49 protein-coding genes and 2 pseudogenes (2 of these 51 only partly in view) are annotated in these 57406 nt (G+C 69.3%); 32 read left to right on the forward strand and 19 right to left on the reverse strand.

Annotated features, from left to right (window positions below; all coding sequences use genetic code 11):
• Positions 1-701 carry the 3' portion of a nitrate/nitrite transporter gene (locus ACIP8W_RS14865; RefSeq protein WP_401955059.1) on the forward strand. 601 nt of this gene lie to the left of the window's left edge, so the window shows 701 of its 1302 coding nt (coding positions 602-1302); its start codon lies off the left edge, out of view; its stop codon occupies positions 699-701.
• Between the two features lie 102 nt (positions 702-803).
• On the opposite strand, the gene ACIP8W_RS14870 is transcribed toward ACIP8W_RS14865, so the two are convergent.
• Positions 804-1628 carry a maleylpyruvate isomerase family mycothiol-dependent enzyme gene (locus tag ACIP8W_RS14870; protein WP_401955061.1) on the reverse strand — a complete coding sequence of 275 codons (825 nt, stop codon included), beginning with the start codon at positions 1626-1628 and terminating at the stop codon, positions 804-806.
• Between the two features lie 175 nt (positions 1629-1803).
• Here ACIP8W_RS14870 and ACIP8W_RS14875 point away from each other — a divergent pair, with 175 nt between their 5' ends.
• Both ACIP8W_RS14875 and ACIP8W_RS14880 read left to right on the forward strand, forming a co-directional pair.
• Positions 1804-2625, forward strand: a complete 822-nt coding sequence (locus ACIP8W_RS14875) for a carbon-nitrogen family hydrolase (RefSeq protein WP_401955063.1) — start codon at positions 1804-1806, stop codon at positions 2623-2625.
• Positions 2626-2822: 197 nt separating this feature from the next.
• Entirely contained in the window at positions 2823-4685 is a 1863-nt protein-coding gene (locus tag ACIP8W_RS14880) for an NHL domain-containing thioredoxin family protein (protein WP_401955065.1), read from the forward strand.
• A 16-nt stretch (positions 4686-4701) separates the two neighbouring features.
• Here ACIP8W_RS14880 and ACIP8W_RS14885 read toward each other — a convergent pair whose 3' ends face one another.
• Together ACIP8W_RS14885 and ACIP8W_RS14890 are read right to left on the reverse strand one after the other, a co-directional pair.
• Positions 4702-6021, reverse strand: coding sequence for a M18 family aminopeptidase (locus tag ACIP8W_RS14885; RefSeq protein WP_401955067.1), 1320 nt, complete (start codon positions 6019-6021; stop codon positions 4702-4704).
• Between the two features lie 221 nt (positions 6022-6242).
• Entirely contained in the window at positions 6243-8069 is a 1827-nt protein-coding gene (locus ACIP8W_RS14890) for an acyl-CoA dehydrogenase (RefSeq protein WP_401955069.1), read from the reverse strand.
• Between the two features lie 186 nt (positions 8070-8255).
• Between ACIP8W_RS14890 and ACIP8W_RS14895 the strand changes: the two genes are divergently transcribed.
• The 3 genes from ACIP8W_RS14895 (at position 8256) to ACIP8W_RS14905 (ending at position 11197) form a co-directional block, all read left to right on the forward strand.
• Entirely contained in the window at positions 8256-8732 is a 477-nt protein-coding gene (locus ACIP8W_RS14895) for an SseB family protein (RefSeq protein ID WP_401955071.1), read from the forward strand.
• A gap of 233 nt (positions 8733-8965) precedes the next feature.
• The gene (locus ACIP8W_RS14900) at positions 8966-9919 is read left to right on the forward strand and encodes a pirin family protein (RefSeq protein ID WP_401955073.1); all 954 of its coding nucleotides are present in this window, start codon (positions 8966-8968) and stop codon (positions 9917-9919) included.
• 195 nt (positions 9920-10114) lie between these two features.
• Positions 10115-11197: an AI-2E family transporter gene (locus tag ACIP8W_RS14905; protein ID WP_401955331.1), complete on the forward strand. Its 1083-nt coding sequence runs from the start codon at positions 10115-10117 to the stop codon at positions 11195-11197.
• A gap of 85 nt (positions 11198-11282) precedes the next feature.
• On the opposite strand, the gene ACIP8W_RS14910 is transcribed toward ACIP8W_RS14905, so the two are convergent.
• The gene (locus ACIP8W_RS14910; protein ID WP_402203216.1) at positions 11283-13526 is read right to left on the reverse strand and encodes a SpoIIE family protein phosphatase; all 2244 of its coding nucleotides are present in this window, start codon (positions 13524-13526) and stop codon (positions 11283-11285) included.
• A gap of 239 nt (positions 13527-13765) precedes the next feature.
• On the opposite strand from ACIP8W_RS14910, the gene aspS reads away from it, so the two are divergent.
• The 5 genes from aspS to dacB all read left to right on the forward strand — a co-directional run bounded on the left by aspS (position 13766) and on the right by dacB (position 18170).
• The gene (gene aspS, locus ACIP8W_RS14915) at positions 13766-15562 is read left to right on the forward strand and encodes an aspartate--tRNA ligase (protein ID WP_401955077.1); all 1797 of its coding nucleotides are present in this window, start codon (positions 13766-13768) and stop codon (positions 15560-15562) included.
• Positions 15563-15743: 181 nt separating this feature from the next.
• Positions 15744-16187 (forward strand): DUF5753 domain-containing protein, encoded by a 444-nt coding sequence (locus ACIP8W_RS14920; RefSeq protein WP_401955079.1) that lies wholly within the window; start codon positions 15744-15746, stop codon positions 16185-16187.
• Positions 16184-16396 (forward strand): DUF397 domain-containing protein, encoded by a 213-nt coding sequence (locus ACIP8W_RS14925; protein WP_402203218.1) that lies wholly within the window; start codon positions 16184-16186, stop codon positions 16394-16396. Before ACIP8W_RS14920 ends, ACIP8W_RS14925 begins: the two co-directional genes overlap by 4 nt.
• Positions 16397-16420: 24 nt before the next feature.
• Complete coding sequence (locus ACIP8W_RS14930; protein WP_401955083.1) at positions 16421-16630, forward strand: DUF397 domain-containing protein; 210 nt, start codon at positions 16421-16423, stop codon at positions 16628-16630.
• Positions 16631-16835: 205 nt separating this feature from the next.
• Positions 16836-18170, forward strand: a complete 1335-nt coding sequence (dacB, locus tag ACIP8W_RS14935) for a D-alanyl-D-alanine carboxypeptidase/D-alanyl-D-alanine-endopeptidase (protein ID WP_401955085.1) — start codon at positions 16836-16838, stop codon at positions 18168-18170.
• Between the two features lie 137 nt (positions 18171-18307).
• Here dacB and ACIP8W_RS14940 read toward each other — a convergent pair whose 3' ends face one another.
• Entirely contained in the window at positions 18308-18859 is a 552-nt protein-coding gene (locus ACIP8W_RS14940; RefSeq protein ID WP_401955087.1) for a DoxX family protein, read from the reverse strand.
• 421 nt (positions 18860-19280) lie between these two features.
• Between ACIP8W_RS14940 and ACIP8W_RS14945 the strand changes: the two genes are divergently transcribed.
• Together ACIP8W_RS14945 and ACIP8W_RS14950 are read left to right on the forward strand one after the other, a co-directional pair.
• Positions 19281-20177: a hypothetical protein gene (locus tag ACIP8W_RS14945; RefSeq protein ID WP_402203219.1), complete on the forward strand. Its 897-nt coding sequence runs from the start codon at positions 19281-19283 to the stop codon at positions 20175-20177.
• Positions 20178-20286: 109 nt separating this feature from the next.
• Positions 20287-21210 (forward strand): intradiol ring-cleavage dioxygenase, encoded by a 924-nt coding sequence (locus tag ACIP8W_RS14950; protein ID WP_401955091.1) that lies wholly within the window; start codon positions 20287-20289, stop codon positions 21208-21210.
• Positions 21211-21340: 130 nt separating this feature from the next.
• On the opposite strand, the gene metG is transcribed toward ACIP8W_RS14950, so the two are convergent.
• Entirely contained in the window at positions 21341-22966 is a 1626-nt protein-coding gene (gene metG, locus ACIP8W_RS14955; protein WP_401955093.1) for a methionine--tRNA ligase, read from the reverse strand.
• A gap of 212 nt (positions 22967-23178) precedes the next feature.
• On the opposite strand from metG, the gene ACIP8W_RS14960 reads away from it, so the two are divergent.
• Together ACIP8W_RS14960 and ACIP8W_RS14965 are read left to right on the forward strand one after the other, a co-directional pair.
• Positions 23179-23832, forward strand: coding sequence for a response regulator transcription factor (locus ACIP8W_RS14960; protein WP_401955095.1), 654 nt, complete (start codon positions 23179-23181; stop codon positions 23830-23832).
• 44 nt (positions 23833-23876) lie between these two features.
• On the forward strand, positions 23877-25115 hold the full coding sequence (locus ACIP8W_RS14965) for an ATP-binding protein (protein WP_401955333.1): 1239 nt from the start codon (positions 23877-23879) through the stop codon (positions 25113-25115).
• A 132-nt stretch (positions 25116-25247) separates the two neighbouring features.
• Here ACIP8W_RS14965 and ACIP8W_RS14970 read toward each other — a convergent pair whose 3' ends face one another.
• A complete protein-coding gene (locus ACIP8W_RS14970) occupies positions 25248-26747 on the reverse strand; it encodes a VWA domain-containing protein (protein WP_402203222.1) in 1500 nt (499 codons plus the stop codon).
• A 373-nt stretch (positions 26748-27120) separates the two neighbouring features.
• Here ACIP8W_RS14970 and ACIP8W_RS14975 point away from each other — a divergent pair, with 373 nt between their 5' ends.
• The 3 genes from ACIP8W_RS14975 (at position 27121) to ACIP8W_RS14985 (ending at position 30228) form a co-directional block, all read left to right on the forward strand.
• A complete protein-coding gene (locus ACIP8W_RS14975; RefSeq protein ID WP_401955099.1) occupies positions 27121-29187 on the forward strand; it encodes a PhoX family protein in 2067 nt (688 codons plus the stop codon).
• A 52-nt stretch (positions 29188-29239) separates the two neighbouring features.
• Positions 29240-29626 (forward strand): RNA-binding S4 domain-containing protein, encoded by a 387-nt coding sequence (locus ACIP8W_RS14980; protein WP_401955101.1) that lies wholly within the window; start codon positions 29240-29242, stop codon positions 29624-29626.
• A 92-nt stretch (positions 29627-29718) separates the two neighbouring features.
• Entirely contained in the window at positions 29719-30228 is a 510-nt protein-coding gene (locus tag ACIP8W_RS14985) for an ATP-binding protein (protein ID WP_401955103.1), read from the forward strand.
• Between the two features lie 39 nt (positions 30229-30267).
• Here ACIP8W_RS14985 and ACIP8W_RS14990 read toward each other — a convergent pair whose 3' ends face one another.
• Both ACIP8W_RS14990 and ACIP8W_RS14995 read right to left on the reverse strand, forming a co-directional pair.
• Complete coding sequence (locus ACIP8W_RS14990; protein ID WP_402203224.1) at positions 30268-31191, reverse strand: helix-turn-helix domain-containing protein; 924 nt, start codon at positions 31189-31191, stop codon at positions 30268-30270.
• Positions 31192-31892: 701 nt separating this feature from the next.
• Positions 31893-33233 (reverse strand): helix-turn-helix domain-containing protein, encoded by a 1341-nt coding sequence (locus ACIP8W_RS14995; RefSeq protein WP_402203226.1) that lies wholly within the window; start codon positions 33231-33233, stop codon positions 31893-31895.
• A gap of 844 nt (positions 33234-34077) precedes the next feature.
• On the opposite strand from ACIP8W_RS14995, the gene ACIP8W_RS15000 reads away from it, so the two are divergent.
• The 8 genes and pseudogenes from ACIP8W_RS15000 to ACIP8W_RS15035 all read left to right on the forward strand — a co-directional run bounded on the left by ACIP8W_RS15000 (position 34078) and on the right by ACIP8W_RS15035 (position 40852).
• Positions 34078-35079 carry a sugar-transfer associated ATP-grasp domain-containing protein gene (locus ACIP8W_RS15000; protein WP_402203228.1) on the forward strand — a complete coding sequence of 334 codons (1002 nt, stop codon included), beginning with the start codon at positions 34078-34080 and terminating at the stop codon, positions 35077-35079.
• A 12-nt stretch (positions 35080-35091) separates the two neighbouring features.
• On the forward strand, positions 35092-36075 hold the full coding sequence (locus ACIP8W_RS15005) for a hypothetical protein (protein ID WP_401955113.1): 984 nt from the start codon (positions 35092-35094) through the stop codon (positions 36073-36075).
• Positions 36075-37451 (forward strand): cysteine--tRNA ligase, encoded by a 1377-nt coding sequence (gene cysS, locus ACIP8W_RS15010; protein ID WP_402203230.1) that lies wholly within the window; start codon positions 36075-36077, stop codon positions 37449-37451. The genes ACIP8W_RS15005 and cysS overlap by 1 nt, the downstream gene beginning before the upstream one ends.
• Positions 37448-38017, forward strand: coding sequence for a 2OG-Fe(II) oxygenase (locus tag ACIP8W_RS15015; RefSeq protein ID WP_401955116.1), 570 nt, complete (start codon positions 37448-37450; stop codon positions 38015-38017). Before cysS ends, ACIP8W_RS15015 begins: the two co-directional genes overlap by 4 nt.
• Positions 38018-38070: 53 nt before the next feature.
• Positions 38071-39243 (forward strand): serine hydrolase domain-containing protein, encoded by a 1173-nt coding sequence (locus tag ACIP8W_RS15020; protein ID WP_401955118.1) that lies wholly within the window; start codon positions 38071-38073, stop codon positions 39241-39243.
• A 657-nt stretch (positions 39244-39900) separates the two neighbouring features.
• Positions 39901-39969, forward strand: a pseudogene (locus ACIP8W_RS15025) (hypothetical protein); the annotation flags it as partial.
• 59 nt (positions 39970-40028) lie between these two features.
• Positions 40029-40640 carry a DUF5753 domain-containing protein gene (locus ACIP8W_RS15030; RefSeq protein WP_402203232.1) on the forward strand — a complete coding sequence of 204 codons (612 nt, stop codon included), beginning with the start codon at positions 40029-40031 and terminating at the stop codon, positions 40638-40640.
• Positions 40637-40852 carry a DUF397 domain-containing protein gene (locus ACIP8W_RS15035; protein ID WP_401955124.1) on the forward strand — a complete coding sequence of 72 codons (216 nt, stop codon included), beginning with the start codon at positions 40637-40639 and terminating at the stop codon, positions 40850-40852. The genes ACIP8W_RS15030 and ACIP8W_RS15035 overlap by 4 nt, the downstream gene beginning before the upstream one ends.
• Before the next feature lie 13 nt (positions 40853-40865).
• Here the strand turns inward: ACIP8W_RS15035 and ACIP8W_RS15040 are convergent, their stop codons facing one another.
• The 8 genes and pseudogenes from ACIP8W_RS15040 to ACIP8W_RS15075 all read right to left on the reverse strand — a co-directional run bounded on the left by ACIP8W_RS15040 (position 40866) and on the right by ACIP8W_RS15075 (position 51708).
• The gene (locus ACIP8W_RS15040) at positions 40866-41174 is read right to left on the reverse strand and encodes a hypothetical protein (RefSeq protein ID WP_402148820.1); all 309 of its coding nucleotides are present in this window, start codon (positions 41172-41174) and stop codon (positions 40866-40868) included.
• A gap of 136 nt (positions 41175-41310) precedes the next feature.
• Positions 41311-41901: a choice-of-anchor C family protein gene (locus ACIP8W_RS15045; protein ID WP_401955128.1), complete on the reverse strand. Its 591-nt coding sequence runs from the start codon at positions 41899-41901 to the stop codon at positions 41311-41313.
• A 193-nt stretch (positions 41902-42094) separates the two neighbouring features.
• Positions 42095-42262 (reverse strand): annotated as a pseudogene (locus tag ACIP8W_RS15050) (IS1380 family transposase); the annotation flags it as partial.
• A 130-nt stretch (positions 42263-42392) separates the two neighbouring features.
• The gene (locus ACIP8W_RS15055) at positions 42393-47045 is read right to left on the reverse strand and encodes a glycosyl hydrolase family 18 protein (protein WP_401955130.1); all 4653 of its coding nucleotides are present in this window, start codon (positions 47043-47045) and stop codon (positions 42393-42395) included.
• An 11-nt stretch (positions 47046-47056) separates the two neighbouring features.
• The gene (locus ACIP8W_RS15060) at positions 47057-47293 is read right to left on the reverse strand and encodes a hypothetical protein (RefSeq protein WP_401955132.1); all 237 of its coding nucleotides are present in this window, start codon (positions 47291-47293) and stop codon (positions 47057-47059) included.
• Positions 47294-47765: 472 nt separating this feature from the next.
• On the reverse strand, positions 47766-49826 hold the full coding sequence (locus tag ACIP8W_RS15065) for an FUSC family protein (RefSeq protein ID WP_401955134.1): 2061 nt from the start codon (positions 49824-49826) through the stop codon (positions 47766-47768).
• Between the two features lie 89 nt (positions 49827-49915).
• Positions 49916-50917, reverse strand: a complete 1002-nt coding sequence (locus tag ACIP8W_RS15070; RefSeq protein WP_402203235.1) for an endonuclease/exonuclease/phosphatase family protein — start codon at positions 50915-50917, stop codon at positions 49916-49918.
• Positions 50918-51162: 245 nt separating this feature from the next.
• On the reverse strand, positions 51163-51708 hold the full coding sequence (locus ACIP8W_RS15075) for a hypothetical protein (protein WP_401955138.1): 546 nt from the start codon (positions 51706-51708) through the stop codon (positions 51163-51165).
• Positions 51709-51910: 202 nt separating this feature from the next.
• On the opposite strand from ACIP8W_RS15075, the gene ACIP8W_RS15080 reads away from it, so the two are divergent.
• Complete coding sequence (locus ACIP8W_RS15080; RefSeq protein WP_402203237.1) at positions 51911-52396, forward strand: hypothetical protein; 486 nt, start codon at positions 51911-51913, stop codon at positions 52394-52396.
• A gap of 61 nt (positions 52397-52457) precedes the next feature.
• On the opposite strand, the gene ACIP8W_RS15085 is transcribed toward ACIP8W_RS15080, so the two are convergent.
• Both ACIP8W_RS15085 and ACIP8W_RS15090 read right to left on the reverse strand, forming a co-directional pair.
• On the reverse strand, positions 52458-53123 hold the full coding sequence (locus tag ACIP8W_RS15085; RefSeq protein WP_401955335.1) for an FMN reductase: 666 nt from the start codon (positions 53121-53123) through the stop codon (positions 52458-52460).
• 29 nt (positions 53124-53152) lie between these two features.
• Positions 53153-54238, reverse strand: coding sequence for an LLM class flavin-dependent oxidoreductase (locus ACIP8W_RS15090; protein WP_401955142.1), 1086 nt, complete (start codon positions 54236-54238; stop codon positions 53153-53155).
• Between the two features lie 403 nt (positions 54239-54641).
• Here ACIP8W_RS15090 and ACIP8W_RS15095 point away from each other — a divergent pair, with 403 nt between their 5' ends.
• From ACIP8W_RS15095 to ACIP8W_RS15115, 5 genes are all read left to right on the forward strand, one after another.
• Positions 54642-55145, forward strand: coding sequence for a hypothetical protein (locus tag ACIP8W_RS15095; protein WP_402203239.1), 504 nt, complete (start codon positions 54642-54644; stop codon positions 55143-55145).
• 249 nt (positions 55146-55394) lie between these two features.
• Positions 55395-56492, forward strand: coding sequence for an alpha/beta hydrolase (locus tag ACIP8W_RS15100; protein ID WP_401955146.1), 1098 nt, complete (start codon positions 55395-55397; stop codon positions 56490-56492).
• 98 nt (positions 56493-56590) lie between these two features.
• Positions 56591-56830 (forward strand): type II toxin-antitoxin system VapB family antitoxin, encoded by a 240-nt coding sequence (locus ACIP8W_RS15105; protein WP_401955148.1) that lies wholly within the window; start codon positions 56591-56593, stop codon positions 56828-56830.
• A 130-nt stretch (positions 56831-56960) separates the two neighbouring features.
• Positions 56961-57164: a hypothetical protein gene (locus tag ACIP8W_RS15110; RefSeq protein WP_402203242.1), complete on the forward strand. Its 204-nt coding sequence runs from the start codon at positions 56961-56963 to the stop codon at positions 57162-57164.
• A protein-coding gene (locus ACIP8W_RS15115; RefSeq protein ID WP_401955150.1) for an amidohydrolase family protein crosses the window boundary here: on the forward strand, positions 57161-57406 show its 5' end (the start). Its footprint extends 990 nt past the window's final position; 246 of the gene's 1236 nt are visible here — the first part of the coding sequence; it begins with the start codon at positions 57161-57163; its stop codon lies beyond the right edge, outside the window. The genes ACIP8W_RS15110 and ACIP8W_RS15115 overlap by 4 nt, the downstream gene beginning before the upstream one ends.

The following is a 57406-nucleotide window of genomic DNA, read 5'->3' on the forward strand; positions in this document are numbered from 1 at the left end:
GGTACGAGCCGCCGCCCGCCGAGCACGCGGGCGCCGCGTACGTACGCAAGCAGATCGCCGCGTCCTGGCGGGAACCCGGCACCCGGCTCGGGATGTGGGTGCACTTCACGACGCAGTTCCCCGCGCTGTTCTTCCTGCTCCTCTGGGGCATGCCCTATCTCGTCGAGGCGCAGGGGATGTCCCGTGGAGACGCGGGCGAGCTGCTCACCCTGATCGTGCTCTCCAATATGGTCGTCGGACTGGTGTACGGGCAGGTCATCGCCCGCCACCACGCGGCCAGGGCCCCGCTCGTCCTCGGCACCGTGGCGGCGACCGCGCTGCTCTGGGCGGCCACGCTCCTGTACCCCGGCGACCACGCGCCCCTGTGGCTGCTGGTCACCCTCTGCGTGGTCCTCGGTTCCTGCGGGCCCGCCTCGATGATCGGCTTCGACTTCGCCCGGCCCGCGAACCCGCCCGAGCGTCAGGGAACGGCCTCCGGAATCGTCAACATGGGTGGTTTCACGGCCACCATGACGACACTGTTCGTCGTCGGAGTGCTGCTGGACCTCACCGGTGACAACTACCGGATCGCCTTCTCGTGCCTCTTCGTCCTCCAGGCCGTCGGCGTCGCGCAGATCCTGCGCCTGCGCAACCGCACCGCCCGCCGGGAGCGGGACCGGCTGGTGGCCAGCCGTGTGGAGGCCGTGCACGTTCCCGTGTAGCCCGTCACGTTTCCGTACAGCCCGTGCGGAGGGTGGTGGAGTACGTCCCTGGTGTGCCGGGGTCTTGGCGCACCAGGGACGTACCACCCCCGTCGCTCCGTCTTACTTCGTCACCGCGAACTCGCGCAGAATCGCCTCCGCCAGCTCCTCGTCCCCGTCCGTCTTCACCCGGTCCCCGACCGCCGAGGGCCGTACCCGTCCGCACGCCAGCCGGTAGTACGTCTCCCAGTCCGTCGTCAGCGTCACCACCGGGCCGAGCGACGGCGACCCGTCGATCGAACCCTGTCCGTCCGCGTTCACCCTGACCGTACGGAGGAACTCCAGCGGGCCCGTCACATCGATGACCACCGCGGAGTTCGGCGGGGCGCCCGCGTCCTCGGCGATGACCTTCGGCAGCGCGGCCAACAGCGTGTCGCGGACGATCAGGGCGCCGGGGGAGTCGATGTTGCCGGGCTGGTTCAGCGCGTACCGCAGGTCCTGCTCATGCACCCACACGTCGAACGCGCGTGCCCGCATGGCGTTCTCCAGGGTCTGCTGGGTGCGCACCGGCGCGGGGACCATGGTGTCGGGGGAGCGGGTCTCGTTCCGCAGCTGCCGGTTGCGGCGGATGATCGTGTACTCCAGCTCGGAGACGATCTCCAGCGAGGTGTGGTGCCGCCGCACGTCGACCTGTAGCTCCATATAGCGGGCGGACTCGCTCTGCACGTGGTATAGATCGCGTGGCAGTGAGTGGATGGGCCGTGGATCCCCGAGCATCTCGCTCTCCATGCCGATGACGTGCGAGACGATGTCCCGTACGGACCAGTTCGGGCACGGCGTGCGCCGGTTCCATTCGCCGTCGACGAGCGGCCGCGCCAACTCGATTATGGCTTCGATGGAATGGGCCCAGGCATCGGCGTAGTTTTGAAGGCTGGGATGGACGGTCACGGGACCCCTCGGCGGTTCTGCGGTACGCGGGCTGGCTTGCTGGCGGGCGGGGAGCGGCTGCGGGCTGCGGGGAGGTTCGGCAGCTAAGTTACGCTCCCTGGTGGCACCCCGGCAGTGCTTTCGTGTGACGATCGTAGGCCCGTGTTGACGGCTCGAATGCCAGGACGGTGGTACTGTGCGCGCCTCTCTGCTCCAGATCGCGGTGGACCCCGACGAATCGGCCGATTCCCGCAGGCGTCGGGTGGCCTCTCTCGTACGGGAACAACGGGGCGCCGATCTCGTCGTGCTCCCCGAGCTGTGGCCGGTCGGAGCCTTCGCGTTCGACTCGTTCGAGGCGGCGGCCGAGGCGCTGGACGGGCCCACCTTCGAGGCGATGTCGGGCGCCGCGCGTGACGCGGGGGTCTGGCTGCACGCCGGGTCCATCGTCGAACGGGCCGCCGACGGCGGGCTGTACAACACCTCGCTCGTCCTGTCCCCCGCCGGTGAGCTGGTCCGTACGTACCGCAAGATCCACCGCTTCGGCTTCGACAAGGGCGAGGCGACGCTGATGGAGGCGGGCGAGGAACTCGCCACCGTACGGCTGCCGGCCGGGTCCGCCGGGCCGGGGCTCACCCTCGGCCTTGCCACCTGTTACGACCTGCGCTTCCCCGAGCTGTTCCGCGGCCTGACCGACGCCGGGGCGCAGCTCTTCGCCGTCCCCGCCGGCTGGCCCGCCCGCCGCCGCGCGCACTGGACGCTGCTGGCCACGGCCCGTGCCGTGGAGAACCAGGCGTACGTCCTGGCCTGCGCCACCGCCGGAACCCACGCCGGGGTCGAGCAGTCGGGCCACAGCATCGTCGTGGACCCCTGGGGCGAGGTGCTCGCCGAGGCGGGGACGGGCGAGGAGGTCCTGACGGTCGACCTCGACCCGGGGAAGGTCGCGGTGACCCGCGAGCAGTTCCCGGTGCTGAGGGACCGGCGGCTGGGGCTGGCCGCGCCGTCGTCCCGGCAGGGCTGACGCCCGCCGATCCGCCGTGGACGGGCCCGACGTCCGCCGCCGGCAGGGCTCGACGTCCGTCGCCGGCAGGGCTCGACGTCCGTCGCCGACAGGGGGCGACGTCCGTCGCCGGCAGGGCTCGACGTCCGTCGCCGACAGGGGGCGACAGAACGGGCCCGGCCGGTGGGGGAAGGGGTGGGGAGTGGCACCCTTGGCGCATGACCGATGCGACTCCCGCCCCCGCCTCCACCCCGTCCCGCCGTGTCCGCGTCCGCGCCCCCGAACTGATCGGCAAGGGCGGCTGGCTGAACACTGGCGATGTTTCGTACACCCTCGCTGAGCTGCGGGGACGCATCGTCATTCTGGATTTCTGGACCTTCTGCTGCATCAACTGTCTGCATGTCCTGGACGAGCTGCGGGGGCTGGAGGAGAAGCACCGCGACACCGTGGTGATCATTGGCGTCCACTCGCCGAAGTTCGTGCACGAGGCCGAGCACCAGGCGGTCGTTGACGCCGTCGAGCGTTATGAGGTGCATCACCCCGTTCTGGACGACCCCGAGCTGGCCACCTGGAAGCAGTACGCCGTACGGGCCTGGCCCACGCTGGTCGTCATCGACCCCGAGGGCTATGTCGTCGCCCAGCACGCGGGCGAGGGACACGCGCACGCCATCGAGAAGCTGGTGGCCGAGCTGGAGACGGAGCACGCGGCGAAGGGCACCCTGCGGCGCGGGAATGGTCCGTACGTACCGCCGGAGCCGGTCGCGAGCGATCTGCGGTTCCCGGGGAAGGCGCTCGTGCTGCCCGGCGGGAATCTGCTGGTCTCCGACTCGACCCGGCACCAGCTCGTCGAGCTGGCCCCGGACGGCGAGAGCGTCGTACGGCGGATCGGGACCGGCGCGCGGGGGTTCGGGCCCGAGTCGTTCAGCGAACCGCAGGGGCTGGCGCTGCTGCCCGATGGCACGGTGATCGTCGCGGACACCGTCAACCACGCGCTGCGTTCGTACGACCCGGCCACCGGCGCCGTCGGGACCGTCGCCGGGACCGGCCGGCAGTGGTGGCAGGGGTCGCCCACCTCGGGGCCCGCGCGGGAGGTGGCCCTCTCCTCGCCGTGGGACGTCGCCTGGTGGGCGGGGCGCGTGTGGATCGCCATGGCGGGCGTCCACCAGCTGTGGACGTACGATCCGGCGACCGGGACCGTGGCCGTCGCGGCGGGCACCACCAACGAGGGGCTGGTGGACGGGCCCGCCGCCGAGGCGTGGTTCTCGCAGCCGTCCGGGCTCGCGGTGTCGGCGGACGGGGACCGGCTGTGGATCGCCGACTCCGAGAGCAGCGCCCTGCGGTACGTGGAGCGGGACGGCGAGGGGGAAGGCGACGGCGAGGGCGGCGGGTTCGTGATCCGTACGGCCGTCGGCACCGGTCTCTTCGACTTCGGCCACCGCGACGGCCCCGCCGAACAGGCGCTGCTCCAGCACCCCTTGGGCGTCACGGCGCTGCCGGACGGCTCGGTCGCCGTGTCGGACACCTACAACCACGCCCTGCGCCGCTTCGACCCCGCGACCGGTGAACTGACCACGCTGGCCACCGACTTGCGGGAGCCCAGCGACGCGGTGCTGGTCGGCGAGGACATCGTCGTCGTCGAGTCCGCCCGCCACCGGCTGACCCGGCTGCGCCTGCCGGACGAGGCGGTACGGGTCGAGTCCGTGGCCCACCGCACCCGGCGGGCCGCCACCGAGGTCGCCCCGGGCGCGCTCCGGCTGGACATCGTCTTCTCCGCGCCGACCGGCCAGAAGCTGGACACGCGCTACGGCCCGTCCACCCGGCTCCTGGTCTCCGCGACCCCGCCCGAGCTGCTCGCGTCCGGCGCCGGCGCCGGTACGGACCTCGGCCGCGACCTGGTCCTGGCGGACGGGGTCACGGAGGGCGTCCTCCATGTCTCGGCGATGGCGGCGTCCTGCGACGACGATCCGCTCAACGAGTACCCGGCGTGCCATGTCCACCAGCAGGACTGGGGTGTTCCCGTACGGGTCACCCCGGAGGGAACGGCCCGGCTCGGGCTCGTACTGGCCGGTCTCGACGCGTAGGCCGTGGCAGAGACGGTCAGCCCTCCAGGAACGCCGCCAGCGCGTTCGCCAGCAGGAACGGGTCGTCGGCGCCGCACAGTTCGCGGGCGCTGTGCATGGAGAGGATCGCGACGCCGATGTCGACGGTCTGGATGCCGTGCCGGGCGGCGGTGATCGGGCCGATCGTCGTCCCGCACGGCATCGAGTTGTTCGAGACGAACGACTGCCACGGCACGCCCGCCTTCTCGCAGGCCGCGGCGAAGACGGCCCGGCCGCTGCCGTCCGTCGCGTACCGCATGTTGACGTTGACCTTGAGGATCGGGCCGCCGTTGGCGCGCGGGTGGTGCGTCGGGTCGTGGCGGTCGCCGTAGTTCGGGTGGACGGCGTGGCCGGTGTCCGAGGAAAGGCAGACCGTGCCCGCGAAGGCCCGCGCGCGGTCCTCGTACGTACCGCCGCGGGAGAGCACCGAGCGCTCCAGCACCGTGCCGAGCAGCGGGCCGTCCGCGCCGGTGTCCGACTGGGAGCCGTTCTCCTCGTGGTCGAAGGCGGCGAGCACGGGGATGTACGGGAGGGGCGGGTGCTCCCCGCCGGACACGGCCCCGGATCCGGTGGCGACCGCGGCCAGCGCCGCCGTACCCGCGTGCACGGAGATCAGGTTGTCCATCCGGGGGCCGGCCACCAGCTCGCGGTCGCGGCCGAGGTAGGCGGGCGGCTCGATGGCGTGCGGCATCAGGTCCCAGCCGGTGATGTCCCCGGCGTCGACGCCGGTCTCCTCGGCCACGAAGCGGATCAGATCGCCCTCGGCGGGCTCCCCGAGCCCCCAGATCGGCTGCATGTGCCGCTGCCGGTCCAGCTTGAGGCCGTCGGTGTTGACCGAGCGGTCCAGATGGACGGCGAGCTGGGGCACGCGCAGCAGCGCCCGGTCGATGTTGACCAGCCGGTGCGAGCCGTCGCGCAGGGTGATCCGGCCGGCGAGCCCGAGATCGCGGTCGAGCCAGGTGTTGAGGAGCGTCCCGCCGTAGATCTCGACGGCGATCTGGCGCCAGCCGTACGACCCGGTGTCCGGCAGCGGCTTGACCCGCAGGTTGGGCGAGTCCGTGTGCGCGCCGACGATCCGGAAGGGGGTGTGCGGCTCGGCGCCCTCCGGTACGAACCAGGCGATGAGCGCCCCTCCGCGCAGCACGAACCGTCCGCCCGTCGACCCGTCCCAGGCATCCGTCTCCCGCAGCTGCCGGAAGCCCGCCTTCTCCAGGCGCTCGGCGGCGTTGGCCACGGCGTGGTACGGCGACGGGCTGGCCGCGAGGAAGGACATGAGGTCGTCGGTGTGGCCGCGGTCGAAGCGGACGGAATTGCTCATGGGGTTCACCATAACGACGGGGTCCGTCAGCGAACCCGGCGCCGGTTGCAACGGCATGTGCCAGTGCGGGACAAGCTCCGCACATGGGTGGATCAGCCACGCAAACGCGGCGGTGGCGGCGGGGCGGGAGCGGTGCGGAACCCGGACAGCGGTCAGGGCGCCTCCCCATGGCGGGGGAGACGCCCTGACGTACTCTCGGCGTTCGAGGGAACCCAACGGCCCTAGAACACCGCTTCGTCCAGCTCCATCAGCGAGTTGTCGACGGCCTCGGCGAGCGCGCGCTCCGCCGAGACGCCCGGCAGCACGTTCGCCGCGAAGAACTTCGCCGCCGCGATCTTGCCCTGGTAGAACGGCACGTCCTTCGCCACGGCCGTCTCCAGCTTCTCCGCCGCCACGGCCGCGCCGCGCAGCAGCAGGTAGCCGACGACGACATCGCCCGAAGCCATCAGCAGGCGCGTGGTGTTGAGCCCGACCTTGTAGATGTTCTTGACGTCGTCCCCGGTGGAGGTGAGGTCGGCCAGCATCTGCCCGACGATCGCCTCCAGGTCCGCCGCGGCCTTGGCGAGCGCGGCGCGGGCGGGCGCCAGCTCCGTACCGCCCGTGCCGACCGCGAGGAAGGTCTTGATCTCCTCGGAGAGGGTGTTCAGCGCCTGGCCCTGGTCCCGGACGATCTTCCGGAAGAAGAAGTCCTGGCCCTGGATCGCCGTGGTGCCCTCGTACAGGGTGTCGATCTTGGAGTCCCGGATGTACTGCTCGACCGGGTACTCCTGGAGGTAGCCGGAGCCGCCGAAGGTCTGGAGCGACTGGGCCAGCTGCTCGTACGACCGCTCGGAGCCGTAGCCCTTGACGATGGGCAGCAGCAGGTCGTTCAGCCCGTGCAGCGCCTTGGCGCTGTCGCCCTCGGCCTCCTTGACGGCGATCTCGTCCTGTACGGAGGCGGTGTACATGACCAGGGCGCGCATGCCCTCCGCGTACGCCTTCTGCGTCATCAGCGAACGGCGCACGTCGGGGTGGTGCGTGATGGTGACCTTGGGCGCGGCCTTGTCCATGAACTGCGCGAGGTCGGAGCCCTGGACGCGCTCCTTGGCGTACTCCAACGCGTTCAGATAGCCGGTGGAGAGAGTGGCGATGGCCTTCGTGCCGACCATCATCCGGGCGAACTCGATGATGCGGAACATCTGGCGGATGCCCTCGTGCTTGTCGCCGATCAGCCAGCCCTTGGCGGGGTGGCGGTCGCCGAAGGTCATCTCGCAGGTGTTGGACGCCTTGAGCCCCATCTTGTGCTCGACGTTCGTCGCGTACGCGCCGTTGCGCGCGCCCAGCTCGCCGGTCTCCGGGTCGAACTCGTACTTCGGTACGAGGAAGAGGGAGAGGCCCTTGGTGCCGGGGCCGGCGCCCTCGGGGCGGGCGAGGACGTAGTGGAGGATGTTCTCCGACATGTCGTGCTCACCCGAGGTGATGAAGCGCTTCACGCCCTCGATGTGCCAGCTGCCGTCCGGCTGCTCGACGGCCTTCGTGCGGCCCGCGCCGACGTCCGAGCCGGCGTCCGGCTCGGTGAGGACCATGGTCGAGCCCCACTGCTTCTCGACGGCGATGGCGGCGATCTTCTTCTGCTGCTCGTTGCCCTCGTCGAAGAGGACACCGGCGAACGCCGGGCCGGAGGCGTACATCCACACGGCCGGGTTCGAGCCGAGGAGCAGCTCCGCGTACGCCCAGATCAGGGAGCGGGGGGAGGGGGTGCCGCCGATCTCCTCGGGCAGGCCGAGGCGCCAGTACTCGGAGTCCATGAAGGCCTGGTAGCTCTTCTTGAACGCCGCGGGTACGGGTGCGGTGTTGGTCTCGGGGTCGAATACCGGGGGCGTACGGTCCGCTTCCGCGAACGACTCCGCGAGGTCGTTCTCGGCGAGGCGCGTGATCTCGGCCAGGATCGACCTGGCGGTCTCCGGATCCATGTCCGCGAACGGACCCGTGCCGTACAGCTTGTCGCGCCCGAGGACCTCGAAGAGGTTGAACTCGATGTCGCGGAGATTCGACTTGTAGTGCCCCATGGCGACGACTCCGTATGGATCGGATGGACCGGATGTACCGGCAAGTAGCTACGATGATGCTACCCATCGGTAATAAGATGCAACCCCACTCGATTCCGGGGACGGTTCCGACGGGATCCCGGCGATGATCCAGTCCGCCCGGGGAACGCGGCCTCCGGGGGGCGCGTTCCTCAGTACTCTTGCGGCATGTACGGCTACGACCAGACTCCTGGCGCTCAGCAGCAGTACGCGCAGCAGCCGCAGCAGCCGATGGGCGGTGCGGGTGCGGGTGGCTACGGCGAGCAGCCGCTCTATCCGGAACCGTCGCCTCCGTCGCTCGGTGACGCCGTACGGGCGTTCACGACGGGGTCGCTCCAGGCCGAGGACTTCCAGCAGATCTTCGCCACGTCGAAGGTCTACTGCCCCCGCGGCGACAATCCGGGGTTCCTCGCGCTGCACAACACGCAGCAGCCGGTGATCCCCATGTTCAGCACGCTCAAGGAGCTGCGGCGGTACGCGGGCAAGGAGTCGAAGTACTTCGTGATCACGGGCGCGGAGGTGATCGACCTGCTGCCGACGGGGTACGGCTTCGTGCTCGACATGGAGGGTGACCACCGGATGGTGTTCGACGCGAAGGCGGTCGAACAGATGGTGGACTTCGCGATGCGCCGTATGTACGGCTGACGCTCCTCCTTCTCCCGCTCCTTCCGTCCCGTTCCGTCTCCTTCCGTCTCCTTCCTGTTCCCTCCTGCTCCTTCCTGGGGTCCGTGCCGGCCGGCACGGACCCCAGAGTCATGTCCGGGCGGGGGCGGGGCGGGGATTCCGGGGGTTCGTGGGAGTCCGGGAATGAGGAGACCCTTGCGGGATGTTCACCATTCAACTAAATTAAGTGGTGAATACTCCCGAGGAGGCTCTCCATGCCCGCAGTGACCGTCGAAAACCCGCTGACCCTGCCCCGGGTGGCGGTCCCGGCCGACGCCGTGGCCCGCCCCGTGCTCGCCGTCACGACCGCGCCCAGCGGGTTCGAGGGTGAGGGCTTCCCGGTGCGCCGCGCGTTCGCGGGGATCCACTACCAGCACCTCGACCCGTTCATCATGATGGACCAGATGGGCGAGGTGGATTACGCCCCGGGAGAGCCGAAGGGCACCCCCTGGCACCCCCACCGGGGCTTCGAGACCGTCACGTATCTGATCGACGGCAGCTTCATCCACCAGGACAGCAACGGCGGCGGCGGGACCATCGGGAGCGGGGACACCCAGTGGATGACGGCGGGCTCCGGCCTGCTGCACATCGAGGCGCCGCCGGAGTCGCTGGTCATGTCCGGCGGGCTGTTCCACGGCCTCCAGCTGTGGGTGAACCTCCCGGCGTCCGACAAGATGATGAACCCTCGCTACCAGGACATCCGCGGCGGCCAGGTCCAGCTGCTGACGTCCCCCGACGGCGGTGCGCTGCTGCGCGTGATCGCGGGTGAGCTGGACGGCCACGAGGGCCCCGGCGTCACCCACACCCCGATCACGATGATCCACGCGACGCTGCGCCCCGGCGCCGAGGTGACGCTCCCCTGGCGCGAGGACTTCAACGGCCTCGCGTACGTCCTGGCCGGTCGCGGCACGGTCGGTACGGACCGGCGCCACATCCACACCGGCCAGACGGCGGTGTTCGGCGCGGGCGGCACACTCACCGTACGGGCGAACGAGTCGCAGGACTCGAACACCCCGGACCTGGAGATCGTCCTCCTGGGCGGCCGCCCGATCCGCGAGCCGATGGCGCACTACGGCCCGTTCGTCATGAACAGCCACGCCGAGCTGAAGCAGGCCTTCGACGACTTCCAGGCAGGCCGCCTGGGAACGGTCCCGGCGGCACACGCGTAACAGCGTTCTCCACAGCCGGCCCCGGCCGCCCGCAGACCGAACGCGGGCGGCCGGGGCCGTTCTCCGTCCGGCCCGGATACCCGTACGGCCTGCGGGCTGCCGCCCCCGGATGCCCCGGCCGCCCGCCGGTCACCCCCGTGGCCGTCCCCGCAGGACAGGGGTGGCGGGGCGTGGTCGGGTGGGAGGGTGCAGACGCTGCCTTCCCCCGACCTCGTGCCCGCGAGCGCTCGCCGCCTCGCCACCTGGTGCGGGGTGCTGTTGCTGGTCTCCGCCGTCGTGGCGGTGGCGGTCTGGCTGTGCGTCACCTTCAAGACCGCGGTCACGCCCGTGCTCCTCGCCCTCCTCGGCACCGCGCTGCTCGGGCCGCTCTACCGGCGGCTCGTCGCGATGCGGCTCAACAAGTCGCTCGCGGCCGGGCTGACCTGCGTCGCCGTGGTGGCCGTGGTCGGTGGCGCGGGTTATATCGTCGTCAGCGCGCTGGTGGACAGCGGCGATCAGATCGTCTCCTCGCTGCGGCAGGCGGGGCAGGATCTGAGCCGGCACTTCGGCGCCGCCGGGACCTCCCTGGACGATCTGGCGAAGAACGCCAAGGACCTGCTCGGGAAGTTCGGCGCCACCGCCGCCTCCGGGGTGCTCAGCGGGATCAGTGTCGTCGGCGAGCTGATCGCCACCGGCGTACTGGCGCTGCTGCTGATGTTCTTCTTCCTGCGCGACTCCGACCGGGCGGTGCGCGCCGTCAGGGACTTCGTCCCGGAGGAGAGCGGCGAGACCGTCGAGGCGATGGGGCGCAGGGCGTTCGGGGCCGTCGAGGGCTTCATGCGCGGGACCACCGTCATCGCCCTCATCGACGCGATCTGCATCACCGTCGGTCTGCTGGTCCTGCGCGTGCCCGGCGCGGTCGGGCTCGGGGCGCTGGTGTTCGTGGGCGCGTACATCCCGTACCTCGGCGCGTTCATCTCCGGCGCGGTCGCCGTGCTGGTCGCGTTCGCGGACCGGGGGTGGGTGATCGGGGTCTGGGTGCTGGGTGTGGTGCTCGCCGTACAGGTGCTGGAGGGGCATGTGCTCCAGCCGATGATCCAGAGCCGTACGGTCCAGATGCATCCGGCCGTGGTGATACTGGCGATCACCGCGGGCGCGAGTGTCGCCGGGATCCTGGGCATGCTGCTCGCCGTACCGCTGACGGCCGCGGCGTTCGGCGTCCTGTCCGAGCTGCGGGAACGGTACGGGCCCGAGGGCACTCGGCGCGGGGGAGAGGCGCCGGTCCCGCCGCGTCCCTAGCGTCGGTGTTCGTGGCGTTCGCGTCCCTGGCGTCGGTGTTCGTGGCGTTCGTCTTCCTGGCGTCGGCGTCGTGGCGTTCGTCTTCCTAGCGTCGGTGTTCGTGGCGTTCGTCTTCCTGGCGTCGGCGTTCGTGGCGTTCGCGTTCGTGGAGCTCGAACCAGATCGACTTCCCCTCGCCCCGCGGATCCACCCCCCACGCGTCCGCCAGCATCTCCATCAGCATCAGCCCGCGCCCGCTGGACGCCAGCTCGCCGGGGTGGCGCCGATGGGGCAGGTCGTCGCTGGCGTCGGCGACCTCGACGCGCAGCCGGCGCCCGCCCTGCGTGCCGCGCGCCTCCGCGACCAGCAGCGCGTCGCCGTCCGTGTGGACCAGCACGTTCGTCAGCATCTCGGAGACCATCAGCTCCGCCGCGTCGATCTGCTCGCCGTCCGCCCAGTCGTGCAGCAGCTCGCGGAGCTGGCGCCGGACCGTCCCGATCCGTTCCGGTTCGGCCTGTGCGACGGTCAGCGCGGTACGCCACGCCGTGTCGTCGGCGGTACGGGCGGGCTCGGGGTCCCTGGCCAGGAGCAGCAGCGCGATGTCGTCCTCGCGGCGGTCGGAGAGCGGCCCGGTCGTGCGGTGCGAGGTGGGGCCGTGGACGGCCTGGATCAGGGCGTCGGCGAGCGTCTCCAGGGGGTCGCCGCTGTGCTTCTCCAGGATGGGCCGCAGCCGGGCCCAGCCGGTGTCCGGATCGTGGCCGCCGGTCTCCAGCAGCCCGTCGGTGCAGAGCATCAGCGTCTCGCCGGGTTCCAGGCGCAGCCGGGTCGTCGGGTAGTCGGAGTCGGCCTCGATGCCGAGCGGCAGCCCGCCCTCGGTCGGCCGGACGACCGCGGTGCCGTCCACGGTGAGGATCACCGGGTCGGGGTGGCCCGCGCGGGCGATGTCGAGGGTGCCGGTGTCCGGGTCGACCTCCAGGTAGAGGCAGGTCGCGAAGCGGGGTGCGGCGAGGGTGTACGCCTCCTCGGAGAACTTCGTGGGCGGTACGGGGCCGCCGGGGGCGTGGCGCTCGGTCCCGGCCCCCGCGCTGTAGTGCTGGAGCCCGGAGAGGAAGCGGGACGCCCGGGAGAGCACGGCGTCCGGGCGGTGCCCCTCGGACGCGTACGCCCGCAGCGCGATCCGGAGCTGGCCCATCAGGCCGGCGGCCCGTACGTCATGGCCCTGCACATCCCCGATGACCAGCGCGAACCGCCCGCCGGGGCGTCCGCCGGGCGGGCCCGTACCGCCGCCGGGGAGCGGGATCATGTCGTACCAGTCGCCGCCCACCTGGAGTCCGCCGCCGGTCGGTACGTAGCGCGCGGCGACTGTCATGCCGGGGATCTCGGGGCCGGTCGTCGGCATCATCGAGCGCTGGAGGCCGAGGGACAGCTCGCGCTCGGACTCGGCGACCCCGGCGCGCGCCAGCGCCTGGGCCAGCATGCGCGCGACCGTGGTGAGGACGGACCGCTCGTCGGGGGAGAACGCGACGCGGTGTTTGAAGGCGGCCATCCAGGTGCCGAGGGTGCGGCCCGCGACGATCAGCGGTACGAACGCCCAGGAGCCGAGGTCGAAGCGGCGTACGTGCTGCCAGGTGGCGGGGTAGCGGTCCGCGTACATCTCCGGTGTCCGGAGGTAGACGGGCCGCCCGGTCCGTACTGCCTCGGCTGCCGGGGATTCCGAGTCGAGCGGCAGCGTCTCGAACCGGACGACGTCCTCGGGGGCCTGTGACTGCCTGTAGTGCCCGATCAGGCGCAGGCTCTCGCCGGAGAGGCTGAAGACCGCGAGGACGTCCGGCGAGAAGCCCGGCATGGAGAGGGAGGCCGCGACCCGCAGCACCTCGGTGGTGGACCGGGCCTCGGCCAGCGCCCGCCCCGTGTCCAGCAGGAACGCCTCGCGGGAGCGGCGCCAGTCGCCGGTGACGGAGGTCCCCTCGACGACGGTGCTCGGCCGTGGCTCGGCGACCTCCTGCATGGTGCCGAACAGCCGGATGGCCTGTTCGCCGTTGGGCAGCGGGATGACGACCGGCTTGCAGCGGGACCGTACGGTACGGAGCACCCGGCGGCTGCCGTCCATGACCCGCAGCCGGGCCTCGGCGAGGGTGTCCTCGGCGATGGCGAGGCGGATGATGCCGTAGATCTCGTTCCAGTCGACGGGGTGGAACCGGGCGCGCGCGGCGGCGGCGCTGAGGACTGTGGGCTCTGCGGGCAGGCCCAGCAGCCGGGCGCCCTCGGCGTCGTAGGTGACCATGTCGGAGGCGGTGTCCCAGCTCCAGAGGCCGGTGCTGAGCGCGGCCAGGACATCCTCGGTTCGCATTGTCCTACTTTATGAATATCTGGTGCGGGAACGCCAGCGAGGCAGGACTCAAGGGGGAGGCGGGAGCGCCGACGCGGTAGGGACTGGAGCGGGGCGGAGCCGCCGGCGAAGGCAGGACTTAAAGGGGGCGCCCGGCTGGACGGTAACCTGTTGTGCTGGACGACTTCACCGTCCGATTCTGATTCTGATCATTCGATTCCGTGATCGACCCCCGACTTGCTAAGAGTGGATGAACGACGATGCATCGGTACAGGTCCCACACCTGCGGCGAGCTCCGCGCCTCTGACGTCGGTGCCGACGTCCGGCTGAGCGGCTGGCTGCACAATCGCCGAGACCTGGGCGGCATCCTCTTCATCGATCTCCGCGACCACTACGGGCTGGTCCAGCTCGTCGCCCGCCCCGGCACCGCGGCCAACGAGGAGCTGTCCAAGCTCACGAAGGAGACCGTCGTCCGTATCGACGGCAAGGTCTCCGCGCGCGGTACGGAGAACGTCAACCCGGAGCTGGCGACCGGCGAGATCGAGATCGAGGTCTCCGAGGTCGAGATCCTGGGCGCGGCGGGCCCGCTGCCGTTCACGATCAACACCGAGGACGGGGTCAACGAGGAGCGCCGCCTGGAGTACCGCTTCCTCGACCTGCGCCGCGAGCGCATGCACCGCAACATCATGCTGCGTACGGCGGTCGTCTCCGCCATCCGGCACAAGATGACCGCGCTCGGCTTCAACGAGATGACGACCCCGATCCTCACCGCGACCTCCCCCGAGGGCGCCCGTGACTTCGTCGTCCCCTCCCGGCTGAACCCCGGCAAGTTCTACGCGCTGCCGCAGGCTCCGCAGCAGTTCAAGCAGCTGCTGATGATCTCGGGCTTCGACCGCTACTTCCAGATCGCGCCCTGTTTCCGCGACGAGGACGCGCGCGCGGACCGCTCGCCCGGCGAGTTCTACCAGCTCGACGTCGAGATGAGCTTCGTCGAGCAGGAGGACGTCTTCCAGCCGATCGAGAAGCTCATGACCGAGCTGTTCGAGGAGTTCGGCGGCGGTCGCCACGTCACCTCGCCGTTCCCGCGGATCCCGTTCCGCGAGTCGATGGTGAAGTACGGCAACGACAAGCCCGACCTGCGCGCCAAGCTGGAGCTGGTCGACATCTCCGACGTCTTCGCGGACTCCGGCTTCAAGGCGTTCGCGGGCAAGCACGTCCGCGCCCTGCCGGTGCCGGACACCGCGGGCCAGTCGCGGAAGTTCTTCGACGGGCTGGGCGAGTACGCCGTCGAGCACGGCGCGAAGGGCCTGGCCTGGGTGCGGGTCGGCGAGGACGGCGCGCTGAGCGGCCCGATCGCCAAGTTCCTCACGGAGGAGGACGTCAAGGTCCTCACCGAACGCCTCTCGCTCGCCCCCGGCCACGCGATCTTCTTCGGCGCGGGCGAGTTCGACGAGGTCTCCAAGATCATGAGCGCGGTCCGCGTCGAGGCGGCCAAGCGCGCGGGGCAGTTCGAGGAGGGCGTGTTCCGGTTCTGCTGGATCGTCGACTTCCCGATGTACGAGAAGGACGAGGAGACCGGCCGGATCGACTTCTCGCACAACCCCTTCTCGATGCCCCAGGGCGGCCTGGCGGACCTGGAGACGAAGGACCCGCTGGATATCCTGGCCTGGCAGTACGACATCGTCTGCAACGGCATCGAGCTGTCCTCCGGCGCGATCCGCAACCACGAGCCCGAGCTGATGCTCAAGGCGTTCGAGATCGCGGGCTACGACCGCGAGACCGTCGAGCACGAGTTCGCGGGCATGCTCCGCGCCTTCCGCCTCGGCGCCCCGCCGCACGGCGGCATCGCCCCGGGCGTCGACCGCATCGTGATGCTGCTGGCGGACGAGCCGAACATCCGCGAGACGATCGCCTTCCCGCTCAACGGCAACGCGCAGGACCTGATGATGGGCGCGCCCACGGAGCTGGACGAGTCCCGCCTCCGCGAGCTGAACATCGCACTGCGCAAGCCGGTGGCGAAGGCGACGGAGAAGGCCGCGGAGAAGTCGGCCGAGTAACCGCTGTCGCTGGTACGGGAATCCCGCCCGCCGGATCCGAACACGGACCCGGCGGGCGGGATTTCGCGTTCCCGGGCCTCGCCGTCTACGGGCGGTCGCCGGGGTGCCCTCCGGTGGTCAGCCGTGTGACGAGGGCGTCCCATTCGGGGTCCTCCCGCAGGAGGTCGCTGTTCGGGCCATCATGATGACGGCGACGGTCGAGGAGATCGCCCCGCGCGTAGAGGTGCGTATGGCTCGGCAATCCGTACTCAGCAGACCGAAGCCCCTGAGGCTCCGGGCCATCATCCATGAGGCGGCGTTGACGGTTCGTACCCCGGATCCGGGCGTGATGCGTGATCAGTTGCAGAGGCTGCTGGATCTGGCCGCCTATCCTCATGTAACGGTCCAGGTCCTGCCGCTGGAAGCGGAGTTGCACCCTGGAACTGCTGGCGGTTTCACGGTGCTTGGCTTTGGTCAGCCCGGTCTCGACGTAGTGCTGTTGGAGCACCTCGCAAGTAGTCTCTATATCGAACAGCTCGCAGAGGTGGAACGGTACGTCGAGGCGTACGAGCGGCTTACCGCCTCCGCCTTGCCGTTCGATCAGTCGCTGTCCCTTATCGCCGGCAAGAAGGATGCACTCCAGTGAGCACGTTCATCCCGAGCGCTTCAGCGCTGAACGTCGAGTGGCGGAAGTCCAGTTACAGCGGGGCCGACAGTAACTGCGTGGAGACCGGCGTACTGGGCGCCGAGACCATTGTCCGCGACAGCAAGTCCCCGGGCGGCCCCGCGCTGCCGTTCTCCAGTCGGACGTGGACCTCCTTCATCGGCGGGGTGAGGGCCACCGGGTCCATGTGACCCCCTCGTGGAAAGGCAAGTGACGTGATCATTCCCAGCGGCGGGACCGCGAACTGGCGCAAGAGCAGCTACAGCAGCGGGAACGGCCAGTGCGTCGAGGTCCGCGACGACCTCCTGGGCGCTGTCCCCGTACGCGACAGCAAAGCCCCCCTCGGCCCCGGTCTCGTCTTCGACGCGGCTGCCTGGGGGGCGTTCGTGACGACGGTGAAGGCCGACGGCTTCCCTCGCGTGTAGCGCACCCGGCCGCGCCCCCTGCCCGTGGTGGGCGAGGGGCGCGGAGTTGTGGGGGGCGGCGGGTAGGGGCCCCTGATTGTGGTGGGTCTCATGCGGAAATTCCGCGAAAGATCCGTCGCGTGGGAGAGGTTGCTATTTTAAACTTCAATGTTTTGGTTTTCCCCACGTCCCCTTCACCCGCGCATTGCGCACCGAGGTCCCCCACATGTCCCATTCCCCCTCCCCCGTACGCTCCGGCGGTCGTCACCGCAAGCCCAAGATGACGAACCTGGCGCTCCGCCGAGCGGTCGTGATCTCGGTGGCCGTCCCCGTTGCCGGGGCGATCCTGGCCGGTCCGTCCGCCTTCGCCGCCGACAAGGCCGATTCCAAGGCCGTCGCCGTCGAACTCGATCCCACCGAGCAGAAGATCGCGGACAACCTGAACGCACGCAGCCAGGACCCGCGCCTCGGCAGCACGCTCAGCGGTGTCGTCATCGACGCCGAGACCGACAAGGTCGTCTGGGGCCACGACGCGGCCACCGCGTTGATGCCCGCGTCCAACGCCAAACTCGCCACCGCCACCGCCGCGTTGACGGTTCTCGGCCCGGACAAGCGGTTCACCACGAAGGTCGTCTACGGCGACGGCACGCTCACCCTGGTCGGTGGCGGGGACCGTACGCTGACCACCGCCGACCTCGGCGCGCTCGCCGAGAGCGCCGTCGCGGGGCTGAAGGCCGCGGGTCTCACCTCGGTGAAGGTCCGGGTCGACGACAGCCTCTTCCCCGAGCCCACGCTCGCCACCGGCTGGAACGACGGCTACTACCCGGACTCCATCGCACCGGTGCGCGCGCTGGTGGTGGACTCGCAGAATGTCACGGACACCTCCCTGGACGCCGGAGGCACCTTCGCCAAGCTCCTGGCCGAGCGGGGCGTCACGGTCGACGGCGAGGTCACCCGCGGCGTGGCCGGTACGGGTGACGCGCCGGTGGCCCAGCACACGTCCGGCACGCTGTCCACGATCGTGGAGCGCATGCTCAAGGTGAGCGACAACGACATCGCCGAGACGCTGCTGCGGCAGACCGCGATCGGCGCCGGTCGCGCGGCCACCTTCGAGGACGGCACGGCGGTCGTACGCCAGGTCCTCGGCCAGTACGGCATCTCGCTGGACAACTTCGAGATCCACGATGGCAGCGGCCTGTCCCGCGCCAACCGCATCCCGGCGCAGACCATCGCCGACATCATCGACCTGGCCGCCGACCCGGGCCACAGCCGGACCCTGAAGTACATCGTGGACGGGCTGCCCGTCGCGGGCGAGGCGGGCGCCACTCTGGGGCCCGAGTGGGGCCGGTTCGACACGGCGGACTCCAGCTGCGCGGTCGGACAGGTCATGGCCAAGACGGGCACCCTCACCGGTGCCATCGCCCTGAGCGGGCTGACGAAGGCGCAGGACGGCCGCTGGAAGGTCTTCTCCTTCATCGAGAACAACTCCACCGCCACACCTGCCGCCACCAGGGACGCCCTGGACGGCCTCGCCGCCACCGTCAACGGCTGCTGGGCGTAACACACCCGGAAACACACGGGGGAACCTCAACCCGGGAACACGCCCGGAACACACCCGAAGACCGCACTGCCCCGGTTCCCGCTTCGCGCGGGCCGGGGCAGTGGTGTGAGCGGGTGGTGGTACGAGCGAGGTGCTCGCTACTTGCGGAGCAGCAGTGTGATGCCCGCCACCACCAGGCCGAGGGCCACGGAGGCCGTGCCGTAGGCGAGGCGGTGGTCCTTCACCCCGGGGAGGAAGCGGTCCACGGCGATGCGGCCGGGGCCGGTGAGGGTGAGGGCCGCGGCGCCCGCGGCGAGCACCAGCTCGTACTCCATACCGGTGGGCGCGAAGAAGCTGCCGGTGCCCTTCACGACGATGGCGTTGACCATCGTGCCGACGACGGCGGCGCCCGCGAGCGGGGTGAGCAGGCCGATGGCCAGCGCCAGTCCGCCGAAGGTCTCGGTCATGCCGGCGACGAGGGCCAGCGTCTTGCCGGACGGGTAGCCGCTCATCGTGAAGAACTGCCCGGTGCCGTCGAGGCCGCCGCCGCCGAACCAGCCGAAGAGCTTCTGGCTGCCGTGCGCGGCCATCGTCAGGCCCAGTACGACGCGCAGGACCAGCAGACCCACGTCATAGGCGTGCGGGGTGGCGGCGTGCGGGGCGGGGGTGTCGGCCGAGGGGCGGGCGAGGGTGCTTGTGGGGGAGGACATGAGCGCGTTCTCTCCTGGGGCGGGGGTGGGGGCCCGGGCGGGATGTGCTTGAAAATTGAAGCAAGTTTCCCTTCGACCGTACACATTATTTCGAATTTGAACAATAGGGGTCCGTGTCGGGCCCGGGTTCCGCGGGCGGCCGGCTGGGGCCGACGCGTCCGAACGGGTTCGGGGACGCACCCGAACTGCGGGAGTCCAAGGTCCTTTCCGCGTCCCGCCGGGACGTCGGGCGGCGTCGAGGAGTGCAAGAGTCCGCTGGTCGTGGTCCCCGTCCCCGGTGCGGCGGTCACCTTCGCCCGCTGTCTCGCGAGCGACTCGCCGGGGATCGTCGAGGACGTCCATCGGATGATCGCCAGCGCAAACTTCCTGGCAAGGACCGATGAATCACCCACTCCCGGGACGTGAAATGAAAGGCCCGTACATGTCTGTGCGCTCCGTCCGCACTGTCCGCAGAGGGCGGCCACGGCCGGCCGTGGCGCTGCTGGTGACGATCGGTCTGCTGGTCACCGGCTGCGCGGGCCTCGCCGACGGGGGGAGCGCGACGACGGCCGACAAGCCGGGCTCCGCGTCGGGCGGGCCCGCCGCCATGAACGACAAGGACGCCAGGGGTACGGCCAAGGGCACCGCCGGGGACACGGCCAAGGACGCCACGGGTACGACCACCGCGACCGCCACCGCGACGGGCGCCGCCGGTCCCGGGCCGCTGGAGGCGCGGTCCGTCGAGCCGAAGGAGATTCCCGGGCTCGGCCCCAGGACCCGCGCCAGGATCTCCCCGGAGGCCACCCAGGCGGTCGTGGCGTCCGGCACCGACCGCGACTCCAGCGATGCCACCGTTACCGTCTACGAGCGGGATCCGGTCATCGGCTGGGAGCCCGTCACCGAAGCCTGGCCCGCGCACAACGCCCTGCGCGGCTGGACCGACGACCATGTCCAGGGCGATCTGCGCTCACCGATCGGGGTGTTCACCCTCACCGACGCGGGCGGTCTGCTGCCGGATCCGGGTGCGGAACTCCCGTACGACCGCGACCCGGCCTTCTCCGTCGAGGGCGAGGGGTTCGAGGGCGAGTCGCTCGAAGGGTCCTTCGACTATGTGGTCGCGATCAACTACAACCGCCGGCCCGGCACCAGCCCTCTCGACTGGACCCGGCCGCTCGGTGCGGAGAAGGGCGGCGGCATCTGGATCCATGTGGACCACGGCGGCCCCACCCAGGCGTGTGTCTCGGTTCCCCGGGCCCGGATGGCGGAGCTGCTGCGGCTGCTGGACCCGGAGAAGGAGCCCGTCGTGGTGATGGGGGACGCGGAGTCGCTGACCCACTGAGGACCGCCGAAGGCCTCGATGGACGGGGGTGGCTCGAAACATACGGAGCTCTCGGAGTTCACAGCTCACTCCCATCTCACTGCCAGCTTCGGTTCCTACTGTCCGTCTCATGACAGGAACTCAGGAAGACCAAGTCCCCAACGACAAAAGGAATCTGACGCGTCGTCGGGTTATCGTGGCGAGCGGTGCGGCCGTCGCGGCCACAGGTATCGGAGCCATGGCCGTCACCACCGCGTCCGCCGGTGAGAGCACCACGCCCACCACCCCGAAGGCCGCCGCCTCCGGCGACGCGACCGAGGTGTGTTACCGCCTCACCTCGCAGACCACCGAGGGCCCGTACTACATCGACGCAGACAAGATCAGAAAGGACATCACCGAGGGGGAGCCGGGCATTCCCATGACCCTCCGCCTCAAGGTGATCGACTCGGAGACCTGCAAGCCGGTGGCGGCCGCGGCCGTCGATGTCTGGCACTGCACGGCGATGGGCGTCTACTCCGGGTACGAGGCGATGGGCTCCGGCGGTGGCGGCGCTCCCGGCGGCGGCACCCCGCCCACCGGTGAGCCCCCGACCGGCGGTCCCGGCGGCCCCGGCGGTGGCGGTGGCGGCGGGCACGAGGAGCCCACCGACGACGAGCGCTATCTACGCGGCACCCAGGTCACCGACAAGAAGGGCTACGTCGAGTTCAAGACGATCTTCCCGGGCTGGTACCAGGGCCGCGCCGTCCACATCCACACCAAGGTGCACGTCGACGGCAAGATGACCGACTCCGGTTACGAGGGCGGTCACACCTGCCACACCGGCCAGTTCTTCTTCGCGGAGGACGCGGTCCTCGACTCGGTGGGGCTGGAGCCGTACGTCACCAACACCGCCCGCCGCACGACCCTCACCGAGGACACCATCTACGACCAGAGCGGTGTCCAGGGCGGGCTGCTGAAGCTCACGTACAGCAAGACGAACATGGCGCGCGGTGTCGTCGGCTCGATCACCATGGGCGTCGACCCGGACGAGACCAACGAGGGCACCGGTCTGTGACCCACTGAGCCGCGCGCCCTGCCGGACGGACACACCGAGGCCCGGATGACACACGCGGGCCCCGGATGAACACACGCGGGCCCCGGAATCACATGATGGATTCCGGGGCCCGTACGCACTGCCGTGAGTGTTACGCGGCGGGCTTCTCCTCCAGGCGCGGGAACAGCACCGCGCCTTTCGTCACCGTCGCGCCCGGCCGCAGCCGGCCCCACTCGCCCGCGTCCTGGACGCGCTGGTCGGCGAGCGCGCCGAGCGACTCGGCCGCGCCGAGCGACTCCCACAGCTTCTGCGAGGTGTCCGGCATCACCGGGTTCAGCAGGACGGCGACCGCGCGCAGCGCCTCCGAGGCCGTGTAGAGGATCGTCGCGAGCCGCGCCCGGCCCTCGGCCGAGTCGTCCTTGGCGACCTTCCAGGGCTCCTGCTCGGTCAGATAGCCGTTGACCTGCTTGACGAAGTCGAAGACCGCGGCGATCCCGCCCGCGAAGTCCAGCTCCTCACCGATCCTCCGGTCCGCCGCCGTGACCGCCGCGGCCAGCCCGTCCCGTACGGCCTGCTCGGCATCGCCCGAGGCCGTCGCCTCCGGCAGGGTCCCGCCGAAGTACTTGCCGACCATGGCCGCGACGCGCGAGGCGAGGTTGCCGTAGTCGTTGGCCAGCTCGGAGGTGTAGCGGGCGCTGAAGTCCTCCCAGGAGAACGAGCCGTCCTGCCCGAAGGCGATGGCCCGCAGGAAGTACCAGCGGTACGCGTCGACACCGAAGTGCGAGGTCAGGTCCTGCGGCTTGATGCCGGTCAGGTTCGACTTCGACATCTTCTCGCCGCCGACCATCAGCCAGCCGTTGGCCGCGACCCGGCCGGGCACCGGCAGCCCCTGCGCCATCAGCATCGCGGGCCAGATGATCGCGTGGAAGCGCAGGATGTCCTTGCCGACGAGGTGGACGTCGGCAGGGAAGGTCGCCTCGAACTTCTCCTGGTTCGCGCCGTAGCCGACCGCCGTCGCGTAGTTGAGCAGCGCGTCGACCCAGACGTAGATCACGTGCTTCTCGTCCCACGGCACCGGGACGCCCCAGTCGAAGGTCGAGCGCGAGATCGACAGGTCCTGGAGGCCCTGCTTGACGAAGTTCACGACCTCGTTGCGGGCGGACTCGGGCTGGATGAAGCCCGGGTCGTTCTCGTACAGCTCCAGGAGCTTCGGGCCGTACGCGCTGAGCTTGAAGAAGTAGTTCTCCTCCTTGAGGATCTCCACCGGCTTCTTGTGGATCGCGCACAGCTTGACGGCGCTGCCGTCCTCGGCGGGCTCCGGCGCGTCGATCAGGTCGCCGGGGAGCTTGTACTCCTCGCAGCCCACGCAGTACGGGCCCTCGTAGCCGCCCTTGTAGATCTCGTCCTTGTCGTACAGATCCTGGACGAACTCCTGGACGCGGTCGGTGTGCCGCTTCTCCGTCGTACGGATGAAGTCGTCGTTCGCGATGTTCAGGTGCTCCCAGAGGGGCTTCCACGCCTCCTCGACGAGCTTGTCGCACCACTCCTGCGGGGTCACCCCGTGGGCATCGGCGGTGCGCATGATCTTCTGACCGTGCTCGTCCGTGCCGGTGAGGAACCACACCTTCTCGCCGCGCTGGCGGTGCCAGCGGGAGAGCACGTCGCCTGCGACGGTCGTGTAGGCGTGGCCCAGGTGAGGAGCGTCGTTGACGTAGTAAATGGGGGTGGTGACGTAGAACGCCTTCCCACCCTGCTCTTCGGTTCCAGTGGCCGCCATGGACGAAATGGTATCGGCCCGGGAGCGCTGCCCCCACATCAATAAAGGGGTGTACGTACCCGGCGGAGAGCTTTGGGAAACAGCTGCCGCGCTATACATGCGCATCCTGGGAGGAGAAGGGCATCATGCAAGAGGCGGTGCGCGAAACGGTGCGGGGTGCGGACCAAGCGGCGGGGCAGGGGACAGCGGGGCAGGGGACAGGGGAGAGCAGCATGCGGGTACTGGTCGCCGAGGACGAGGAGGTCCTGGCCGAGCTGGTGGCCACCGGGCTGCGCCGGGCGGGCTTCGCCGTCGACACCGTGTACAGCGGAGACGCGGCCCTCGCCTATCTGGGACTGCACGACTACGACGTCGTCGTCCTCGACCGCGACCTGCCGCGCGTCCACGGCGACGACGTCGCGCGCAAGCTGGTCGCCGGTCAGTCGCGTACGCGCATCCTGATGCTCACCGCCTCCGCCTCCCTGGAGGACCGCGTCGAGGGGCTGGACCTGGGCGCCGACGACTATCTGGGCAAGCCCTTCGACTTCCCCGAGCTGGTCTCGCGGGTTCGCGCGCTGCGGCGGCGCAGCGCCAGGCCCGTACCGCCGCAGCTGGAGCGGCTGGGCGTGCGGCTGGACTCCGTACGGCGGACGGCCTGGCGGGAGGGGCTGGAGCTGGAGCTGTCGCCCAAGGAGTTCTCCGTGCTCCAGATCCTGCTGGAGGCGGACGGCGCGCCGGTCTCCGCCGAGGAGCTGCTGGAGCGCGCGTGGGACGCGCACGCCGACCCGTTCACGGGCGCGGTGCGGGTCTGCCTGAGCAAGCTGCGCGCCAAGCTCGGCGAGCCGGGGCTGATCCGCACGGTGCAGGGCGTGGGGTACGCGCTGTGAGGGGTACGGTCGCGGGCCTCGCCCTCCGCAGGCTCCGGGGGCGGCTGTGGCGGGGCGGGGCGGCGGGTTGTCTCGGGCGCACCACCATCCGTACCCGTATCGCGCTCATCTACGGCGGGGTCTTCCTCGTCCTCGGCGGCGGGCTGCTCGCCATCGTCAACCTGTTCTCCAGCGCCGGTACGCAGACCGAGGCCCAGGAGATCGCCGGCCGGCTGACCCCCGTCCAGGTCTCCCCCGGGCTGCCCACCTCGCCGGTGGGCGGGCTGATCAGCGAGCAGACCGTCGAACCGGTCACCCCCAACCAGCTCACCGACACCGTCACGAACGTCGCCTCCGACGAGATGATGTTCTGGTCGGTCGTCGCGCTGCTGGCGATGACCGCGTGCGCGATCGGTGTCGGCTGGTGGACGGCGGGACGCGTGCTGCGCCCGGTGCACGCGATGACCGCGAAGGCGCGCCGGCTCTCCGAGCGCAACCTCCACGAGCGGATCGGGGCGAGCGGCCCCGCCGACGAGCTGAAGGAGCTGGGCGACACCCTGGACGCGCTGCTCGCGCGGCTCCAGAAGGCGTTCGACAGCCAGCGCCGGTTCATCGCCAACGCCTCGCACGAACTGCGCACCCCGCTGGCGACCCAGCGCACCGCGATCCAGGTCGGACTGGACGACTTCTGCACACCGGACGAGTTGGCCCGTACGAAACAGACGCTGCTCGACAACAACCGGCGCAGCGAGCAGCTCATCGAGGGGCTGCTCCTGCTGGCCCGCAGTGAGCGCGAGGTGGAGGACCTGGAACCGCTCGACCTGGGCGAGGCGGTGGCGGAGGAGACGGCGCGCTGCGGCCGGGACGTCTCCCTGTCGATGTCGCTGTCCATCGCGGACGCCGAGCTGGTCCGGGGGAACCGGCTGCTGCTGGGGCAGTTGCTCGGGAACCTGCTGGCCAACGCCGTCCGCTACAACGTGCCGGACGGGACGGTGGACGTCGAGGTCAAGGGCGGTTCGTTCGTGGTACGCAACACCGGACCCATGGTCGAGGAGGCGGACATCCCCGCGCTGTTCGAGCCGTTCCGGCGCGGCGAGGGCCGGGACCGGATGGGCCGGGGCGCGGGGCTCGGCCTCTCCATCGTGCGCTCGATCGCGGAGGCGCACGGCGGCACGGTCACGGCGGTCCCGGGCGGCGCCGGCGGCGGGCTGGCGGTGACGGTGACACTGCCGGTGGCCAGGCCCACGGTGCTGCTGCCGCCCCGGCTGCGGAAGGCGCCGGGCCGGGTGCCCGCGGGGCAGTAGGCGGGAAGCGGGAAGCGGACAGGGCCGGGGACGGGAACTGCCGCGGGCCCGTGTCGTGGTGGGCACGGCACGGGCCCGCGGCAGTACGGCGGGTGTTTCTCGCTGCGTCTTGTACGGATGTGGGTACGTAGGTCAGGAAGCCTGGGCGGCGGGCTGCCAGGCGGCGAGCAGCTCGCGGTAGAAGTCGGCGTCCGGGAGGGCGCGCGGTACGGGACCCGCGTGGCTGAACCCGACGTTGGCGGTGGCCTCGTCACCACCGAGCTTCCTGGCGAAGTTGAATTCCTTCGCCTCCTCCTGACCGAACGCCACGAACTGCCAGAAGAGCGGCAGCCGCGCGGCCTCGGCGAACGCCTGCTCGGCGAGGCGTACGGCACTGGGCGCGCCGTCGGTCTGGAAGATCACCAGCGCGGGCCCGGCGTCCTCGGACTTCTCGTGCAGCGACACGATCTCCTCGACGGCGCGGTGGTAGTTCGTACGGCCCATACGGCCGAGCGAACCGTGCAGTTCGTCGATCGCGCCCTCGTACTCACCGAGCCCGAGCCCCAGCTCGGTGGAGCCGTCGATGTCGGTGGAGAACAGTACGACGGGTACGGTCCCGCTCTCGTCCAGGTGTGCGGCGAGCGCGAGCACCCGCTCGCCCAGGTGCTGGACGCTGCCGTCGCCGTAGAACCCCTTCATGGACAGGGACCGGTCGACGACCAGATACACCCGCGCCCGCTGCCCGGTCAGCCCGAGCTTTTTGAGGGCGGCCCCGGCGGCCTTGTAGTGGTCGGCGAGCCCGGGGGCACGGGACTTGACGCGAGCGAGGGAGAAGGCGGGACGCGAGGCGGAACCGGCAACGGCGGGTTCGGGGGCGATGGCCTCGGGTTCGGGGGCGGGAGCGACGGCTTCGGGGACGGCCTCGGCCTCGGGCTCGACGGCCACGGGGGCGATGGCGGCGACGGCGACGGCGACGGCCACGGGCTCGGGTGTCGGCTCCGGGGCCACTTCGGGCTCCTTGACCTCGGCGACCTCGGCGACCTCGGCAACCACCGGGGCCTCAACAGCCTCAACGGCCTCGACGACTGCCTCGACGACTGCCTTTTCCGCCACAGGAGTTGCCGCAGGAGCAACTTCCGGCTCCGCCTCCAGTTCCGGCTTGGCCTCCGGCTCCGGCTTCGCCTCAGCCTGCGCCTCCGGCTCGGGCTTCGCCTCGGGCTTGGCCTCGGGCTTCGCCTCCACCTCCGCCGTCTTCTGCGCCGGGACCGTGGGAGTGGCCGTTTCCTCCGTCGCCGTACGGGCCCGGGTCGCCTGCGAGGGCAGGCTGCGGGCCTTGTCGAACGCGGCGGCGACCAGGTCGGCTGCCGCCGCCTCCGTAACAGAGGACGTGGACGAGGAGGCGGACGAGGACGTGGACGAGGACGCCGGTACGGTCGCGGATACGGAGGCCGTTTCCTCGGCCCGTACCGTCTCCCCGGCGGGGGCCGACTCCTCGGCCTTCACCGTGGGTTCCGCCACCGCCGATTCCGTACGGTCGGCCTGTGACGGTACGGAGGCCGACGCGGAGTCCGCCGCGGATTCCGCTGTCGATTCGTTGCGCTCCTCCGCACGATCGCGTCCGAACACCTTGCGCATCAAGCTCCGAATGCCCATGGGCGAGGCCTTTCAGATGAGTTGGGTGCGGTGTCCGCCGCCGGGGACACGCGCATCCCTGGCCAGGGCGGATACGTAAGGTTAGCGGCCGCTCCACGCATTGTCGGGCAGGGGCGGTCACGTGTGCGGTGGACGGTACCGCCTCGGAGGCCGTATCGCGGCCCGTGTCCACCGGCCGTACCGCTCGTGTCCACCGGCCGGGCCGGCCGGGTCCACCGACCGCGCCGGTCACCCCGCGTTCATTCGGGGTTCACTCGGCTGCCGCCCTGGTGCTGGTCGCGCCACCTAGCGTCACCGCCGAGACGTCCCGACGCCCTGTCGGCGCGGTGCGCGCGCCGAAATCCCCCCTGATATCGCTGATTCGGAGGCGAAAGTGCGCAAACTGCTGCCGCTCATCACCAAGGGTTCCAGCCCCCACCCGGGCGGGCGTTCCGCCCTGACGTGCCGTTACCGCTGCGGTGACGCCTGCTTCCACGAGGTGCCGAACAAGAGCGACAACGAGTACGTCGGCGATGTCATCGCGAGCGTCCTCTCAAGACGCTCGATGATGCGTGCCGCCGCGATCGTCACGGTCGCGGGCGCGGCCGGAACCGCCCTCGCCCTCGGCCCGGGTGACGCACCGGCGGAGGCCGCGCCCGGCGCCCGTACACCGGACGCCACCCCGAAGCCGGACGGCGCGCGTGGCCTCCGCTTCGCCCCGGTCGCGCCCAACACCGCCGACCGGGTGACGATTCCGTCCGGCTACAGCCAGAACGTGGTCATCCGCTGGGGCGAGCCCATCCTGCGCGGCGCGCCCGCCTTCGACGCGGACAAGCAGTCGGCCAAGGCGCAGGCGGGGCAGTTCGGTTACAACAACGACTTCCTGAGCCTGCTGCCCCTCAAGGGCGAGCACGGCCGTCAGGTGCTCGTGGCCAACCACGAATACACCGATGAGATTCTGATGTTCAAGGGGTACGACCCGGCCAGGCCGACCCGCGAGCAGGTGGAGATCGCCTGGGCGGCCCACGGGCTCTCCGTCGTCGTGGTCCAGGAGGACCGGGGCAGCGGCAGGCTGACCGCCGTCACCCGCCACCAGCTCAACCGCCGCCTCACCGCGACCAGCGACTTCCTGCTCACCGGCCCGGCGGCCGGGAGCGAACTGCTGCGTACCTCCGCGGACCGTACCGGCACCAAGGTCTACGGAACGCTCAACAACTGCTCCGGCGGCACCACCCCGTGGGGCACCACGCTGCACGGCGAGGAGAACTTCAACCAGTACTTCGCCAACGCGTCGAGCCCGACCGACCTGCGGTACGGCATCGGTACGGGCGCCTCCGAGCGCAAGTGGGAGCTGTTCGACAAGCGCTTCGACGTCAAGCAGGAGCCCAACGAGTCCCACCGCTTCGGCTGGGTCGTCGAACTCGACCCGTACGACCCGGACTCCACCCCCCGCAAGCGCACCGCGCTCGGCCGTTTCAAGCACGAGGCCGCGCAGCCCCGGCTCACCGCCGACGGCAGGCCCGTCGTCTACATGGGTGATGACGAACGCTTCGACTACCTCTACAAGTTCGTTTCCTCGAAGCGCATGAAGAAGGGCACGTCCCGCGCCGCCCACGAGCACAACCTCACCCTCCTGGACGAGGGCACGCTGTACGTCGCCAAGCTGACCGGCGACAGCCCGGCGGCCGAGATCGACGGCACGGGCAAGCTGCCGAACGACGGCGAGTTCGACGGTTCCGGCGTCTGGATCCCGCTGGCGACCGGCGCCGTCTCGCACGTACCGGGGATGACCGCCGACGAGGTGTACGTGTTCACGCGCCTCGCGGGCGACAAGGTCGGCGCCACGAAGATGGACCGCCCCGAGGACGTCGAGCCGTCGCCGCGTACCGGCCGGGTCTATGTCGCGCTCACCAACAACAAGGACCGTGGCGCGGCGGGCAAGGCGCCCGCCGACGAGGCCAACCCGCGCAACGCCAACAAGCACGGCCACGTCCTGGAGCTGGCGGAGAGCTGGGACGACCCGGCGGGCGACGGCTTCGCCTGGCGGCTGTTCCTGGTCGCGGGCGACCCGAAGGACCCCGCCACCTACTTCGCGGGCTTCCCGAAGGACCGGGTCAGCCCGATCTCCTGCCCGGACAACGTCGCCTTCGACCCGCACGGCAATCTGTGGATCTCGACGGACGGCAACGCGCTGGGCTCGCACGACGGCCTGTTCGGTGTGGCGACGCAGGGCGACCGGCGCGGTGAGCTGAGGCAGTTCCTGACCATGCCGAGCGGCGCGGAGACCTGCGGTCCGATCATTCAGGACCGCCGGGTCCTGGTGGCCGTACAGCACCCGGGGGAGATCGACGGCGCGTCCGTCGAGAAGCCCGCGAGCACCTGGCCGGACGGCCCGGGGAAGATCGTCCGCCCGTCGGTGGTGTCGGTGTGGCGCAAGGACGGCGCGGACATCGGCGTCTGACCGCTGCCGAATACCCGCGCACGCGCACCCGCTCCCCGCATACCCTCCCTCCATGGCTTCTGAAGCTCTGGACGAAGGCGGCACCGCGCGGGTCGACACCTGGATCTGGTCCGTGCGGCTGACCAAGACCCGCTCCCAGGCGGCGTCGGCGGCCCGCGCGGGCCATGTCCGCGTGAACGGGGAGCGGGTCAAGCCCGCGTACGCGCTCAAGGCGGGTGACGAGGTCCGGTTGCGGCACGCGGGCCGGGACAGGGTCGTGGTGGTCTCGCGGATCGTACGGAAACGGGTGGGCCCGCCGGTGGCCGCGCTGTGCTTCGTCGACAACAGCCCGCCGCCCCCGCCGCGCGAGCTGACCACCCCGATCGCCCTGCGCGACCGGGGCGCGGGCCGCCCGACGAAGCGGGAACGCCGGGATCTCGACCGGTTGCAGGGGCACTGAGGGGGACGGCCGGGAGGGGGGCCCGGCCAACTCCTTACGGTAACTATTGATGTACGGAAAGTAAAACTCGCGTCACGGGGAAGTCCCTTCCCATGAACCACGACGATGATCAGCGCGACCGGTACGACGTGTACGACCAGTACGACCGTCAGGCCCAGTACGACCGTCAAGACCAGTACAGCGAGTACAACCAGTACGGCCAGAGCCGCCAGTGCGTCACCTTCCGTCTCCCCAGCCACCCACGAAGCGTCGGTCGCGCCCGTGAAATCCTTCAGCTGAGCATGGACCTGCCCGGGGACCCGGGCGATACGGCAGCGCTTCTGCTCTCCGAGCTGGTCACCAACGCGCTGCGCCACGGGAGCCCGCCCGGCCGGGAGATCGGCGTCTCGCTGCACCGCGCGGACGGGACCCTCCGACTGGAGGTCGAGGACGCGGGCGACTTCCTCCCCCGCCCGCGCACCCCGGGCCCCGACGACGAATGCGGCCGGGGCCTCGCGCTCGTGGACGCGCTGGCGGACGACTGGGGCGTCGCGCCCCGACGCGGTCCGGGGAAACGGGTCTGGGTGATGCTCAAGGTCACCGATCCGCCCGACCGCTTCTGACCCGGCCGGCGGGAAGGTGCGGTACCAGGCCGTGTTCCCTCACACACGGCCTGGCGCCCCTGGACCCCCTGGACCCTGTTTGGCCTCGCAGCCGGGGCAGAGCCCTTCGGTGTGCGAGCGGTAGGCGCGGTCGCAGTGGTCGCAGTTCTGGAGTGGTACGACGCGGGGTTTGACCGGTGCGGCGGGCAGCGGGGGCGGGAGGAGATGGGTGAGCCGGTGGGCGATGAGTCCGGCGGGCCGGGCGATGTCCTCCTGCGGGAGCAGGGCGGTGAGGGTGCGCTGTACGGCGAGGGGTTCGATGCCGCGTTCCAGCCAGGCGGCGACGGCGGGGGCGAGGCGGCGGATGTCCAGCTCGCCGAGTAACAGGCGAGGATCGTGGCGCCGGAGCCCGGCGAGGATTTCGGCGGCGGTGCGGTGGCGGGCGAGGTCGGGGTGTCCGGGTGCGGGGAGGGAAGGGGCTTCGGCGACGGGTTCGGAAGCGACGGCCTCGACGGCCTCTGGGGTCTCGACGGTCTCGACGGCTTCGCGCTTGGGGACGGCCCTGGGCTTCTTCGGCGGCTGTTGCTGCTGGCGCTGCTGTTGCTGCTGGGGGATCAGTGCGAGGGGCATGTCGTACGAGACGGTCCGGGTGACCCAGCGCCCGGAGGCGAGGCGCTCTTTCGTACGGCTGAGGTAACCATGTGCTTCCAGTTCGCGCAGGGCGGAGGCGATGGCGACTTCGCCTTCGACGCAGCGGGCGGCGAGTGCCTTGATGCCGATCTCGACGCCGTCGGGCAGTGACTGGATGTAGAGCCCGAGGCCCTTGGCCAGCAGGGACAGTTCACGGTGCTGGGCGAGGTGGTTGCCGACAACGGTGAACCGCTCGGTGTGCCGGTGGCGTACATGAGTGACACCGGACGGGGAACTCGCCGCTTGAATACCGGACTTGTCACGCGGGAAGGCGTTAAGCTGCTGAAGAGCCATCGGGAAGGTTGATTCCTAGTTGGTTAGGCCCTCGATCGGGATCGCCGTCCCGGCCGGGGGCCGAATTGTGTGCGCAGGGCATATGCGAAAGCCATCACTGCTTCGCCGACCCCTAACCCCGCCAACACCCCACTTCTGTCCGGTTTCACCGGACTTCACCCGTGTGAGTGACCCGCTGCGCGGTGTCCTCGTGAGGACCTACGGGGAGGGTTGGGAAGGGTGGTTTCACCAGTTGATTAGGAGCTGTTACGTCGCGCCCCACCGGGTCCCGGCCCACCGGGTCGCGGAATCCCACGACCCGGCGCGAGGGACGTGAGCAGTCGAACAGGCGTCCCGGCAACCGGCGCTCGGCTCTGGAGAAGCAGCTGGTGGACAACACCCCTACGACTCACCGGAAGTCATCGAGTTGCCCGCTGCGCCGGTCCGGTCTCAGCTGTTCCAGCAGTTCACGGGCGGGATGCGCAGCGTTCGACCTCGCGCGAGGCAGCAGAATCACATCGGGGGAGACTCGACCAGAACACCCCGCAGGTCGGCGCCCATGTGTCCCAGCAGTGTCAGCGCTACGTACTCATCTTGGTACTCAAACCGGGCACGTGTCTCAGGGCCTGTGTTTCTTTGATTGCGTGACAGCACCTGAGTAGCTTTGAGATAAGGGTTGTTCTCGCCCGTGGGAGACGTGACCATGGCGTACCCCTGTTCCTTCATATAGCTGTGGGGAGAGCCCGGAGACGGTCGCGGAACTCCCGTACGGCCGGCACTGCGGAGTGGGGTTCGAGGTAACTGCTGAACTTGGTCAAACGAGCACGTGCTCGGTCTGAGCGGACGCGGTTCTCCAGCAGCTCCATACCGGCGGTCGCAGCGGCCAGGGCGCCGTCGAGGTCCCGGACTGCCAGGCGTGCCGTGGCGAGTCGGCCGGACCGCACGGCTCGGTCACGTGGGACCGCTTGGTCCACGGCCACCGCGAGGGCGCTGGTTGCTCGCTCGGGGAAGCCGGAGCGAAGCATGATCTTGCCCTCGGTGGACTTGAGTTGGGCCTCGCCGTACCAGCCGAGCCAGTCGGGGCGGTCGCCTTCGCGGTAGGCGCCCCACAGGTCGTAGGCCCGGTTGAGGGACTTGCCGGCCGCCTCGTGCTGGGTGTCTCGGGACAGGGCCTCCGCCTGGTGGAGGTAGAGGTACGAGGTCGCCGCAGGCGGGAGGGCCGAGGGGGCGTTGCCGATGGCGGTGTCGATCAGCTTCACGCGTGCGGCGGTGTCGCCGGAGTCGGAGATGTGGACGCCCATCTCGGCCAGGACGAAGGCGCCGAAGCCGTCGTCCTTCGCGCTGTGGGCGCTGCGGAGGGCGCCGACGTAGTAGCGCTGGCCGAGGGAGCGGAGGCCCTTGTCGTAGGCCATCCAACCGGCGAGGTAGGACACGTGGGCTGCCGTGGCGTACAGGCGGTGTTCGACGGCGTCGGAGTAGCGCCCGTGGTCAAGAAGGCTGGCGATCAGCGCGAGGTCGCTGGTGGCCTGGTCCAGGAGGCGCGCTCCGCCCATCTGGTCGTCGAGCGTGCGGAGGGTGTCCACGCGCGCTTCGATGGTGGTCACCATCGCGTTGGTGACGCGGTTGCCGTCGAGTGCCGAGGCGAACGCCTCTGGTGCGGCCGCCCAGTTGGCGGCGACGCCCGTCAGCGCGACGCCGGTGATGGACAGGAATCCGCGACGATCCATGTGGCCGTTCCTGACCAGATCAGTGAATACCTTCACGGTGCCGGCCGGAGTCCACGGGGCCGCCAGGGCCGTCGATTCCCACGCCGGCAACCATCGGGGCCAGGCTGCCGAACGTACGTAATCCTCGGGGACGCCCAGCAGGTCGGCGAGCACTCGTTGCGCGTCCGCGTCAGGCGCCTGCCCCTGCTCCCACTTCCAGACCGTCGTCCGGTTGGTGGCCAGCGGTACGCCCAGCTCGGCCCCGCGTTCACGCATGCGCCGGGCTAACTCGGCCTTGCCCCAGCCCTTGCTCTCTCGCACGTAGGTCAGCGGGTGCAGAGCCATCGGGTCGGACATCCCACCCTCCCCTCAGGTTGGTAGTCAGGAGGCTACTCCCCGTGCGTGTGGGAAACGGGGGTTTCTCTCACTGGAGGAACCGCATGGAAACGTTCCGAGCCCATGGTCCACGGCCGTTCACTGGGCCTCACGCCGTTCGGAGCTGAGCACCCGGGTAACCGGCTCCCCCGCCCGCTCCGGACGGCTCTCAGGACAGCAGCCCGTCATCGGCGTCCCACACGCGGGTGCCGGGCTGTACCACCCACGAGGAGGTCTTGATGCGCCAGCCTCTGCCCGTCCGTACGTCCGGCGACAGCGGACGACAGCACACGGTTCCCGAGCCGCCGGCCGGTCCGTGCCCGGCCCTCCGCGCCCGCGCCGAATCCGGGTGGGAGAGATTCCTCCGGCGCGGAGCGAGCGATCGCGAGGAGTCCGAGCGGTGAATCCGGTCGATGCCGAAGGCCGGGAGGACCATCCCCTCCTTCACCGCATGGTCCGCGACATAGCGAGCCGGGGTGAAGGGGAGCTGACGGCCGTCGTCCACGAGAGGCGCGGCGGCCGGCTCATCCGCATCGCCCACATCCAGCCGCGAACGGCATCGCCTGGTCCACCGCCGCCGACGACATCGGGCCCGTCCGATGAGGCATCGCTTCGCTGCCGTGGCCTACGTGATCGTCGGCAGTGCGCTCGTCGTCACGTTGGCCATCGCCGGAACCCCGGACCACTGAGAAACGGGAGGAGCACCATGAGACGTACCGCGAATCGCGGCTTCAATCACCGCCAGGCCGTGACCGAGGAGTGGTTCCGCACCCAGGTCCTTCCTCGCATATCCGGCGCGCGGTTTCTTCCCTACCAGGTGCGACAGATGAGGCACGAGCACCTTCCCGCGATGCTGTGCGATGAGGACCGGAAGAGCCTGGCACGCATTGCCGTGGAGCTGATGAAGGTCTCCGCGCGGTGGCGCTGCCTGCCCTTCCACTACTTCCGCTACGGCGGATACCGGCGCGAGGTGTCCGCCGAGCGGGCCTACTCGTACCTGCCGGAGAGCGCCCTGTTCCACCGTCTCCTTCCCGGCGTGAACCGGGACGCGATCGACCTGGACGACAAGACGTCCTGCAAGAGGATCCTCGCCTCCGCAGGCGTCCCGCAGCCCGCGCTCATCGCGAGCGGTGACCGCCGCACGGGTGTGACGTCCGCTGGTGATGTGGTGCCGCTGACGGAGGTCCTCGACCACGCTTCCGGACTCGGGCGCGTGGTGGTCAAGCCCTCCCGTTACTCCAGCGGTGGGTCCGGCGTCGTGATCGTGCGGCCCGGCGAGGACGCTTTCTACCTCCCGGCCTACGCGCAGCGGTGGGGCACGTGGCTGGTGGAGCAGCACGTGCCTCAGCACCCCGACCTGGACGTGCTGAACCCGTACGCCCTCAACACGTTCCGCGTGATCACCCTGCTGCGTGAAGGCGCCGCCGAGGCCCTGTACATGATGCTGAAGCTCGGCGGCGCCGAGAGCGCCACGGACAACTCGGCCGTCGGCGGCATGCAGATCCGTGTTCACCCCGACGGACGACTCGACCGCCATGGCTACGACCGATATCTGAACGCCCACACCCACCACGGGGTCAGTTCAGTGCTGTTCGCCGACCACCGGATCTCCCACATGACGGAGGTCCGAGAGCTGGCCGAGCGCTGTGCCCGCCTGTTCCCGCAGGTGCCCTTCATCGGCTGGGACATCGCCCTCACGCCCGGCGGACCTGTGGTCATCGAGGGCAACAGCAGCCCTTCCCTCGCACACATCCAGCGCACGCACGGCGGCGTCGCGCCGGCGCTTGTTCCCGCGCTCCGCTCCGTGATGGATCGCCCGATCATCTGACCAGGAGTTCTCGTGGAAAGCCTGAAAATGCAGGCCCGTGCCGCAGCCGGGGGTCTGCTCGACACGCTCAAGACGATGCCCGAGGTCCAGGCGCTCTACGTCCTGTCCTCCTCGGCGGTCGCGCCCCGCAACGTCACGCGGTTCAGTACCGATTCGGACTTCGACCTGGCCGTCATCCTCGACGTTCCGCTCAAGGAAGAGGAGTGGAGGTCGCGGCCGGCGGACACATACACCCTGGTCCGTGACCGGCTCCCCGCCTGGATCCCGGAGTTCAGCTTCCACGTGCCGGTGCCCTGGGGGCGTATGGAGGTCAACGTCCACCAGCTCCTCTTCCAGTACGAGGCCGACCCGCGCACGGCGTGGAACAGCGACAAGTGCGACGCCTACGGGAACAAGGGCGAGCCGCTGTTCGACCGTGAGGAAGCCTTCGGGGCGCTGATCTCTCACAAGTCGCGCGAGCAGCTTCAGCGGCTGGAGGGCGAGACCTACCGGCTGCACAACCGGATCACCTGGGACGCGCGCGAGATCCCGCTGCGGATGGCACGGCGGGTCGGAGTGCCCACGGGCCACTTCGTACTCTCCGGGGCACTGGACGAGGTCGTGGACTGGATGTACGCCCGCTCGGGCCAGCTGCTGCCGAACATGAAGTGGAAGCTGTACTCCCTTGGCGCACTCGGCCTAATCAGCGGCGAGCAGGAGAACCTGCTGATCGAGGCCCAGCAGTGCGACCCGCTGTCGATGGTCGACCTGGAGCGGCGGTGCGAGGCTCTGGGCGAGTTCTGCCGCATGGTCGGGATGGACCTGAGCCCCGGCGCGATCGAGGCCGTGCGGAAGGCGTACCAGCGGGCCAACCACCACCTCCTCGGGGGAGAGGCGTCGGTCTTCGCCGACCAGCCGTCCCCGCGATTCGTTCCCTTCGGCGAGGGCGGCGGTCCAGTTAGGCACTTATGTCCGGGCGTCAGTACGCTGCGTGATCCGCTTACACAGGAGGCTTGATGTCGATCAAGGTCCACAACACGCTGACCGGCCGGACGGAGGAGTTCCACCCCGAGCGGGAGGCCGAGGTGCGGATGTTCGTGTGCGGACCCACCGTGTACGGCCCCAGCCACGTCGGGCACGCGAAGACGTACACGCAGTTCGACTTCATCGCCCGGTACCTGGAAGCGAGCGGGTACAAGGTCACGTACCTCCAGAACATCACCGACGTCGATGACAAGATCATCCGGAGGTCGGCGGAGCAGGGCGTCCCGCCGGAGGAGATCGCGCCCCTCTTCGAGAAGCAGTACCTGGAGGACATGGCTGCGCTGGGCAACACCCGCGTGGACGTCCATGCTCGGGCTCACGACCACATCGACGCGATCGTGGACCAGATCAAGCGGCTCATTGAGCGAGGCCACGCCTACCAGCTCGACAACGGCTGGTACTTCGATCTGGCCTCGTTCCCCGCGTACGGCAAACTCTCCGGCCGTACCGACCTGCGACCCGAGGACTCGGTGTCGCGGATCGACGACAACTCGAAGAAGCGCAACACGGGCGACTTCGCTCTCTGGAAGGGCCGCAAGGACGGCGAGCCGTTCTGGGAGACCGAGCTTGGTCCGGGCCGACCGGGCTGGCACATCGAGGACACCGCGATTACGGAGACTTTCTTCGGTCCCTCGTACGACCTGCACGGCGGCGCCGTCGACCTCATCTTCCCGCACCACGAGGCTGAGGTTGCCCAGATGGAAGCCGCCTCCGGCATCGATCCGCTGGCCCGCTACTGGATGCACACCGGGCTTCTGCGGGTTGACGGCGAGAAGATGTCGAAGAGCACCGGCAACTTCCTCACCATTCGCGACGCGCTCGCCCGGACGGACTTCCGCACCCTGCGGCACGCCTTCCTCTCCCAGCACTACCGCTCCTCCATGGAGCTGAACGACTCCACGCTGGAGCAAGCCCGAGGGGCACGCCGCCGGATCGAGAACTTCGCCCGGACCATCGACCCCGCGCACACCGACAGCCCGGCGAACACCGCACGCGTGACGGACGCCTGGAAAGAGATGCGCGAGCGCCTGGACGACGACTTCGACACCCCCGGCGCCCTCGCTGTCCTGTTCCAGTACATCCGCGAGCAGAACCGCAGGGAGGAGCCGGCCGGGCCGGTCGCCCTGCGGCTGATCGAGGACGTGAACAACCTCTTCGGAACCTTCGACATCCCCGGCTCCGCCCAGAGCGACGCCGCCGTCGACGAACTAGCGAAGGAGCGCGACCGGCTCCGCGCGGCGAAGAAGTTCGCCGAGGCCGACGCGATCCGAGAGCAGCTCACCCAGCAGGGCGTCGTCCTCAAGGACTCGCCCGAAGGCACCCGTTGGTGGAAGGAGACCACTTCATGACCTGGAAGAGCCACTTACCGCTCGTCGTAGAGAGCACCATCCCCCTCAGCCTCTGCGGAGCGCTGATGGACCACGTGAAGAACCAGACCGCCCGCCCGCGCACCTACCAGGGCGTCATCGACGAATCGCTGCGCAAGAGCGAGTACGTCGAGGTCCCGACACACCTGGAAGAGGCGGTCATCTCCCGCTGCGCCGCCCACCTGCGCAGCCAGTTCGAGATCGCCCCGCAACGCATAGCCACTCAGCCGGCGGTTATCTACCGCTACGGTCCTGGCGTCGGCTTCGTCGCCCACCACGACGAGGTCACCGACATCGAGCGCGAGCGGGCCCGGACCAACGGACAGCCCGTCGTCGGCGGCGACCTCACCCTCGTGGTCTGGCTCAACACGCCGGACTCCTACGGCGGCGGCGCGCTGTTCTTCGAGAACCCCGCCCAGGAGATCAAGCCCCCCTGCGGCAGCCTGGTCGCCTTCCCGGCCACCCGCGACCACATCCACGGCGTACGGCCGATCACGAGGGGCGTACGCGTCACCCTCGTCGTACGCGTCGATGCCGAACGCCTCTGAGCACAGGCCACTTCCCTGTCAGCTGAGGCAGAGTGGCTGCCAGGATGAACGGTATGACGACGATCGACGGTGAGGTAGCGCCCGGGTTCGAACCGGTCCGCGAGGCGTTCATGGCGAACTTCACCCAGCACGGGGACATCGGCGCGGCCGTGTGCGTCTACTGGCACGGTCGGCCGGTGGTCGACCTGTGGGGCGGCGTTGCCGACTCTGAGACGAGCCGTCCATGGACACGTGACACCCTTCAACTGGTCTACTCGGCGACCAAGGGAGCCATCGCGACCGCGGCGCACATGCTGGCCGAACGCGGTCAGTTGGACCTCGACGCTCCGGTAGCGGAGTACTGGCCGGAGTTCGCGGCGAACGGCAAGGCGGACATCCCCGTGCGCTGGCTCCTGTCCCACCAGGCCGGTCTGATCGCTCTCGACCAACCATTGCCACTGGCCCAGGCGTTGGCCTGGGATCCCATGGCAACAGAGCTGGCGGCCCAGCGCCCTCTGTGGACTCCGGGCACCGCACACGGGTACCACGGCCGAACCTGGGGCTGGCTGGTCGGAGAGGTGATCCGCCGAGTCTCCGGGCGCTCGCCGGGCCGCTTCGTCGCCGATGAGATCGCGGATCCTCTCGCCTTGGATTTCTTCATCGGCTTGCCGGAGAGTGAACGCAGTCGGGTCAGCCGCATGGTGTACCGGCGACCGGCCGTCGACCTCACGACGGTGCCCGCCGAATCGCTGCCCGAGGAACTCCGCGAACAGGTCGCCGCCTGGCGCGACCCGAACTCCTTCAGCAACCGAGCGTTCGCGGTCACCGACCCGGCTGCGATCGACTTCGACTCCCCCATGGTGCAGGCCGCCGAACTCCCGTCCTCCAACGGAATCGGCACCGCGCGGGCACTCGCCCGCATGTACGCCGCGCTGATCGGCGAGGTTGACGGCGTACGTCTGATCGCCCCGGAGACCTTGGCGTCCGCGACCGAAGAGCAGGCCAGTGGTAAGGACCAGGTGTTGGTGTTCCCGAGCCGCTTCAGCACCGGATACATGCTCCCCACCGAGGACAACCTCATGACCGGCCCGAACGCCTTCGGCCACACCGGCCGCGGCGGCTCACTCGCCTTCGCCGACCCCGAGCACGGCATCGCTTTCGGCTACGCGATGAACCACATCGTCAGCGGGTCCGACGATGTGCGCGCGGCCGCGCTGGCCGAGGCGGTGCGGAAGGTGGTGGCGTAGTCGGTCAGGTCGGCATCGAAGCGCCTCAATATCGTGGCCCCCCCCGCATCGCGACGAACCCGCACACATGGGTGTTGGTCGCGTCAGCTGACCCTCTTGCCTGACGAACGCATACGTACGGATCAGGCCGTTGATGCGCAGCGGCACCACGAGCCGGCCGCCTTCCTTCAGCTGGTCCACGACAGTGTTGCGCAGCTCGGTCGCGCGGTTCTCATCGGGCAGTTCGGGCAGTTCGGCGATGTGGATGTTCTCCTCGTGGTGCGTGTACGTGAAACCCGTGATGATGTGGATGTTCCATCGGCTGCGCTATGCGGTCCTCTGGCCAAGGCTGAGAATCAGTCTTGTGCTCAGTTCGGACGGTCGCAGAGCAGGGGGAGTGTCATCGGGCATCAGTAGCCAAGTCTGTTCGTACTGGGAGCCGTTAAGAGTGCCGTCTCGCACATATGTGGGGATGCGCCTTCCGCCATCGCGTTGTTACTGTCTGTGCATCAAGCATCGGCACTTTCACGCGGGGTCGGAAGGGGTTTTTTTGTCCCGACAGGCCCCTGGGGATAAGGGGTTGCGCGCATGGCGCCACAACCACGGGAGTTGACACCGGAGCGATCGGCCCGGGACCTCTTCGGGTCGGAGATGCGCCGGTACCGGGAAGAGGCGGGAATGAGCCTCGAAAGTCTGGGCTCCATCCTCAAGTACGGGAAGAGTTCACTGGCCCGGTTCGAAACGACGGAGACGATGATCCCGCCCGACCTGCCGGAACGCCTCGACGCGGCGTTCGGGACGGGGGGGTGTTCGGGAAGCTGTACGCGCTGGCGCGGAAGGAGATCCATCCGGATCAGTACCGGCGGCGAATGGAGCTTGAGACTCGGGCACGCTACATCCAGGAGTTCTCCGGCCACTTCGTACCTGGGCTGATCCAGACCGAGGCATACGCCCGCGCGCTGTTCGAAGTCCACAACCCGAAAGCGGCACCGGCCGCGATCCAGGAGCTTGTGACGGCTCGTATGAGCAGGCAGACCCTGCTGAACTCCAGCCCCGCACCTGACTTCTCCGTGATCCTCGACGAGGTAGTACTGCGGCGGACGTATGGCGGACAGGCCGTCATGCGCCCGCAGTTGAAGCGGTTGTTTGATCTGACGCTCACCCCGAACAGTGTCTTGCAGGTCCTCCCGTTCGAGCACGGGGGGCATGCGCTGGCCGGGGGAACACTCACCCTGATGACTCTCGATGATGGAGTGCAGATCGCGTACGAGGAGAGCATCTCCACCGGCACATTGCTTGAGGAGGAAAATGTCGTCACGGCTCATCAGCGGGCCTACGATCTGATGAGAGCTTGTGCCCTGTCGCCGAAGAAGACAGCGGACATGATCAGATCCGTAATGGAGGCGCTTCCCGCATGAGCACGACCCTGGACTTCACTCACATCGAGTGGGTCAAGTCCACGCGCAGCAACGGCAATGGCGGGGGCTGCATCGAGTGGTCGCCCACGTACACCGCCGCTCATGGCGTCGTTCCCGTACGGGACAGCAAGACCCCCCACGGCCCCGTGCTCACCCTCGCGCCCACCGCCTGGACCGACTTCGTCGCGTTCGCCGCCGCTGGTTACGCGTGACCGGTCCGGCCCGTCATATGTAGCCGAGGACCGTCATCAACGCCGCGTCCTCCGCAAGGAGTTGTACGCCGAGCGCCCATCGCCGTACCCGTACAGCAGGCGCGACCAGGGCGACGACGCAGGCCGCGGCGCCCAGGCAGGCGCCCCACTGGAACAGCCATCCGGGCAGCGTCGGGCCGCATTCCCCGTATCCCGGACAACGTGGCGCCCGCTCGGTGGAGAGGGCGAGTACCCCGGCCAGACCGGACCAGATACGTGTGCAGCCGACGGAGGTCTTCTTGCTCGCGGGCTTCGGCCGTGATGCGGGCGCTGTCGCGTTCATGCCCCGGTCCAACGCCACGCCCCACAACGCCCACACCGGTTCGGGTACCCAACTACGAGTGCGCGAGGTGCTTACGGCCCCCGTCGGGTCCGTAAGCACCTCGCACCTCAGCCGTTCCGGCGGCTCTCCGGTGGTTCTAGCAGGTCGGGCAGGGGGCGCAGCGTTCGATTTGGACGTCGTCGAGGACCGGTCCGTACGCGCTGTTGGCCGTCGTGCTGGCGAAGCCGATGGTGGTCGTGGAGTTGGTGGCCCGGAAGGTGAACTGCCGGTTGACGTACCGCATGTTCGCGAACGTCTTGCCGGTGATGTCGAAGGAGAAGTCCTGGAAGTTCTGTCCGTCGATGAGGGCCCTGCCGGTCTTGACGGCCGGTGCGCCTCCGGGGTTGCCCGCCAGGGCGTAGCTGACGGTGTAGGTCGCGCCGGGGACCGTGGTGAAGGTCTGGTCCACCGCCCCGGCATTGCCGCCGTTGAGGTCGACGGACTGGTCCCCTTCCGCCGCCTGCCAGAAGCCGGCGCCGATCAGGTCGACGGTGCCTGCGGTGACCTGCCACGGGCCGATGGACTGCCCTGCGGTCAGCGTGGAGAAGCTGTTGGCGGCCGCTCTCGGGTACTCGAAGCTGCCGTCGTCGAAGCGGCTGGCGGCCTGTGCCATCGAGGCGGTGGCGACGGAACTGACGAACAGGGCAGAGGAAGCGGCGGCGATGACACATGCGCGAATGGAAAGCATGGTTTTCCCTCCCGAACGGTTGGCAGCACCGAAGCGATGCGTACATGAATAAGGTAGGGAGATATTTGATGCGGAAAAAGACCCTGAAAGTAAGACTTATAATCAGATTTATCTCTATCATTGATAAGTCCCCGTCAGCTTGCTGACGGGGACTTTGTGGCTGTGCGGTGGGTCTTTTCGGGGCTGGGTCCTGCTTTTCGGAGTTGTGTGCCGTCCGCGGCTTGCGCCACGGCGCCAGAGCCGCCGATATCGCGGTGTCCAGGCCCACCTTGCGGACCGTCTCGGCCAACAGCACGACCCCGGCCTGCGAGAACACCCCGCTGCCACCGCCCTCGACACGAACACGCGGGTACAACCCGATACTTGCTCACCTGGAGAGTGCTTCTTTCCGTGCAACAGGACCCTGGACAAGTCCCATCGTTGCAGGTCAGAAGCACTCTCCGTTTATTTGATCAAGACGTGGAGTGTCAGGGCTGGATGGCTGGGAATGGTCAGCCGGCGCTGCCGATCAGCTTCCAGGGCTCGTGGTCGGCGTCGGCCCCGGTGCCCGGGGCACTGCCCTTCGTCTCCCACTTTGCCTTCCAGACCTTGCCGTTGTACTTGACCGTGGTCTGCTCGATCGACTGGCTGGCCGGGGAGTAGATCTTGGTCGCGGCCCAGTTCCCGGCACTACAGCCACCGGCCGGCGGGGTCGCCGTACCGAGTCCCTTGAGGTTGTCGGTCACCGGCGCGTACGCCGTACCACCAATCGACAGACTCGTGTTCACCGGACCGGTGATCGGGAGGAAGTAGATGATCGGCAAGTCGAGCGACTTCCCGGCCGGGATGATCTGGCAGTAGTCCAGCGTCGTGCTGACCCGGTGGAACGTCGTACCGGGCGCCAGCTTCCACTGGCCACCTTGGGCATCGGTCTGCCAGTCGGCGTCCTTGACCAGCGGTGACGTCGAGGCCGGAATGTCGAACGACAGCTTCGTGTCCTTGCCACCGCCGAGCGTGCGCCCGGTGTTGTTGGTGATCCGGACGGTCGGCTGCAACGGCCACAGGTTCGCGGTGGCGGTCGGGTAGTTGACCATCTCGACGCTCAGGTTGGCGGTCACCGTCGGCGCGACACCACCGCTGCCGGTGCGCAGATTATTGTCATAGGCACCGATATTGCCCAGCTTCTTGTTCAGCCGGGTGGTCAGCGTGTACCCCATCCCGCACGGGGTGTCCGGCTGGATGTCCGGCGGGCAGGAGTAGTCGCCGCCGAGCTCCCACATCATCACGCCGCCCGCACCGGTCGACTTGACCAGATCGGTAACCGCGTCGATGCCCTGCTCGTCCTCGGTCGACAGGAACACCTTCTTCTCGGCGTTCCACAGCCACGACGTCTTCGTGGTGTTGTCCCAGTGCCGGGTGTATCGGCCCGTGCTCCGGTCGGCGATGTCGGTCTCCGGCTTCAGCCCGACGCTGCGCGCATAGACCGGCGTGATGTTCTTCTCCAGGTTCTTGGTGTGCCACAGCGGGTTCGTTCCGGAGCCGAGCTCGCTGCCGTTGTTGGTCTCGTCGTGCCAGATGTTGTCGATGCCGAAGGCACCGTCACCACACGGCCGCTTGACGCCCGTACCCGGCTCGCAGCCGCTCGGCTTCTGCGACTTGCCCCACATGCCGTTCGTACCGCCGGTGACGTTCCGCCAGCCGCGCGTGTAGTAGGGCACACCGATGTTGACGCGCCCGGCCTGCATCGCGCCACGCATGTACTTCATCGCCCAACTGGTGTTGAAGTAGCCGATCTTCCCGTACTCCGGAGTGGCGTACTGATCGGCCAGTTCCGGGTCCTTGCCGTCGTCGAACAGCGCCGCGTTCGGACCCACGACGTCGTTCCAGGTGCCGTGGTAGTCGTAGGCCATCAGGTTGGTGAAGTCCTGGTAGTCCAGCGCGGTCTGGTTCGCCATCCCGCGGGCCAGGTAGCCGGAGGCCGACGACGCCGAGGTGAGCAGGTAATACTTGTTGTCCGCGACCGAAGCCCGGTTCAGCGAGTCCCGCAGCGTCTTCATCAACGCGGCGTACGTCGTGGGCAGACCCTTGCGACGCGGGTTCGACACCGCCCAGTCGGTCGGATTGCCGGTGTCCTCGAGGACCGTGGGGTACTCGAAGTCGATATCGACACCGTCGAACCCGTAAGTCCGCAGGAAGTCCACGACCGAACTCGAGAACTTGTCGATCCCGCCACGGTTGACCGAGCCGTCGGCGTTGGTGGTCATCGCGTAGAAGCCACGGGAACCGGCCCAGCCACCGACCGAGATCAGCGTCTTCACCCGCGGGTGGAGGCGTTTGTACTTGGTCAGCAGGTTGAAGTGCCCCTTGTAGGGCAGCGAGGGATCCATCTCGGCGCCGACCTCGCCGGGCCACTCCTTCTGGGTGGCGTTCGAGTCGACCTTGATCTGGTTGTTCTCCACCGACGCGAACGCGTAGTTGAGGTGGGTCACCTTCGACCACGGGATGTTCTTCACCAGGTAGTGCGGCGTACCGTCGGCGCCCGTGCGGCCACCGTTGAAATAGCCCACGACCCGGCGGGTCCGGTCCTGACCGAGCCATTCCCGGCCGTCACTCTGATAGACCTTGCAGTACGGCGTCGCCACGCCCGGAGTGGTCGCCAGACCGTCCGGCCGGCAGTCGCCGGACGCACCCGGCCGCACACCGCCGTCGTCGCCACCGGGGTGCGACTCCATCGGGTCACCGACACCACCGTTGACACCGAGATCACCGGCACCGCCGTCGCTGCGGCTGTTACCGTCGTAGCTCGGCACCAGCCAGGCCTCGATGTCACCGGCACCACTCGCCACGGCCGCCTTGACGGCGTTCTTCGCCGTCGTACCGGAGCGGGTCATGGCGAAGTCCTCGATCCCGTCGCCGTTCAGGTCGGTGAAGGTCCCGAAGGTGCCCTTGAACGGATCGTCGGCGCGGATCACGCCCAGCGACTTCCAGCCCGCGGTGACGCTCCACGGAGCGCCGGTGTTCTGCCAGGCCCGGACCTCACCGGTGGTGTACTCGACCCGGACCGTGTCGGCCTTGCCGTCACCGGTGATGTCGGCGAAGGCGACCTGCGCGCCGCGCGCCTCACCGGGAGTGGCGAAACCCTTGACCTTGTCCCAGCCGCCCGGAGTCGGCATTCCCGTGCCCTTGTTCTGCCAGGCGGTCGGGAAGCTCATCCGGTCCAGCGTGATCAGGTCGTCGCGGCCGTCACCGTCCAGGTCGGTGAAGTACAGCTCCGGCTCGTAGCTGAGGTTGTTCGCGACGATCGTCGCACTGCCCCAGCTGACCTTGCCGCCACTGCTGGTGTTCCGCGACATCCGCATCGCGGGGATGCCGGTCGGCGAGTCGGCCGGCGGCAGGATCCGGATGTAGTCGTCCTTGCCGTCACCGTCCAGGTCGGCGAAGTGGACCAGCGCCGGGTTGTTCCCGCGGTCGGCCGGGCTGATGTCGCCCAGTGAGACCGCGGCCTTGCGCGGGTCGTCGTTGCGCCAGCCGGTGACCTTGCCGTCCGTACCGACCACCGCGTAGTCGTCCTTGCCATCGCCGTTCAGGTCGGGGAACCCGATCTTCGAGTTGGTCGCGGCGGCGTCCCGGATCTTGCCGATCGGCTCCCAGGTGTACGAGCGGCCGCTGATCATGTGCTGCAGGACCGCAATCCGAGCGCCTTCGGCGAAGGCGTCCGCGATCTTCCGGTAGCCGGCGTCGGTCGGGTAGATCTCGTTGGTGATGTCTTGCGGGGTGACCGAGCCCAGCTCGACCAGCACCAGCCGTGCGCCGTCCTTGATCTTGGCGTAGGCGATCGTGCGGAGCGCGCTGTTGTAGGCGTCGATCCGGGCCTGGTACGTCGGGTTCGTCGACGGCGGCAGGGTCCCGAGCAGGACCGTGGTCGTCGGCGAGGTCCGGTAGATCGCGTCCAGGAAGCTCTGCATCTTCCCGGCCGTCGCCGTACCGCCGGCACCGCCGGCCAGGTCGGCCGTGCCCGCGATCAGAGTCATCATGTTCGGCCGCAGCGTCTGCAGCGCGGGGATCGACTCGGCCTTGATGTCGTCGATGCCCTTGCCGTTGAACCCCATGTGGTCGGGGTCGCCGCGCTTGCCGTTCTTCAGCTCACCGACGAAATCCGTGCGCTTGAAGACGAGAGTGGCCGCCGTGCCACCGACCACCGCAATGGTGGTCAGGCCCTTCAGGATGTCCTTCAGGTAGTCCCGGAAGCCACCGTCGTCGGTGCTGTGCACACCGGCCGTGATCCCGTCACCGGTCGGCATCACCCGGAGCTCGTCGATCGACGGGCTGGGGCCGGCCGCGTTGAGCTGGCCGGACTGGACCGGCCAGTGGTCGGAGTCGCCCTCGGGCCGGACCGTGACGTTCAGCACGTGCGGGTGGGTGGTGACGAAGTAGTCCAGCTCACTGCCGTGCTGGTGGGTCGCCTGACCCGCGCTGTGGACCCGCATGGTCCGCGGGAAGCCCGCCCGGCCGGCGAGGACCTGCGGGTCGACGTTGAAGTCGCCACCGATCGTCGCGTTGTAGGTGACGCCATCCCGGGTCCCGAGGGTCCTGATCTGGTTGTCGATAGCCTCCAGCATCCGCCCGGAGTCACCGCCACCGCCGGACAGGCCGTGCATGGTGAAGTACCACTCGTTGCCGAACCGCGCACCGAGCGCGTTGCGGCCGGCGTCGACCGGGTTGCCGACGACGATCAGTTCGTCGGGCCTCTCGGTCAGGACGAGCGCTATGTTGACCCGGCCGCCGATCCGGCGCGGGTTGGTCGCGTCGTCGGCGGTCTGCAGGAAGTAGACCTCACGGGTCGGGTTGGGACCGCGGCGAGTGCTGAAGGACCAGGTCCGGTGCAGGACGGTGAACTGATGCGTGGCGCCCTGGCTGTCGGTCGTGGTGAAGGTCTGGTCAGGCCGTGCGACGCTGTTCGCAGGAGGGTGCGGGCCTACCTCCTGAAGCATCAGGATCGGCGCCTGCAACGCCAGCCGATGGACCGTGTTGCTCCACTTGCTGCCGTTCTGTGCCTCGTTATTGGCCCCCTGCATGTTCCAGGAGACCAGCGACGTGGTGGCCGCAGGGAAGTCGGTGGCGGCGGCCGGAACGGCAATTGACGCTGCCAGCCCGGCTAGCACCACCGCTGCGGATATTAATCGGCGGAACAAGAGCCTTCCCCTTTTCTCATATCCAACAGATCGGGAACAACCGAATCGTTGGAACTGGATAGTTTCTCAACTGTAGGCGTTTGCAGCGTGTCCTCGGCGAGCTTTCCCTGGCGCAGTCCGGTGACCGTGGCCCAGCCGGCGCTGTGGGCGGCGACCTCCTTGCCCGCAGCGTCGCACAGGCCGTGCCAGATCCGGGTGCCGGTGTCGGCGTCGATGACCACGGTGTCTCGTACTTCGGCTGTCCGCAGCGCAACCGCCGGTGGCCGGTGGCTCGTCCGAGGACCCAAGCCAAGGTCATCTACGCGCTCCTCGAGTGGATGGCCGCAGGTCGAGCACGCCAACGATTGACGGTCTGTACCCGCAGTCCGTGTGCTACTTCCGTGGGATCGGGTAATGCCGCCCCTCGGTATTCGATCGCGCCCGGTATCCGATCTCGCGAAGCCACCCGAACCATCCGCCGCCTTCGGGTGTCAGAGCTGACGTCAGAGCTTTCGAGAGCCTCCGCTCCTTCGAGGAAGGCCGGCTGCCGTGAGGGACGTACTGACCATCGTTCTCGCCGTCGCCGCGCTCGACGTCCTCGGCTCCCTCTTCGCTCTCCTGTTCATCAAGCTCAACAGAGCATGGCGTCGCCGCCGGGGACAGCAGCCGGTATCCGTACCAGCCGTGTCCGTACCAGCCGGTATCCGCAGTGGCTCAGGCGCCCTCCCCGCGGGGGGAGGCGATCGCGCGGGCCGCTCGTACCTCGTGGCGCAGCGGGGCCAGCGCGCCCTTTTCGTCGCCGGGCAGGTCCGCTCGTACCTCTACGAGCACTTCGCTGGAGCGCAGACCGGCGGCCAGTTCGCGCAGTTGGCGTTCGATGTCGGCGGTCTCGGCGGGGGAGGGCGGCCGGGCGCCGTGGTCGACGCGGACGCGGGCCGCCGTGGTCGCGTCCACGATGCGTTCGACCGCGACGACCAGGGGCCACCAGGCGGTGGCGTGGGTTCCGGTGGGCGGGGGTTCGGTCAGGGCGCGTTCGAACTCGGTGCGCACGGCGGAGAGGTCGCGGTAGATGCGCCGGCGGTTGCGGATCCGTTCGGCTTGGGCGTTCTCTCCGGCGGCGGGCGGGGCGAAGGCACGGCGTACGTACTCCGCCGTGTCCTCCACCGCGTCCGCCAGACGGTCTCCGATGCGGGTGTGCCAGCTCTCGGGCCAGAGGAGGTAACCCGCGATCAGGGCGATGGCGCAGCCGATCATGCTGTCGGTGAAGCGCGGCAGCACCAGGTTGAAGCCCTGGTGGTTGAGGACGTCGGAGATCAGCAGGATCACCGGGGTGATGGCGGCGGTCTGGAAGGCGTAGCCCTTCGCGGACACCGCCGGGATCAGCCCCGCGAGGGCGAGCATGACGGCCACGTCCCACCAGCCGCGCGGGATCGCGGCGAGGATCGCGGCCGCGACGACCAGCCCCGCGACCGTGCCGAGCGCGCGCAGCACCGCGCGGGAGAAGACCGAGCCGAAGTCCGGTTTGAGGATGAAGGTGACGGTGAGCGCCACCCAGTACGAGCGCGGTACGGCGATCAGCGACACCAGCGCCTGCGCGAGCCCGATGCAGAGCGCCAGGCGCAGCCCGTACCGCCAGGAGGCCCTGGAGAGCAGCGCGTCGCGGGTCGCGCGGCGGGCGCGGACGCGGAGCGCGGCGGGGCGGCCGAGCCGGTCGGCGGCGGTGTACGGGTCGGGGTCGGCCTTGTGCACGACCGCCGCCGCGTGGCGCAGCGCGGCGTCGACGGCCCGTTCGGAGGGGGTGCCGGGCGCGGGCAGTTCGGGTGTGGGTCCGCCGGTACGGCCGGCGGCGACCGCGTCGGCCAACTCCCGTACGGCGGCGGGGATCGCGGGCGCCAGCGGCCGGCCGCGCAGATGGGCGGCGGGGGCGGCCTCGACCAGCGGGATGATCACGTTGAGCTGGGAGAGCAGCCGTACGAGCGTGTCGGAGCGGCCGTGTTCGCGGGCGCGACGGGCGAGGACGAGGTCGTACGCCTTGTTGAGGGCATCGGTGACGGCCTGGCGCTTGGTGTCGTACGTGTCGTACGTGTCGTACGTGTCGTACGTGTCGGGCGCGGGACTGGACCCGGTGTTGCCCGCCGCCTCCGTACCCGACCCGGTGTTGCCCGCCGCCTCCAGCAGATCCGCCAGCGCGCGGTACGTCCCGGCGACCGCGGCCCGTTCCGGTGTCCGGCCGCGTACCGGCCAGGCCAGCAGCGACAGCGCGAGGACCAACAGCCCGCCGAGCCCGAACAGCAGCGGCGCCTTCCACCACGGGTCGGGCAGCGCCAGCCCGGCGCCCACCACGGCGTTGGTCAGGAGCAGCAGTCCGGAGTTGGAGGCGACCGCGCCGATCGACGAGATCATCCCGGAGACCAGCGCGACCAGCGTCAGCAGCGCCACCGCCGCCCAGCCCTGCCCGAAGGCGAGCGAACCGAGGGTGACGCCGATCGCGCCGAAGACCTGTGGGACCCCGATGTTGAAGACCCGCATCCGGTACGCGTCGGCGGTGTCGCCCAGTACGGCGAACAGCGCGCCCATCGACACCAGCGCCCCGTACTCCGTCCTCCCCGTGGCCAGCCCGACGGCCAGGGGCACGGACAGCGCGAGGGAGGCGCGGGCGACGGCGGCCCGGGGGACGGGCGCGGGCTGCGGGCGCAGCCCGGCGAGCAGCCACGCGGGCGGGGTCAGCCGCCCGCCGGTGGGGCGTTTGGTGACTCCGGACGTACGTTCTCCCATGCCCCGATCTTCGCAGGGCCCTTTCGCGGAGGCGGGAAGGCGTCAGCCGCGCGCCTCCGGCCCGACTCAGCCGCACGCCTCCGGCCCACTCAGCCGCGCAGCTCCAGCCCCACGAGGAGCGCCCGGTGGTCGGTGTCCGCCAGGTCCAGGAAGCGGGCGTCCCGTACCGCGAAGTCCTCGCTGACCAGTACGTGGTCGATCTGCGCGCCCAGCGGCCGGGGCACGGCGGAGGGCCAGGACGGGGTGCGGCCCGCGCCGCCCAGGAGCGCGCCGTCGCGCAGCCCGCCGTCGTCCAGGACGGCGCGGAAGGCGGCGTGGTCGCGGGTGGCGTTGAAGTCGCCCGCCATGATGACGGGGGTGTCGCCGCGCCCGGCGGCGTACGCGCGGATCCGGCCCAGCTCGTCGCGCCAGTCCTGGACCATGCCGGGGATGGGCGGCAGCGGGTGGACGAGCTGCAGCTCGATCGCGCGGCCGTCGACGCGCGCCTGGGACCGGGGCATGGCGAGGACGCCCTTGATCCGCTCCGTACCCGTGAGCGGGAACGTGGACAGGATCGAGGAGCCCTCGGCGGAGCTGGCCCTGACGATATGACGGTACGGATAGTCCGCGGCCGGGATCCGTTCGTCGAGGAGCCGCGCGCAGACGAACTCGCACTCCTGGACGAAGACCAGGTCGGGCTTCTCGCGCCGGATCACCTCGATCAGCCCGAGCGTGCCCTGCCCGAACTCGACGTTGGAGGTCAGCACGTCGATCCGGGTCCCGGTGCCGGTAGCGCGTGCATCGGCCGCCTGTGTCTCGTACGGGCGCAGGAACCACCCCGTGACGGCGAGCAGCACCAGCGTCCACACCACCCCGGCCCGCCACCGGAGCAGCGCGGCGAAGAGCAGGGCGGCCCCGGCCGGGACGAGCAGCCACGGCAGGAAGGCGAGCAGCTGCGGTACGGGCGTGACGGCGTCGGTGCCGAGCAACCGACAGCCCAGCAGGACAGTGGCGGCGAGGAGGAACAGACCCGTGGCCCTGATCAGGAGGCGCTCGTGGAGGGGGCGGCTCAGGGGCGGGGGCTGCGTGTCCAACAGGGCCGTGCTGTCCAACGGGGTGACCCTCTCGCTTCTCTACGTCCGTACGTTGCTTCCGTACGTCGCTTCCGTACGTCGCTTCCGTACGTCCTCGGACCTGGCATCCTCACAGACGCCCGGCGGCAGAGGTCGGTTGCCCCGGCGTCGCACAGCACTTCAGGTGTACGGGAACAGCGGACCGGTGAGGGTGCCGCTGTTCCCGTACACCTGCGGGTGGAAGGGGAGGGTGGGTGAGGTGCTGGGGTACCGCCGGGGCGGTGTCAGGTTCTGGCGCCGGATCCGAAGCGGTCCGTGGCCAGCGCCCAGATGATGAACGCCGACAGCGCCATGCCCATGACCGACCAGATGGGCTGGTACGGCAGGTACATGAACTGCGCCACGAGGAGGAGTCCCGCCAGCCCGATACCGACGAACCTGGCCCAGCTGGCGCGCGTCGCGAGCAACGCGATACCGGTCAGGGCGAGCAGCCCGCCGATGATGACGTGGATCCACCCCCACGACGTCAGGTTGAAGGTGTACGCGTAGTTGGTGACGCTGTTGAGGAACGAGTCCCTCTTGAAGGCCACGACGGCCTGGAGGATGGTTGTCGCCCCGGTGACCAGCATCAGGATACCGGCGAGAAGGCTTCCGCCCCTGGCCCAGGCGGCCCTGCCCTGGGTATGGGCGCCGGTCCCGACACCGGTTCCGTAGCCGGTGCCGTAACCGGTCCCGGCACTTGTCGTGCCGAAACCCGTGCCTGTGCCAGTGCGTATGCCCGTGCCCGTGCCCGATGTGGTGGGGGGCCTGTGTGCTGTGTTCTGGCTCATAACCCCCATGGTGCTCCAAATGGCCCAAAAGGGATATTTGACCGGGCGATATCAGCATAAAGATTAAGTAAAGTCCCGCGTGGTGTCTGGTGCGGCGTCCACCGCGGTGCCTGGCTGACCTGCGCGTTGACGCGAGTTGACGCCGAAGGCGGCCGGGTGTGCCCTGGAAGGAAGGACGGGGGGCGAGGGAAGGATCCCCACCATGGCCACACCCCTTCGGATGCCGGCGCACCACCGCACCCCCTGGCACCGCGCTTCCCGTGTGAGCGCCCGGGAGCGGCTCCCCCAGGGCTCTTCGCGCTACGGCCCCCCGCACTCCCGGGACCGGGACCGGGGTCACCGTCTCTCCCCGCTCGCGCTCGGATCCCTGCTCCTCCTCGGCATCGGCTACGGCGGCTACACCTCCGCCATCGCCCGCTCCGGCGGAGCCGCCACCTACCGCCAGCTCGCGCTGGCCCTGATCTCCGGCGCGGTGCTGGCGGCGCTGACCTTCGCCCTCGTACGCGTACAGCACTCCCTGATACGCGAAGTGCGCGCGGCGGCCTGGGGAACGCTGACCGGCTGCGCCGTCGGCTTCCTCTACAGCCTCACCGGACAGAGCGTGCTGCTGTCGACGGGGATCGGGCTGGTGCTGGGGGTCTCGGCGTTCCTGGTGCTGTTCTACCTCTACTACACGCGGGAACCCTGAGACCCTCAGCGAAGACGCTTCAGTGAAGACCCCTCAGTGAAGACCCCTCGGCGAAGACGCTTTACCCCAGGCCGGCGAGCAACTGGGCGAAGGGCACGACCTCGGCCTCGTCGCTCTCGTCGTTCTCGTCGCTCTCGACGCCTGTCGATGGCGACGACGACGCCGACCGCCCCGCCAGCAGCCGCCCGAACTCGGCGCTCGCCCGCTCGATCCTGGCGGGCAGCCCGCCGCCGTGCGTGTCCGCGCCCGTACCCCAGTCGTCGGTCGCGGCGAAGACGGCGGTCGGGAGCGTCAGCGCGTGCAGGTACGAGAACAGCGGGCGCAGGGCGTGCTCCACCACGAGCGAGTGGCGGGCGGTGCCGCCGGTCGCGGCGAGGAGTACGGGGGTGCCGGTGAGCGCGTCCGGGTCGATCAGGTCGAAGAACGACTTGAACAGCCCGCTGTACGAACCCGCGAAGACCGGCGTCACCACGATCAGTCCGTCCGCCCCGCCCACCGTCTCCAGCGCCTCCCGCAGTGGGGCCGCGGGGAAGCCGGTGACCAGGTGGTTGGCGATGTCGACGGCCAGGTCGCGCAGTTCGACGACCGTGACCTCGGCCTTGCGGTCGCCGGAGGCCAGCTCGCGCGAGGTGGCCTCCGTCAGCCGGTCGGCGAGCAGCCGGGTCGAGGACGGCTTGCTGAGCCCTGCGGAGACGGCGACGATCTTCAGCGGGTCCGTGCTCTTCAGCGGGTCCGTGGCCTTCAACGGGTCCATGGTCAGCCTTCCTCGGTGGGCGCGGACGAGCGTACGGACGGGTGCACCGGACCGGCCGGGACGTCGGCCGGCCGCAGCGCCGCGAACTCCTTGCGCAGTACGGGTACGACCTCCTCGCCCAGCAGGTCGAGCTGTTCCAGGACCGTCTTCAGCGGCAGCCCGGCGTGGTCCATCAGGAACAGCTGGCGCTGGTAGTCACCGAAGGAGTCGCGGAAGGTCAGGGTCTTCTCGATGACCTGCTGCGGGCTGCCGACGGTCAGCGGGGTCTGGTCCGTGAAGTCCTCCAGGGAGGGACCGTGCCCGTACACCGGCGCGTTGTCGAAGTACGGCCGGAACTCCCGTACCGCGTCCTGCGAGTTCTTGCGCATGAACGCCTGGCCGCCGAGGCCGACGATCGCCTGTTCGGGGGTGCCGTGGCCGTAGTGCGCGTACCGCTTGCGGTAGAGGCGGATGAGCTGCTGGTAGTGCTCCTTGGGCCAGAAGATGTTGTTGGCGAAGAAGCCGTCGCCGTAGTACGCGGCCTGCTCCGCGATCTCGGGCGAGCGGATCGAGCCGTGCCAGACGAACGGCGGGGTGCCGTCCAGCGGGCGCGGGGTGGCGGTGAAACCCTGGAGGGGCGTACGGAACCGGCCCTCCCAGTCGACGACGTCCTCGCGCCACAACTTGTGCAGCAGGGCGTACTTCTCGATGGCCAGCGGGATGCCCTTGCGGATGTCCTCGCCGAACCAGGGGTAGACCGGGCCGGTGTTGCCGCGCCCCATCATCAGGTCGACGCGGCCGTCCGCGAGGTGCTGGAGCATCGCGAAGTCCTCGGCGATCTTCACCGGGTCGTTGGTGGTGATCAGCGTGGTGGAGGTGGAGAGGATCAGCCGCTCCGTGGTGGCCGCGATGTAGCCGAGCATCGTCGTCGGGGAGGAGGGGACGAAGGGCGGGTTGTGGTGCTCGCCGGTCGCGAAGACGTCGAGCCCGACCTCCTCGGCCTTCTGGGCGATGGTGACCATCGCCTTGATCCGCTCGTGCTCGGTCGGCGTACGTCCGGTGGTCGGGTCCGGCGTGACATCGCCGACTGTGAAGATCCCGAACTGCATCGCGTTCACACCTCTCGCCTGGGAGGGCCGGAGCCCTGTTTGGTTGAATCTTAAACTGAATCTTATAACAGGGTGCCCCTCGGGCCTATTCCCCCGAGTGTGGCCGGGTGCTTCCCCGAGTGTGGCCGGGGTGCTCCCACGAGTGCGACCGAGGTGCTCCCACGAGTGCGACCGGGGCTTTCCGCCGGCGTGGCCGGGGCGGCGGCCGGTGGGCGCGGCGCCGGGCCGCCCGCCCTCGGGCCCGGCCCCGTACCCCCGCATCACTCTTTCGCCGCAGGTCGGGCCGGTGGTGTCACCCGTCCGGCTATCACCGATGGCCGTGTTTCGGATTCCGGAACACCATCCGCTGAGGAAATCGGCAGTGAAAAGCGGGAGAGGAGAAGGTGGCGCGGAAAAGGCGGCGGTGAAGACCAGGGCCGGCCGCAAGGTGGCCTCGGACTGGACCTTCAAGATCACCCAGGCGACACCGTCGGTCATGAACGTCTCGTACGACGTCCGGTTCCACGCCAAGTTCAACCCCGACTGGGCGGACCAGCCGACCGACGAGATAATGGTCTGGCTCAACTACCAGGGTGGCGCGGGCCCGTTGGGCGCCAAGACGGTCCGGCTCACAGTCGGCGGAGTGGCCTGGGACCTCTACGCCGGGAAGATCGTCAACCGGGACGGCGGGGGCCGGGTGACCAGCGGCTGGAACGTCTACGCGTACGTCCGGGCGTCGCCCGTCACCAGCGCGCACACCGACATCACGCAGCTTGCCCAGAGACTGGTCGGCCGGGGGCGGCTCCAGAACACCAAGTATCTGACCAGTGTGGAAATCCGGTACGGAGGTGTCCACCGGCAAGGGACAGCTGGACACCAGCGCGTACTCCCTGTCGGTGCGCTGACCGACCGGCTGACGCGCCCGTAGCGCGACGACATGGGGGCCCGGCCGATATTCGGCCCGGCCCGTCCATGAGCCTTGCCGTGCCCGCGCCATGGCATCCGGCGGGCCGCGTTGTGGGGGGCTTTAGCCAGATTTGTATGAAGAAACCGGAACCCCAGGGCCGCACTTCCCCATCCCGATGGATGGAAACGAAAGAAGCCACAGAAGCCACAGAAGCCACAGAAGAAGTCACCCGCACCCCCAGCGTCCCAACAGCCGTCCGGAGAGCCCCCGATGTCACACGCACGCCCCGGCACCCACCGGTCGAGGGGCCACCGCCGCGCCGCCCGCGCCAAGCGCTGGACACTCGGTCTGACCCTGGCGATCCTGTTCTCCCTGGCGGCCTGGCCGGTCCTCGACCACTTCGGTGTCTTCTCGGACGACGGCGTCCCGATCAGCTTCGCGCAGGGCGGCGCGACCGGCCCGGGCACCCAGCGGCGGGCCGCCACCTCCGACGTACGGATGCCGACCGGGCCCGCGGCGGCGTTCTCGGTGGCGGCGACGGTCCCCGAGGACAACACCAAGATCGCTGTCACCACCCTGAAGGGCAAGCGGTCGGGGTTCACCGGCCGGGTCTGGGTCTGGGTGCCGCCGCAGTACAAGGAGGCGCGGTACGCGAAGAGCGGCTTCCCGGTCATGATCGCGCTGCCCGGAGGCGCTGGTTACCCGGTCAACTACTGGATGGGTACGGACCTCAAGCTGGAGGCGAGCATCGACAAGTGGTCCCGGCAGGGCAAGAGCCTCCCCTTCATCCTGGCCATGCCGGTCCTCAACCCCCACCCGGACACGGGCGGCCTGTACTGGGACGCCAGCGACATCCCCGGCCAGCCGAGGATGGGCACCTGGCTCACCGAGGACGTACCGAACCTGATCAGGGCCAACTTTCGTACGATCAAGTCCCGCGACGGCTGGGCCGTCATGGGCTCCTCCACCGGGGGCTTCGCCGCCCTGAAGTCGGTGCTCCAGAAACCCCACGAGTTCAAGGCGGCCATCGCCTCGGGCCCCGACATCACCCCGGACTCCCGCCTGTGGACCGGTCACAAACGCCAGGAGCAGGCCAACAACCCCACCCTCCTGGCCCCCCGTCTGATCGCCGCGAAGCGCCCCGACGTCTACATCGCCTTCCAGGTCGGCACGGTCGGCTCGGACGCCACGGCGAAGCCGAAGATCGAGGACTTCGTCAGGAGATACACCCGGGGCCCGGTCAGGACCATGCTCAGCGTCATCCAGAGCGGCGAACACAACGCCCACACGTACGTCCCGAACATGGTCAACGGCGGCCTGATCCAGTGGATCAGCAAACACATGCGGGGCCCCGTCCCGGCATCCTGAGCCGGGACGGCACACCCTGCCACCCGAAAACGATATCGGCTATTCCCACCCAGCGGTATCGTTTCACCTGTCACGCGCGCCTGGGAAGGGTGGACGACATGACCGGAACCGTCATCGATCTCGACGAGAACATGGTTGCCGAGGCCATGCGTATCTTCGGCGCCAAGGCAAAGGTCAAGGCAGTGCGCCTCGCCATGGAAGACGCCGTCGAGAGGAATTTTCGGCAGGAGTTCTTCGACGCCATGGGCACAGGGGAAATCGATTTCGGCGAGATCATCGAAAGAACCGGCCCCGCAAAGCCGACGGATCCCTCAAACGTATCGAGCCAGGCCGCCTGATGCAGGACCGCTGCCTGATGGGAAAGTCCGCTCTCGCAGCTGCATGAAACCAGGCAACTCACCAACACTTCTATTGCCGAATCAATCGGATTCCGTGACGGACTGGTACGCCTGAGCTATTATCTGGCACGTGTCGCACCCGCCCCCCTTCACGGCTCGGCCGAACAAATCGCTCAACCCATCACCGCAGCACTGGCAACCGAAGCCACCTGTCGAAGATTTCGATGCCGGATTTCCTGCTGCGCCCGTCGCATTCTCGTCCGACAGTGACCTGGCCGCCGATTCCCATGAACTCATCGCCGTTTCCCAGGTCCATGCGAAAGGAATATCGTGAACAAGATACTGATCACCGCTGACCGTGTCATTGCGAAGTCTGCGGATCAGGTGATCAATGACGGTGCCGTGCTCGTGGACGGCGGCTTAATCGCCGCTGTCGGTACAGCAGCCGAGTTGGAGACGTCGGTGGATGCGAGTGTGACCCGGTTGCGGTGCCCTGGGGCGACAGCGATGCCTGGTTTGATCGACTGCCACGTGCACCTGGCTTTCGATGCCTCAGCGGACCCGGTCCGAGCCGTG

This window comes from Streptomyces sp. NPDC088554, from assembly GCF_044752945.1.
Taxonomy (GTDB): domain Bacteria; phylum Actinomycetota; class Actinomycetes; order Streptomycetales; family Streptomycetaceae; genus Streptomyces.

What these genes read in the sequence shown, in the direction of transcription:
- ACIP8W_RS14880 (WP_401955065.1), top strand. Translation starts at nt 2,823, where the DNA reads ATGACCGATGCGACTCCCGCCCCCGCCTCCACCCCGTCCCGCCGTGTC.
- ACIP8W_RS14885 (WP_401955067.1), bottom strand. Translation starts at nt 6,021, where the DNA reads ATGAGCAATTCCGTCCGCTTCGACCGCGGCCACACCGACGACCTCATG.
- ACIP8W_RS14890 (WP_401955069.1), bottom strand. Translation starts at nt 8,069, where the DNA reads ATGGGGCACTACAAGTCGAATCTCCGCGACATCGAGTTCAACCTCTTC.
- ACIP8W_RS14895 (WP_401955071.1), top strand. Translation starts at nt 8,256, where the DNA reads ATGTACGGCTACGACCAGACTCCTGGCGCTCAGCAGCAGTACGCGCAG.
- ACIP8W_RS14900 (WP_401955073.1), top strand. Translation starts at nt 8,966, where the DNA reads ATGCCCGCAGTGACCGTCGAAAACCCGCTGACCCTGCCCCGGGTGGCG.
- ACIP8W_RS14910 (WP_402203216.1), bottom strand. Translation starts at nt 13,526, where the DNA reads ATGCGAACCGAGGATGTCCTGGCCGCGCTCAGCACCGGCCTCTGGAGC.
- aspS (WP_401955077.1), top strand. Translation starts at nt 13,766, where the DNA reads ATGCATCGGTACAGGTCCCACACCTGCGGCGAGCTCCGCGCCTCTGAC.
- ACIP8W_RS14920 (WP_401955079.1), top strand. Translation starts at nt 15,744, where the DNA reads ATGATGACGGCGACGGTCGAGGAGATCGCCCCGCGCGTAGAGGTGCGT.
- dacB (WP_401955085.1), top strand. Translation starts at nt 16,836, where the DNA reads ATGTCCCATTCCCCCTCCCCCGTACGCTCCGGCGGTCGTCACCGCAAG.
- ACIP8W_RS14940 (WP_401955087.1), bottom strand. Translation starts at nt 18,859, where the DNA reads ATGTCCTCCCCCACAAGCACCCTCGCCCGCCCCTCGGCCGACACCCCC.
- ACIP8W_RS14945 (WP_402203219.1), top strand. Translation starts at nt 19,281, where the DNA reads ATGTCTGTGCGCTCCGTCCGCACTGTCCGCAGAGGGCGGCCACGGCCG.
- ACIP8W_RS14950 (WP_401955091.1), top strand. Translation starts at nt 20,287, where the DNA reads ATGACAGGAACTCAGGAAGACCAAGTCCCCAACGACAAAAGGAATCTG.
- metG (WP_401955093.1), bottom strand. Translation starts at nt 22,966, where the DNA reads ATGGCGGCCACTGGAACCGAAGAGCAGGGTGGGAAGGCGTTCTACGTC.
- ACIP8W_RS14960 (WP_401955095.1), top strand. Translation starts at nt 23,179, where the DNA reads ATGCGGGTACTGGTCGCCGAGGACGAGGAGGTCCTGGCCGAGCTGGTG.
- ACIP8W_RS14970 (WP_402203222.1), bottom strand. Translation starts at nt 26,747, where the DNA reads ATGGGCATTCGGAGCTTGATGCGCAAGGTGTTCGGACGCGATCGTGCG.
- ACIP8W_RS14980 (WP_401955101.1), top strand. Translation starts at nt 29,240, where the DNA reads ATGGCTTCTGAAGCTCTGGACGAAGGCGGCACCGCGCGGGTCGACACC.
- ACIP8W_RS14985 (WP_401955103.1), top strand. Translation starts at nt 29,719, where the DNA reads ATGAACCACGACGATGATCAGCGCGACCGGTACGACGTGTACGACCAG.
- ACIP8W_RS14990 (WP_402203224.1), bottom strand. Translation starts at nt 31,191, where the DNA reads ATGGCTCTTCAGCAGCTTAACGCCTTCCCGCGTGACAAGTCCGGTATT.
- ACIP8W_RS14995 (WP_402203226.1), bottom strand. Translation starts at nt 33,233, where the DNA reads ATGTCCGACCCGATGGCTCTGCACCCGCTGACCTACGTGCGAGAGAGC.
- ACIP8W_RS15000 (WP_402203228.1), top strand. Translation starts at nt 34,078, where the DNA reads ATGAGGCACGAGCACCTTCCCGCGATGCTGTGCGATGAGGACCGGAAG.
- cysS (WP_402203230.1), top strand. Translation starts at nt 36,075, where the DNA reads ATGTCGATCAAGGTCCACAACACGCTGACCGGCCGGACGGAGGAGTTC.
- ACIP8W_RS15015 (WP_401955116.1), top strand. Translation starts at nt 37,448, where the DNA reads ATGACCTGGAAGAGCCACTTACCGCTCGTCGTAGAGAGCACCATCCCC.
- ACIP8W_RS15020 (WP_401955118.1), top strand. Translation starts at nt 38,071, where the DNA reads ATGACGACGATCGACGGTGAGGTAGCGCCCGGGTTCGAACCGGTCCGC.
- ACIP8W_RS15035 (WP_401955124.1), top strand. Translation starts at nt 40,637, where the DNA reads ATGAGCACGACCCTGGACTTCACTCACATCGAGTGGGTCAAGTCCACG.
- ACIP8W_RS15040 (WP_402148820.1), bottom strand. Translation starts at nt 41,174, where the DNA reads ATGAACGCGACAGCGCCCGCATCACGGCCGAAGCCCGCGAGCAAGAAG.
- ACIP8W_RS15045 (WP_401955128.1), bottom strand. Translation starts at nt 41,901, where the DNA reads ATGCTTTCCATTCGCGCATGTGTCATCGCCGCCGCTTCCTCTGCCCTG.
- ACIP8W_RS15065 (WP_401955134.1), bottom strand. Translation starts at nt 49,826, where the DNA reads ATGGGAGAACGTACGTCCGGAGTCACCAAACGCCCCACCGGCGGGCGG.
- ACIP8W_RS15075 (WP_401955138.1), bottom strand. Translation starts at nt 51,708, where the DNA reads ATGAGCCAGAACACAGCACACAGGCCCCCCACCACATCGGGCACGGGC.
- ACIP8W_RS15080 (WP_402203237.1), top strand. Translation starts at nt 51,911, where the DNA reads ATGGCCACACCCCTTCGGATGCCGGCGCACCACCGCACCCCCTGGCAC.
- ACIP8W_RS15090 (WP_401955142.1), bottom strand. Translation starts at nt 54,238, where the DNA reads ATGCAGTTCGGGATCTTCACAGTCGGCGATGTCACGCCGGACCCGACC.
- ACIP8W_RS15100 (WP_401955146.1), top strand. Translation starts at nt 55,395, where the DNA reads ATGTCACACGCACGCCCCGGCACCCACCGGTCGAGGGGCCACCGCCGC.
- ACIP8W_RS15105 (WP_401955148.1), top strand. Translation starts at nt 56,591, where the DNA reads ATGACCGGAACCGTCATCGATCTCGACGAGAACATGGTTGCCGAGGCC.